Origin of the sequence: Bremerella sp. P1 (assembly GCF_028748185.1) — a bacterium.
Lineage (GTDB): Bacteria > Planctomycetota > Planctomycetia > Pirellulales > Pirellulaceae > Bremerella.
Genome location: NZ_CP118164.1, coordinates 5,534,479 through 5,592,149, shown reverse-complemented (window position 1 = coordinate 5,592,149; position 57,671 = coordinate 5,534,479). Strand labels below are relative to the sequence as shown.

At 56.5% G+C, this 57,671-nt stretch carries 44 protein-coding genes (2 of these 44 only partly in view); 26 read left to right on the top strand and 18 right to left on the bottom strand.

The features are described from left to right. Nucleotides 1–794, bottom strand: partial view of a CASTOR/POLLUX-related putative ion channel gene (locus PSR63_RS23155; RefSeq protein ID WP_274328050.1) — the start only. It extends 1,177 nt beyond the left edge of the window; the window shows 794 of its 1,971 coding nt (coding positions 1–794); the start codon lies at nucleotides 792–794; its stop codon lies off the left edge, out of view. A 281-nt stretch (nucleotides 795–1,075) separates the two neighbouring features. Between PSR63_RS23155 and PSR63_RS23150 the strand changes: the two genes are divergently transcribed. Further along, the gene (locus tag PSR63_RS23150) at nucleotides 1,076–1,909 is read left to right on the top strand and encodes an alpha/beta hydrolase (RefSeq protein WP_274328049.1); all 834 of its coding nucleotides are present in this window, start codon (nucleotides 1,076–1,078) and stop codon (nucleotides 1,907–1,909) included. 53 nt (nucleotides 1,910–1,962) lie between these two features. Here the strand turns inward: PSR63_RS23150 and PSR63_RS23145 are convergent, their stop codons facing one another. Continuing rightward, nucleotides 1,963–2,880: a hypothetical protein gene (locus tag PSR63_RS23145; protein WP_274328048.1), complete on the bottom strand. Its 918-nt coding sequence runs from the start codon at nucleotides 2,878–2,880 to the stop codon at nucleotides 1,963–1,965. Nucleotides 2,881–3,120: 240 nt separating this feature from the next. Here PSR63_RS23145 and PSR63_RS23140 point away from each other — a divergent pair, with 240 nt between their 5' ends. Further along, a complete protein-coding gene (locus tag PSR63_RS23140; protein ID WP_274328047.1) occupies nucleotides 3,121–3,579 on the top strand; it encodes a hypothetical protein in 459 nt (152 codons plus the stop codon). Between the two features lie 80 nt (nucleotides 3,580–3,659). Here PSR63_RS23140 and PSR63_RS23135 read toward each other — a convergent pair whose 3' ends face one another. From PSR63_RS23135 to PSR63_RS23125, 3 genes are all read right to left on the bottom strand, one after another. After that, a complete protein-coding gene (locus PSR63_RS23135; protein ID WP_274328046.1) occupies nucleotides 3,660–4,265 on the bottom strand; it encodes a hypothetical protein in 606 nt (201 codons plus the stop codon). Nucleotides 4,266–4,558: 293 nt separating this feature from the next. Continuing rightward, nucleotides 4,559–5,605, bottom strand: coding sequence for a LysM peptidoglycan-binding domain-containing protein (locus PSR63_RS23130; protein WP_274328045.1), 1,047 nt, complete (start codon nucleotides 5,603–5,605; stop codon nucleotides 4,559–4,561). Between the two features lie 213 nt (nucleotides 5,606–5,818). Next, nucleotides 5,819–6,766 carry an acyl-CoA desaturase gene (locus PSR63_RS23125; protein ID WP_274328044.1) on the bottom strand — a complete coding sequence of 316 codons (948 nt, stop codon included), beginning with the start codon at nucleotides 6,764–6,766 and terminating at the stop codon, nucleotides 5,819–5,821. Nucleotides 6,767–7,028: 262 nt separating this feature from the next. On the opposite strand from PSR63_RS23125, the gene PSR63_RS23120 reads away from it, so the two are divergent. After that, nucleotides 7,029–8,060 carry a phosphotransferase enzyme family protein gene (locus tag PSR63_RS23120; RefSeq protein WP_274328043.1) on the top strand — a complete coding sequence of 344 codons (1,032 nt, stop codon included), beginning with the start codon at nucleotides 7,029–7,031 and terminating at the stop codon, nucleotides 8,058–8,060. 28 nt (nucleotides 8,061–8,088) lie between these two features. On the opposite strand, the gene PSR63_RS23115 is transcribed toward PSR63_RS23120, so the two are convergent. Then, complete coding sequence (locus PSR63_RS23115; RefSeq protein ID WP_274328042.1) at nucleotides 8,089–11,160, bottom strand: hypothetical protein; 3,072 nt, start codon at nucleotides 11,158–11,160, stop codon at nucleotides 8,089–8,091. Nucleotides 11,161–11,420: 260 nt separating this feature from the next. Continuing rightward, a complete protein-coding gene (locus tag PSR63_RS23110) occupies nucleotides 11,421–12,200 on the bottom strand; it encodes a hypothetical protein (RefSeq protein WP_274328041.1) in 780 nt (259 codons plus the stop codon). A 234-nt stretch (nucleotides 12,201–12,434) separates the two neighbouring features. Here PSR63_RS23110 and PSR63_RS23105 point away from each other — a divergent pair, with 234 nt between their 5' ends. From PSR63_RS23105 to hemL, 6 genes are all read left to right on the top strand, one after another. Further along, nucleotides 12,435–12,956 carry a hypothetical protein gene (locus PSR63_RS23105; protein WP_274328040.1) on the top strand — a complete coding sequence of 174 codons (522 nt, stop codon included), beginning with the start codon at nucleotides 12,435–12,437 and terminating at the stop codon, nucleotides 12,954–12,956. 298 nt (nucleotides 12,957–13,254) lie between these two features. After that, nucleotides 13,255–14,298, top strand: coding sequence for a DUF1559 domain-containing protein (locus tag PSR63_RS23100; RefSeq protein ID WP_274328039.1), 1,044 nt, complete (start codon nucleotides 13,255–13,257; stop codon nucleotides 14,296–14,298). A gap of 98 nt (nucleotides 14,299–14,396) precedes the next feature. After that, complete coding sequence (locus tag PSR63_RS23095) at nucleotides 14,397–14,801, top strand: hypothetical protein (protein WP_274328038.1); 405 nt, start codon at nucleotides 14,397–14,399, stop codon at nucleotides 14,799–14,801. Nucleotides 14,802–15,048: 247 nt separating this feature from the next. Further along, the gene (locus PSR63_RS23090) at nucleotides 15,049–15,444 is read left to right on the top strand and encodes a hypothetical protein (RefSeq protein ID WP_274328037.1); all 396 of its coding nucleotides are present in this window, start codon (nucleotides 15,049–15,051) and stop codon (nucleotides 15,442–15,444) included. A 45-nt stretch (nucleotides 15,445–15,489) separates the two neighbouring features. Further along, nucleotides 15,490–15,840 (top strand): hypothetical protein, encoded by a 351-nt coding sequence (locus tag PSR63_RS23085; RefSeq protein WP_274328036.1) that lies wholly within the window; start codon nucleotides 15,490–15,492, stop codon nucleotides 15,838–15,840. Nucleotides 15,841–16,004: 164 nt separating this feature from the next. After that, nucleotides 16,005–17,294, top strand: a complete 1,290-nt coding sequence (gene hemL, locus PSR63_RS23080) for a glutamate-1-semialdehyde 2,1-aminomutase (RefSeq protein ID WP_274328035.1) — start codon at nucleotides 16,005–16,007, stop codon at nucleotides 17,292–17,294. 16 nt (nucleotides 17,295–17,310) lie between these two features. Here the strand turns inward: hemL and tsaB are convergent, their stop codons facing one another. Next, nucleotides 17,311–17,994, bottom strand: coding sequence for a tRNA (adenosine(37)-N6)-threonylcarbamoyltransferase complex dimerization subunit type 1 TsaB (gene tsaB, locus PSR63_RS23075; RefSeq protein WP_274328034.1), 684 nt, complete (start codon nucleotides 17,992–17,994; stop codon nucleotides 17,311–17,313). Between the two features lie 329 nt (nucleotides 17,995–18,323). Between tsaB and PSR63_RS23070 the strand changes: the two genes are divergently transcribed. From PSR63_RS23070 to PSR63_RS23000, 15 genes are all read left to right on the top strand, one after another. Continuing rightward, nucleotides 18,324–19,076 (top strand): metallophosphoesterase family protein, encoded by a 753-nt coding sequence (locus PSR63_RS23070; protein ID WP_274328033.1) that lies wholly within the window; start codon nucleotides 18,324–18,326, stop codon nucleotides 19,074–19,076. Nucleotides 19,077–19,130: 54 nt separating this feature from the next. Then, nucleotides 19,131–19,880, top strand: a complete 750-nt coding sequence (locus tag PSR63_RS23065) for a metallophosphoesterase family protein (protein ID WP_274328032.1) — start codon at nucleotides 19,131–19,133, stop codon at nucleotides 19,878–19,880. A 257-nt stretch (nucleotides 19,881–20,137) separates the two neighbouring features. Beyond that, a complete protein-coding gene (locus tag PSR63_RS23060) occupies nucleotides 20,138–22,474 on the top strand; it encodes a YidC/Oxa1 family insertase periplasmic-domain containing protein (protein ID WP_274328031.1) in 2,337 nt (778 codons plus the stop codon). Between the two features lie 18 nt (nucleotides 22,475–22,492). After that, nucleotides 22,493–23,851, top strand: coding sequence for a tRNA modification GTPase (locus PSR63_RS23055; RefSeq protein WP_274328030.1), 1,359 nt, complete (start codon nucleotides 22,493–22,495; stop codon nucleotides 23,849–23,851). A gap of 268 nt (nucleotides 23,852–24,119) precedes the next feature. After that, the gene (locus tag PSR63_RS23050) at nucleotides 24,120–25,472 is read left to right on the top strand and encodes a Gfo/Idh/MocA family protein (RefSeq protein WP_274328029.1); all 1,353 of its coding nucleotides are present in this window, start codon (nucleotides 24,120–24,122) and stop codon (nucleotides 25,470–25,472) included. Between the two features lie 232 nt (nucleotides 25,473–25,704). Then, a complete protein-coding gene (locus PSR63_RS23045; RefSeq protein ID WP_274328028.1) occupies nucleotides 25,705–26,358 on the top strand; it encodes an RNA polymerase sigma factor in 654 nt (217 codons plus the stop codon). Beyond that, nucleotides 26,351–30,604 carry an outer membrane protein assembly factor BamB family protein gene (locus PSR63_RS23040; RefSeq protein WP_274328027.1) on the top strand — a complete coding sequence of 1,418 codons (4,254 nt, stop codon included), beginning with the start codon at nucleotides 26,351–26,353 and terminating at the stop codon, nucleotides 30,602–30,604. The genes PSR63_RS23045 and PSR63_RS23040 overlap by 8 nt, the downstream gene beginning before the upstream one ends. Before the next feature lie 194 nt (nucleotides 30,605–30,798). Continuing rightward, entirely contained in the window at nucleotides 30,799–31,941 is a 1,143-nt protein-coding gene (locus tag PSR63_RS23035; RefSeq protein WP_274328026.1) for a squalene--hopene cyclase, read from the top strand. A gap of 35 nt (nucleotides 31,942–31,976) precedes the next feature. Then, nucleotides 31,977–34,406, top strand: coding sequence for a vWA domain-containing protein (locus PSR63_RS23030; RefSeq protein WP_274328025.1), 2,430 nt, complete (start codon nucleotides 31,977–31,979; stop codon nucleotides 34,404–34,406). Between the two features lie 10 nt (nucleotides 34,407–34,416). Further along, nucleotides 34,417–36,891: a hypothetical protein gene (locus tag PSR63_RS23025; protein ID WP_274328024.1), complete on the top strand. Its 2,475-nt coding sequence runs from the start codon at nucleotides 34,417–34,419 to the stop codon at nucleotides 36,889–36,891. Beyond that, nucleotides 36,888–38,561: a DUF4175 family protein gene (locus tag PSR63_RS23020; protein WP_274328023.1), complete on the top strand. Its 1,674-nt coding sequence runs from the start codon at nucleotides 36,888–36,890 to the stop codon at nucleotides 38,559–38,561. The genes PSR63_RS23025 and PSR63_RS23020 overlap by 4 nt, the downstream gene beginning before the upstream one ends. After that, nucleotides 38,558–42,397 carry a hypothetical protein gene (locus tag PSR63_RS23015; protein ID WP_274328022.1) on the top strand — a complete coding sequence of 1,280 codons (3,840 nt, stop codon included), beginning with the start codon at nucleotides 38,558–38,560 and terminating at the stop codon, nucleotides 42,395–42,397. The genes PSR63_RS23020 and PSR63_RS23015 overlap by 4 nt, the downstream gene beginning before the upstream one ends. Before the next feature lie 61 nt (nucleotides 42,398–42,458). After that, entirely contained in the window at nucleotides 42,459–43,490 is a 1,032-nt protein-coding gene (locus PSR63_RS23010) for an AAA family ATPase (RefSeq protein ID WP_274328021.1), read from the top strand. Between the two features lie 30 nt (nucleotides 43,491–43,520). Then, entirely contained in the window at nucleotides 43,521–44,429 is a 909-nt protein-coding gene (locus PSR63_RS23005) for a DUF58 domain-containing protein (RefSeq protein WP_274328020.1), read from the top strand. A 308-nt stretch (nucleotides 44,430–44,737) separates the two neighbouring features. Continuing rightward, nucleotides 44,738–45,913 carry a helix-turn-helix domain-containing protein gene (locus PSR63_RS23000; RefSeq protein ID WP_274328019.1) on the top strand — a complete coding sequence of 392 codons (1,176 nt, stop codon included), beginning with the start codon at nucleotides 44,738–44,740 and terminating at the stop codon, nucleotides 45,911–45,913. A 91-nt stretch (nucleotides 45,914–46,004) separates the two neighbouring features. Here the strand turns inward: PSR63_RS23000 and PSR63_RS22995 are convergent, their stop codons facing one another. The 3 genes from PSR63_RS22995 to PSR63_RS22985 form a co-directional block, all read right to left on the bottom strand. Next, a complete protein-coding gene (locus PSR63_RS22995) occupies nucleotides 46,005–46,730 on the bottom strand; it encodes a 3-keto-disaccharide hydrolase (RefSeq protein ID WP_274328018.1) in 726 nt (241 codons plus the stop codon). 55 nt (nucleotides 46,731–46,785) lie between these two features. Continuing rightward, complete coding sequence (locus tag PSR63_RS22990; RefSeq protein WP_274328017.1) at nucleotides 46,786–48,141, bottom strand: Gfo/Idh/MocA family oxidoreductase; 1,356 nt, start codon at nucleotides 48,139–48,141, stop codon at nucleotides 46,786–46,788. A 165-nt stretch (nucleotides 48,142–48,306) separates the two neighbouring features. Continuing rightward, nucleotides 48,307–49,743 carry an aldehyde dehydrogenase family protein gene (locus PSR63_RS22985; RefSeq protein ID WP_274328016.1) on the bottom strand — a complete coding sequence of 479 codons (1,437 nt, stop codon included), beginning with the start codon at nucleotides 49,741–49,743 and terminating at the stop codon, nucleotides 48,307–48,309. 338 nt (nucleotides 49,744–50,081) lie between these two features. On the opposite strand from PSR63_RS22985, the gene PSR63_RS22980 reads away from it, so the two are divergent. Further along, nucleotides 50,082–51,188 carry a hypothetical protein gene (locus tag PSR63_RS22980; RefSeq protein ID WP_274328015.1) on the top strand — a complete coding sequence of 369 codons (1,107 nt, stop codon included), beginning with the start codon at nucleotides 50,082–50,084 and terminating at the stop codon, nucleotides 51,186–51,188. Nucleotides 51,189–51,239: 51 nt separating this feature from the next. Here PSR63_RS22980 and PSR63_RS22975 read toward each other — a convergent pair whose 3' ends face one another. After that, complete coding sequence (locus PSR63_RS22975; RefSeq protein WP_274328014.1) at nucleotides 51,240–51,491, bottom strand: hypothetical protein; 252 nt, start codon at nucleotides 51,489–51,491, stop codon at nucleotides 51,240–51,242. 2 nt (nucleotides 51,492–51,493) lie between these two features. Beyond that, the gene (locus tag PSR63_RS22970; protein WP_274328013.1) at nucleotides 51,494–52,114 is read right to left on the bottom strand and encodes an RNA polymerase sigma factor; all 621 of its coding nucleotides are present in this window, start codon (nucleotides 52,112–52,114) and stop codon (nucleotides 51,494–51,496) included. Between the two features lie 199 nt (nucleotides 52,115–52,313). On the opposite strand from PSR63_RS22970, the gene PSR63_RS22965 reads away from it, so the two are divergent. Then, complete coding sequence (locus PSR63_RS22965) at nucleotides 52,314–53,750, top strand: hypothetical protein (RefSeq protein WP_274328012.1); 1,437 nt, start codon at nucleotides 52,314–52,316, stop codon at nucleotides 53,748–53,750. A gap of 4 nt (nucleotides 53,751–53,754) precedes the next feature. Here the strand turns inward: PSR63_RS22965 and PSR63_RS22960 are convergent, their stop codons facing one another. The 5 genes from PSR63_RS22960 to PSR63_RS22940 all read right to left on the bottom strand — a co-directional run. Then, nucleotides 53,755–54,798, bottom strand: coding sequence for a tetratricopeptide repeat protein (locus PSR63_RS22960; RefSeq protein ID WP_274328011.1), 1,044 nt, complete (start codon nucleotides 54,796–54,798; stop codon nucleotides 53,755–53,757). Between the two features lie 199 nt (nucleotides 54,799–54,997). Then, a complete protein-coding gene (locus PSR63_RS22955) occupies nucleotides 54,998–55,528 on the bottom strand; it encodes a hypothetical protein (RefSeq protein ID WP_274328010.1) in 531 nt (176 codons plus the stop codon). A gap of 160 nt (nucleotides 55,529–55,688) precedes the next feature. Next, nucleotides 55,689–56,660, bottom strand: a complete 972-nt coding sequence (locus PSR63_RS22950) for a type II secretion system F family protein (protein WP_274328009.1) — start codon at nucleotides 56,658–56,660, stop codon at nucleotides 55,689–55,691. Between the two features lie 7 nt (nucleotides 56,661–56,667). Continuing rightward, complete coding sequence (locus PSR63_RS22945; RefSeq protein WP_274328008.1) at nucleotides 56,668–57,642, bottom strand: type II secretion system F family protein; 975 nt, start codon at nucleotides 57,640–57,642, stop codon at nucleotides 56,668–56,670. Between the two features lie 26 nt (nucleotides 57,643–57,668). Further along, nucleotides 57,669–57,671, bottom strand: partial view of a CpaF family protein gene (locus tag PSR63_RS22940; protein WP_274328007.1) — the 3' portion only. Its footprint extends 1,317 nt past the window's final position; only the last 3 of its 1,320 coding nucleotides appear in the window; its start codon lies beyond the right edge, outside the window — the gene reads right to left on this strand; its stop codon occupies nucleotides 57,669–57,671.

The following is a 57,671-nucleotide window of genomic DNA, read 5'->3' as shown; positions in this document are numbered from 1 at the left end:
TCGAAGAACAGCTCGGCCACGATGTTCAGTTCTTCGTGTTCGTTCTCATCGCGCGAGGCCATCACGCCGAGAATCGTTTTGATCGTGCGAATATCGCTGGCCGCTTTCTCCGCGTCGGTGGCCGCTTCCGGGCACGAGGCCAGCACCACGACACTTTTACTGGTCGACAGCGAAACCATCTCGAGGTTGAGCTTCGCCGAAGGTTTACCGCTACGGGTGACGATGCGGGTCGTGCGGCGATCAGTGACGTTCACACTGAGGAAGTCGTCCATCTCTTCCTTAGGGACATCGGCCAGAATCACCACGCAGGCATCACTTTCGCTTTCGTTGGCGATCACCAGTTCACGGAGGATCTCCGGCACGCGATGATTCCAACCCAGGATCAGCGTGTGGTCGTCTTCGATGACGCGGGAAAAGCCTTTGCGGAGTTCGGCCAGTTTCTGATCGAGCGCCGTAGTGATGAATGCGATCAGCATCGACAGAATGATCACGCCGGCCAGGCCAGCCAAGACACCTGATATCTTGATCAGGGGCGACGAGAACTTGTCCTGGTTCATATTCCCCGGGTCGGTCAACTCCAGGAAGATGATGTAAACCTGGCCGAGAAACGAATCGTGTGTTTCGTGCGAAACGCCAGACGGTTCGATCAACATGCTCAGGCCCCGCAGCCCGGCGAGTAAGGCAAACAGCACCAGGAAGACGACCACCAGGCTCACGAAGATTGAACCGCCTCCTTTAGAGATGAAGGTATCGAATTGGTATCGAAGCCGCTGACGCAAAGTGACTGGTTTCACGTTGACTCCTGAGTTGGTGAAGGTAGAGACAAGGGCTGGAAAAGAGGCGAGGAGGACCGGACCGACGGAGGGTTGGAAGCAACACTTCGCAGGGCTGGAAATCTTATAACGTACCCATCGTTCGAAAACCAACAGTTTTCAGCTGGGATTTAGAAGATTCCCCATAGTCGTTGGTGGAACCTGAATAAGTTTTTTGTCAGGATTGTTCCGTTTTCTCGTAACAGTTAACGTGTCGGATCCTCCTCGTTTCCCTCCTGCTCTTCCTACTTAGGTGATCTGCTATGACTGCCCGATCGATCTCGGCGCTCGCCCTGTTATTGGCCATTGGCATGACCTCTTTCGCGGTGGCCCAGCGTCCGCGTCGCGAGGTGAAATGGGTGAACCCCGACATCCCGAAGATGCCAGGCCTGGTGCACAAAGTGCTCGAAAGCAAGTCGCTCGGACACGAGGTCGGTTACGTCGTTTGGACACCGCCCGAAATGGATACCAGCGGCGAGACGCGTTACCCGGTGGTTTACTTCCTGCATGGTGCCGGCGGGAGCGAAAGGTCCGACGCCGCAGGCTTCGCCTCGCAAGTCGCCGGAGCGATCCGCGGTGGCAAGTTCCCCGCGGCGATCTGCGTGTTTCCTAACGGCGGCATGAGTGGCTATCGAGGGGACGCCGAGAAGATGATCGTCGACGAACTGATTCCCCAGATCGACCAAGACTATCCGACCCAAGCCAAGCCATCGGGGCGCGTCGTCTGCGGGTTCTCGATGGGAGGCGCCGGCTCGGTGCACCTATCGCTCAACCACCCGGACCTCTTCTGTGCCGCTGGCAGCTGGGGTGGTGCGTTGGCCTTCCGAGGCAGCGGCGAAGACAGCCCACTGTTGGCTGTCGCTAAGCAAAACGCCGACAAGCTGAAAGCGAACCAATACTCCCTGCTGACCATCAACGGCGATCAAGACCGTCCCGATGCGTTCAAGCCGCTGAAAGCCATATTCGATGAACTCGACATTGAGCATCGCGTGGTCATCCTGGAAGACACCAGCCACAACCTGGGTAAGTATCATGAGAAGACCAGTGGATTGATGCTGGCATTCCTGAAAAACCAGCTTGGCCTTGCTGGCACTTAGATTCGCGGTCGAGGAAGTCAGTGGCACGCGTCAGTGAACGGGAGCGACTGTCGTCATCCTTTCATTTCCGATAGCTGGCACGCGGGAATTTCATACGAGGTGTCACCCGCAACAACCAGCATCGAGAAGTTGCTCACGTAGCCATGCTGTTTGTCGTGCTTGCTGGCAAAGTCCTTTAGCATAGCCAGGGCGTTTTGTCCTGCCCAGTTAACGGCGCCATAGCGATCGCCCGTGGGCGTTTCCAAGGTCCAGGTTGTCCTGGAAACCACGACTCTTCCCGCGTCCGAGTTCACTTTTCCCCATGCCTGATCAAACTTCGTGAAGGCCTCGAACAGATCGAGTGGGCTTTCGTCGGCTGACAGTTCGATGAAATACGCACAGGCTCGCTGCGGCCAAAGGCCAGGGATCTCGCAGTGACGATCTCCGAAGCGTTTCTTCGCCCGGGGAGGTCTTCCTTGGCGTTGTTCCTTGTCACTCTTCTTCAGCAATGCCAACACGTCTTTCGGCGAATCAAGAACCTTCACGTTCATCTGCTGCTGCCAGAGTCCGGGGATCGTTTGCGTGGAAGACTCTTGGAAAATGCCAACCGTGTCAGGCAGCACCAGGCTCAGGTCGCCTGCCTGGCCAAGCTGGTGCATAGTGGTCGCGAGGGTGAGATCAACCTCCTCGCAGGTGAACACCATGCGATTGGCCCATGCGTCCAGCGAGTGCGTGGCAAAGGTGCAGGCCAACGGCGGCCAATCTTCTCCTGGTTTTAACTTGGCGACTTTGCCGCCTTGGACGTCGAGCGAGGTATCGGCATCGACTAGTTGCTGGGCAACTTCGGTGATGCGATCGAGCCGGTCTTCGTCGTCGAAGCTCACCGGTGGACCAGCCGCGAAGCGTTGCAGGCGAAATATCGACGGCAGCCCGTCGACCTCAACGAAGTCAAGCTGAACGGGATTCCAGCGGGTCATGGTTCTTTTGGGCATCGTTCGCTCGAATCCTGATTTGCATTCCCGCTTGCCGTGATGTTACCGACGCTATCATTTCGCGGTGACGTTCGAAAGCTGGAGCGTGAACCGGCTTACTTTTTGTCAGCACAATAGTATCACCCAACCGCCAAAATCCCCCATTTTTTCTTGACTCGCCCTATTTGCAATGTTGATAATACCAGGAATCGCCGAATTTCTGATCTGCCAACTAATCCCTCCTGTGAAAGGTTCTTTCCGATGAAAGCTCGTTTTCTCGTAGCCGGACTCGCTCTTCTTGCTGTGGCGACGGTGTCCCTCGTCGCGGCCGAAATTGACCTCGAAGGGGTCAAGTGCATTATGAACCCAAAGGCCGCTGCCAAGGCCGATAAGTCGCTTGACTACAAAGGCGGCAAAGTCTTCTTCTGCTGCAACAACTGCCCGAAAGGCTTCGCGAAGAAGCTGGATGCCAAAGACGAAACCGTCATGGCCAAGGCCAACCAGCAATTGGTCGCCACCAAGCAAGCCAAGCAGGCACATTGCCCATTCACGGGCGGCCCGATGAAGACCGAACTGACGGTCAACGGCGCTACCGTGAAATTCTGCTGCAACAACTGCAAAGGCAAAGCCGAAGGCCTCGAAGGCGAAGAACAGCTGACCGCCTTGTTCGGTGAAAAAGCATGGGAAAAGGCCGGCTTCGAAGTCGCCGAAGCGAAGTAACATCGCTTCTCGCTTACTGACATCTGCCAAGGTCAGGTTTCCTTCGCTGGAAGCCTGACCTTTTTTCATGGCGGTGAAGATTACCCAAACGGAATCAGACGGCGAAACTTCCAGGCCGTGCTCACCACGAAGATGACGACGAACGTCGCGATGCGTGCGACCAGGCGTCCCCACCAGGGAAGTTCTTTTGTCCCTTTCACGACGTTGCCGTGTTCGTCTTCTTCGTACTCGATCAGGATGTCGCAATGAGGGCAGTGATCCCCCACCCCGATACTCGCGGAAAGGTCCCCATCGCAGTTCGTGCAGAAATAATGGATGTTCTGATTGGTGCTCGGTGGTTGGTATAAGTCGGCACCGGTGAGCTCTTGGCTTGCCACCTCTTTCGCCTGCTCTTGCTGCGTTAGTGCTTCGCTGGAAGTGGCCTCGGCATGGGCTTGCTTCACCTTTTCTGGCATCTGCTCGCGAAGGTACTTCTGATCGCCCTCAGAGAAGACCTTCAGCGGAATCGAAACTTCTGCCCCATCGACCAGCAGCACGACCATTTGATCGGCCGTCACATCCACCAGTGCGCCGGGAACCTGATTCCCTCGCACGTCGCCCCAGTTCCTCACTTCGTCCGCTCGGACGACCGTGCTCAGACCTACCCATACCAAACTACATACGACCAGCGAACGGATAGCACCCATTGGCAGGCTCCGATTTGATGAGAGTCGGAAAAGAATGACCCGCTCACCCAGGCAACAGGTGAAACTCGTAGGTCATTACTAGCCTATGCCACAAATGGTGGGGGTGCCTGAAACTTGCCGGAAATCGGCAACGCAAGTCCGCGTTGTAAAGTCGGCGCGAAGTTCCCGATTCTTTGTTGACATCAAACTGCTGGGCGTTGCCGCGATTCAAAGCATGGCAACTGCCACCCGCCGCGGCTGCTATCGATACCGTCCGGAGAAAGAACTTTGGAGTTCCAAAGTCGTGTCGACCATTAGGGAACTTGTCCTGCTTTTTTCACGTCGAATCGATGCTTCATCAGCAGCAGGGCATTGAGCGTCATCCCGAACGCAAATTCGTTAGGCCCCGGAAGTTTCCGCCTTGTAGGGTCAGGACGATAGGACTGCAAGTTGTGCCAAACTTTTCGTGCCGCCAACTGAGCATTCATGTACGATGCGACACGCACTTGGCACATAGGGTCCTCAGTTACAAAACTCCATCCAACTCCACCAAGTGCTCCGTGCGAGCCAGCGAAAGGGACTGCCGGCAGGTGGTCACCGTTTCCTCTCCATGTCAGGCCCGTGTTTCCAAACGTCGGCCGCATTGGATTTGATGAATTGGTCAGGCTAACTCCCTTGATCTCTGCATCCGAGAATGACCCCTCGTATTTGATGACAAGGGTTGCCTGCAAGTCCCGTCGTACGTGACGGCTGAACTGAACATTTGCCGGAATTACCTCGCCTCCCGAAATTGTGTGTCGCGCGACCGCGTCGAATAGGAATAGCGAATCCACCGGAATGTTGCCGTTTTTCTCCAAATGCTCCGCAGCCAAAATCGCAGCAGAGGCCCCTCGGCTATAACCAGCGAGCATCAGTCGCGTTGAGGGGTTTGAACGGTGGACACCAAGCAGGTACTCATAGGCACTTTGAGCCAGCCCCTCGACTTCGAACCCGGCCGGCCCTGGGCCTCTCCAGTATTTTCCAAGATTGATTGGCTCCAATGCATCGCCAAGTTGCCGACAGAACGAGTACTTCATGCTTGGAATGTATTTCGCATCTTCTCCCGGGCCAGTACCGTCGATGATGGCCATAGCATATTTGGGTTGCTCTGCCGCCGGTATCGGAGTGTTTGTTGCTGGCTGTGAACCAGGACTTCCAGGGATGTTGATCTTGTCGCCCGGATGAATGAGATTTGGATTTGGACGAAGAGTACGGAACGCGGCGTTCGAGGGATGGTTGTAAAGAACCTGCCAAGATGCGATCCCATGTTTTGCAGCGATGGCCGATAAGGAATCACCGGGCTTAACAATATAGACTGCCATGAGAATCTCATACTCCACGATGATGGTGGCTTAAACAACTTCAGCGATTGCGATCGTTCACAATCAGATCTACCAAAGCGGGCAAACATTCCATTTGCCAAATCAGCCACACAGCCTGCACATCACCCCTCAAATATCGCTTATTGACTGGGGGAGCGTCAATTCCCAAATGCACTAATCTGTCATTCTCGTGACTAGCGTGCTGAAACCCAGCTACTCGCCGTTATCTACGGCTAGGTGATGCTGGCCGCGGAGCTCGGGACGCGCGACATTCCATGCCAGTCCGATGCGTTCCCAGAAGCAGATCACGCGGTACGACAAATCGAACTCCCACCACCTCCGCCCATGGGCTGCGGCGGTTGGCAGGGCATGGTGATTGTTGTGCCATCCTTCTCCGTGGGCCAGCAGTCCGACCAGCCAGTTGTTGCGGCTGTTGTCGCTGGTCGCGTACGTTTGATAACCCCAGAGGTGCGTCAGCGAGTTCACCGCCCAGGTAACGTGCCACACAAAGACCGTTCGCACGGCGACACCCCAAACCAGTAGGCTCAGCCCCATTCGCAGCACCTCAGTAGGTCCACCGCCAGACAGCCAGCCGATGCCGGCCCCCAGGGCGAAGATCGCGACCACGTGGATTCCGAAAACCAGCAGCCCATGGTGCGAACGTTCCAGCCACATGTAAAACGGATCGCGCATCAAATCCTTGGCGTACTTTTCCAAATGCGAAAGTCGGTTGACGTCGCGGTTGTTCACCATCAGCCAACCCATCTGCCCCCACATAAAATTGACCAGCGGGCTATGAGGATCATGCGCCTGATCCGAGTGCTGATGATGCAGCCGGTGCGTAGCAACCCAGCGAGCGGGCGTATCTTGCAAGCAGCACACACCCAAGATGGCGAGCGTCCGCTCAAGCCAACGCGGGCACTGAAAACTGCGATGCGTCAGCAAACGGTGGTACCCGACCGTCATGCCCAGCATGCCGAACAGGTGATGTCCGATCAGCACGGCGGCCACGCCGGACCAACTGAAAAGCCATGGCCAAAGTGCCAATAGCGCCAGCAAATGCATCCCGCCGATCCCAATCGCATAGGGCCACCAGATTTTCGAGGGCACAGCCCCAGGCGGTCTTTCCTGTCGCAGCGGCACACGCGAAACGCTAGCCATGGGCACTCCTAGCCATTTGAGAAAGGGGATCCTCCCCCGCAATCGCCGCCCACGCAGGCATGGTGCAGATCGCGACGGTATGTAAATGAAGATCGAACAAGGTTTCAACTGAAAAGCGTAGGACGGATTTTAACGGCTTGGTGTGCTTATTGATACCCAAAATAGGTAAGTCCGCTTCAAAACCTGTTCACGTCCATGGCATTTCCTTATCATCGTGGTCACCCCATAACCGGCCAACCACGCAGACAGCCAGGAGCGATCTGTGGATCCTAATCATTTGCCTGTCGATGATTCGTCTGCCTACCATGACGCGCTGGCGCAGTGCGTCGATCACTGGGGCCTGGTGCTGGAAAAGACGGAGTTGATTCGCGACGGGATCAATCACGTCTATGGCAGCGAAACTCGTGAAGGGGCTCCGGTGATCGTGCGGATCTCCGACGGAGCGATCCGCAGCGAGGCCGAACTGTTGGGCGAGCTCCTGTGGCTGGCTCATCTGCGCAAAAACGGCTGCACAGTCACGCATCCGATTCCCTCGCGGCGCGGCGAACTGCTGGAAACGATCGAGCGCGACGATGCCGTACTGCACGTCGCCTGCTTCGAGCGTTTCCCGGGTAAGCACCTGCACAAGAACTCCGTCAACGAGTGGAATGATGATCTGCTGCTGGAACTGGGCCGGCAGATTGGTCGTATCCATCGTCTCTCCGATGAGTTCCATCTGCCCCCGGACAAGGATCGCAAGCAGTGGTATGACGTCGAGGAGACCCACTTCCCCGATCCCCTGCTTCCGGCCTACAACGCGGAAGTCGTCCACGTGATGAAGTCGTTCTTGAACAAGATTCGTCAGCGTCACCAGCAGCCGCGGCACTACGGCCTGGTGCATCGCGATATTCACGCCGGCAACTTTCTGGTCGACGCCGGCAAGATCGAGATCATCGATTTCGACCTCGGCTGCTACGGCTGGCGTACGATGGATTTCGCCACGCTGCTGTTTGCCCGGTATTACTTTCCCACGATCAGCGTGCCCGATGCATCGCCTAAGCGAGCCGGCGAATGCCTGGCCGTTTTGGTGCGCGGATACCGTGAAGAGTACACCCTGGACGACGAGCAACTGGAAACGGTCGCCGACATGGTGCTTATCCACAGCACGCTGAACTACGTGATCGTCCGCCCGGCGATCCATCACTGGGAACTTGCGATTCCCGAAGGCAATTGCTCGATTACCGACAGCATGAACTGGCTCGAAAACCTCTGGCTGCGCGGGCACCCGCTCGAGCTTGATCTCAGCCAAGTGTAGCCAAGCTGATGCGAACATCGCTTTCGAGCTACTCGACGAACTCGAGCAACTCTTCAATGTCCTCCAGTTCATCGTCCTCCTCATTCTCAGATACGTAGTCGCAGGCAACCAACGTATCGATCAGGCGAGGGTCGAGATTGAGCTCCAGGATCAATGAAGGGGCATCCATCTCGCTTGATTCCACCGGTCCATAGCTGATCGTTTGCCGGCTGGCGAAACTTCCGGTAATGGAGCTTGCCACAAAATCATCAGGCGTAATCGGAAGTTCTGTAATTAACGCATCCACGCTGTCCACCGACTCGCCTTCCAGCGGCAGTGATTTTGCGGCTGGAGGAAGCTCGGTCGTCAGTCCTGGCATCTCCACTACCCGGGTGCCCGAGGGTTTCTGAAGGCCGAAATACCGAACGAATTCGGTAAAGTCAGAAAGGCCCACCTTTCCACTTCGATCGAAGTCGAATAGATAGGCGTCGGGATTGGCGACGCTTGGCACCTTACCGAATTGCGAGACGAACTGGCTGAAATCACCGATTCCCACTTGGCCGTTGTCGTCCGCATCGTAAATCACAGGAACAAACTCGCCGGCAGCTTGCTCCGTGAATGGGAACGCTTGGTTGGTTTTCTCATCCAAGGCTAAAAACAGACCAACGCCATGATCCGTGGTTGGCATTTCGTAAGCGCCGTTGCCGCTGATCGGAATCCCTACACCATCGGTAATATCAGGAAGAAACAGAAGGGTAGCCAACAGGACGCGGTCGCCTACTTGATAGCCCGACAGATCCAGGTCGTAGAAAAGAACTCCCAAAGACGGTCCGCTTCTTGAGATACCCTTGCCAGCTGTGAGCACAGATTCGACAACGGGCTGATCGTCAAACCACGAGTCAGGAAACGTCGTGACGACCCAGAGATCCATCGTCCCTTGTGGCAGATCGCCTTCGATCGTAATCCACAGGTGTGCCCTGGCGTCTTCCCATTCGTGGAAGACATCGGGCTCGTCAGGAATTCCGTCCGGATCAACATCACCAACCACGTAGGGCTGCTTGGAGAAAATCAGATCCAGTTTCGATGCGGCTTCCACCGAAATGGTCTGCTCGACGACGCCGTAGGCACCAAGCGAATCGACAACGGTAAGTTCGATTCGATAGCTGCCCGCAGCGGTCGGCGTGAACTTGAACTGCGTCATGTCGGTGCCGCTATCCTCGAAACTGGGTGTTACCTCGCCGTCGACGTAAACTCGATATTGATATTCAAGTTGATCCGATGCTTCGTTCGCATCGGTCGCGGAAGCATCAACGGTGATCTCATTCGCCACGAATCGCAGCGTGCTGACCGAGTCAATCGAAGGAAACGGAGGAGAATTGGTCGGAATCATCACCACGTCCAGCGATTGCTCGTCATCGAAAACGACCGTGCCGTTGGTCTGGGCCTGAACAGTTACCGTGTAAGAACCAGGGCCCAGGAGGATCCAGTCGACCGCATCCACATTCCACGTGCGGCGCGACGTCGACGGGCTCACCGTTACCAAATGGGCATGAGGATTGCTTTGGAACTCAGCAATATCGACCATGTGTGTGTGACCGGCGTCGGCTCCATCCTTTGAAGTCGGCACGACCGGCGGATCGACGCTGAACGTTTCACTACTGGTAGTCCCCGTAAGAGCCGGCAATTGATACGGATTACCAAAGATAGCCGAGTTCGCTTCGCCGTTCCCGTTGACTGCAAAACGAACCTGCCCTGCGAAGTTGCTATTGGAGATTGTGGCCATGCTCAGCTGCGAATTGAGACTGACAAGCGTCTCTTCGGTCAAAACAAACGAACTCGACAATCCAGGCACATCGGCAAACGTCGCGGCCACATTGCCGTTAGCCGTTGTATCGACCTCATCGTACGTAAGCCCTGGAATCGCTTGCGGCGAGAACGCCGCGTGGGTTAGCGAAACGAAGCCGTCGATAGAGACATCCTCGTTGGCCTTGATTTCAAGAGATAGATCATATGTACCAGGGCCCAGGGTGATCCAGTCACTCGCGTTGACATTAAATTTTCTATCGGAGTCGACTGGAGCGACATCCACAGAGTGACTGTGCGAGGTCGTACTGAAGTTACCAATGTTAATCGCGTGGTTATGACTGGGAATTCCGGCATCCGAAGTCGTTGTCAGCGGGGGATTGACCGTAGCGGAAACCGTATTGGTAATGCCGGAAAGGGACGGCAAAAGAAAAGGATTGTCAAATGTAGCGGCGGTCGCTTCAGCGACGCCATCGACCGTGAAGCGAATTTCTCCCGAGAAGCTATTGTTGGGTGATGTAAGAAATTTGATATTCGAATTGAGGTAGATAGATGTTTCCTCTGTCAGCGTGACCGATTGACTAACGTTCCCGATCTCAGTGAATCCGCTGCCCAAAAGATGGTTTATAGTCCTGTACCTTTCGATGTCGCTCACATCGGGAACAGGACCTGACGCGAACCGCGTGACAGTCAATTTCTGCAAGCCATCCAGCAACACCGCATCATCAACCTCAGCCTGAACCGTGATGGTGTAGCTGCCCGGTCCCAGCGTTACCCACTGCCTGGCATCGACGCTCCAATTGCGTATCGAACTCTGCGGGGCCAAGCTAAAGCTATGGCTGTGAGCATCTGCTGAAAATGCCGGAACATTGACGGTGTGATCGTGGGTTGTCCCTGCGTCACTTTCGGATGTCTTAGCGGGTGGCGGATCGACAAGTACGCTGGTGTCGCCAGTGTCGCCGGAGAGTGTCGGCAACACGTACGGGTTACTGAACTCGGCGACAGTAGTTTCGCCGGTGCCATTGATGGCAAAACGGACTTTGCCGCCAAAGTCGCTGTTGGAGTTGGTGCTCAAGTTCAGCGTTGACTCCAGACGCAAAGTCGCCTCTTCGGTCAGCGTGAAGGAGGTCGTCAAACCAGACAAGTCCGCAAAACTCGAACCCAGCAACTCGGTCGACGTGACACGCACTTCGCCAAGCACGTCCGCAGCCAGCATCGCGCGGACTTCCAACTGCTCGACTCTGTGAACCACGTTGGGTCTTGTTCGTTTCCGAGAGTAAGGTCGGGCCAAAGGAGTGAACGTGTTCAATGTCTTCACGGAATTCCCTCCGTTGTCGCATGGGCATACAAGTTGTATTGCAGCAGTGTCAGTCGCTGATGCCTGAAACAGTCTAGATAGAGCCGCCCGACGACACCACTTGGATTGCGTATAATGAGCGAAATATTTGTTACCACTGGAACACGCACGAGCCCCCCTGCGGCGGCGAAGTTCGCGCAGGATGGAGCCGCGTATCGCGGAGCAGAAACCACGACCGTCGCAGCGGTAAATGAACTAAGTAAGCAAGCCCGTCGGCCGGTTCAACCAGGAGGCCCGCGTCCTGTGCTGCTTCTCGCGCGGCCAGATTGGGCACGTCGGCTCATCACACGCCTGGTGTTCTCCGCCGAAGCCCTTCGCCGCTTCCCTCTAGATGTCATGCCCGTGTTCGCGCAAGCCTGAATTTGCTTCACATCCCCAACGCGACCACGTCGTGATTGCGTGGGAGACGTTTTCGTAAGTCCGCGAGCCCTCGCTGCAGGTGCGTTGCTTTCCGCTCGTTTCTTCGCGCAGCGTGGTCGCGTTTCATGGATGTCGGTCGTACGCAGAACGAGCCGCTGCTTTTGTTTCTTTAGCAGTTTCCGCAGCCGGTTCTTTTCCGTCCCTTGCCGGTCGAGCACTTTCAGGTGAAACGAAACCCAGGCCAGCGCGCGATCGAGTTGCTTAGCACTGGGGACCTTGAGTCCATCGATCATCTCGCCGATCAGGTGGGACTTCTTCGGTGCAGACGGCCGCTGCGGCCGATGCTTCGGCGCATGAGAAGGCCGCGGCGAGTCTTTGCACGAAGATGACTTCGCTGGCGTAACGGTCGGATCAGGCTCAACCTGGGGTGGCTGCTCGTCGGCAACCGATGGTTCGGCAGGCGCTTCCTGCGGCGAAGAATCGACTGCCACCACCAACTGGCCGACGACATCTGCCGGCACTTCTACCAGTGTTCCGCAGGACGAGCACAGAAAGGTTTTGCCAGCGCGCACGACAACCTGGGGCTTGCGCTCGGTCGAACGCGTGCCGCGTTGATCGGGTTGTGCGTGATTGGTTGACATGGTGCTCTGTGAACTCGTAAGGGGGTGAAAGGAAGACTTGATTGACCGTTGAGCTTGTAGTTTATGAGCCAGGCGCTTCACCAAGATAGTGCGCGCAGCAGAATTCTTCTTGGGATCGCGCGGTAGGTCGAATTTGATGGAAGCTTCCATCTTGGACGGCTATGATCAAGAGAGCGTTTTACCCCAAATCCGCTTACGAGCTTTGCGTCTTATCACGGTTGGAGAGCATCCATCATGTCAGTGAAAACGATCTCCTACTTTGGGTTGTTGATGATTGTAGGAGCGAACATGGCGTGCGGCCAGAATGCTAACCAGGCACCGTCCGATGGCGCAAAACCGGCGTTCGTCCCCAACGAGGCCTACCAAACCAAACGTCAGGAACTACGCAACAACGCGATGATGTCGGTTGAGGTGGCCAAGAAGCATTACGAAAGCGGCGTGATTTCGTTTTCCGACGTTTGTGAAATCAACATCGCAGCTCTCAAAGCTCAAATGGAATCGGCGGCCAACGAGGAAGAAGAGGTGGCGTTGCTTTCAGAAATGCTGGAAGTCATCCGCTCGCTCGAAGCAGTCACGCTGAGTCTCGTTGAAGCCGGTCGGTCGTCTCAACTAGAACTCACCACAGTGAGCATGGAACGCCTTCGTATCGAGTTGGCGCTGATGCGCCGCGGCGTCGATCTCCCACCCAACAAGCATCTTGCCGACAAGACCTTGCCGAAGGTTGAGCAGGCCGCTCCCTTGCTTCCGGGCAAATAGCTCGCTACTTCGATCGCCGAGTTCGTGGCTGCGGTTTCCTGCATGCCGCCCGAGTTGCCACCGCCACTAAGTCCCGAATCTGCCCCGGCCTAGGCATCTCTTGCCGCTTTTACGCAATAGAAGACGCCCTTGACAAGCTGTCCACCACGAAATAATATACCGGGAAATCACTTTAGAATATCTAACACCTACATCGTGCACCTGACCTGCCATCGCCTGCCCCACAGCCGGTCGCAGAGACGCTTCTCAGCCATTCTGAAATGGTGCCATTTTCGATTTATCTTTTGTAGGAACAGACATGACCGTTAAGCATCCCCGCTCGGCCTTTACCCTGGTCGAACTTCTTGTTGTGATTGCCATCATTGGCATCTTGATCGCGTTGCTGCTGCCTGCCGTGCAGCAAGCGCGTGAAGCCGCTCGCCGTATGCAGTGCTCGAACAACCTCAAGCAGCAAGGGCTTGGCCTCCACAACTTCCACGACACATACAATCGTCTTCCCCCAGGTGCGGCGAACGACATGCAGCCGTTCGGTACCCGCACTTCGCCGGAGTGGGGCACTTCGTGGTTGGGTTACATCATGCCGTTTCTGGAACTGGGCAATGCATTCGAGAATGCCAAGTTGACCCAAGGCAATGGTTACAACTCGACGGCCATTCAAAATGCAATTGGCAATGGTGCCGGCGAGACGCCTGTCTTCGAGGTGTATGCGTGTCCTTCGTCCCCGCTGCCGCGCGTGGCCGCGTTTGCGCCGAAGACGATGATCGCCGACTACGTGGGCATCTCCGGTGCGGTCAACGGGTTTGGTTCGATCACGGCACCGCAAGGCGTCGATCAGTTCTTCTCGTCCAGCTATTACGGCGCGGCAACGATCAACGGTGTGCTGCACTTCAACTCGCAAACGCGTTTTGCCGACGTGACCGATGGTACGTCGAACACGATGATTGTGGGTGAGATTTCCGACTGGCTGTACAAGGACACCTCGACGAAGTTCGACTACCGTCCTAGTGCTCGTCACGGGTTTCACATGGGTAGCCGCGGGCCGGATACCTCGACGACCGTTCCGAACTCGGGCCAGGCACGTCAGTTCAGCCTTTCGACGATCCGATACAAAATCAATCCTGGCAAATCGCAGGTCTTCTCCGGCACGGCTTCGTCCGGCGTGCGGATCGAAAGTGGCTACTCCAGCGGTGGCGCGAATGTCCCGCTGACCTCGGCCCACCCAGGCGGCGTGATGGTTCTGCTGACCGACGGTTCGGTTCGTTTCCTGAGTGAAACGGTCGACAACGTCACGCTCGGTAACCTGTCGGTGCGTTACGACGGAAACGTTCTCGGCGAATTCTAATCGCCTGCGACGCTGACAACATCTCAGCCGCACGGCACCCGCGCCGGCGGCTGAGGTTTTCCTGCCCATCTTTCCGGAACGAAGAAGAGAAACTTACGATGCTGAACAGTCCCCTAAACCTATTGGCCGTTGCCCTGGTAGCCCTCGTTGCCGGCTGCAACAGCGGAGGCGACGACCGCTTCGCCCCGACCGTGGAAGTCACCGGCCAGGTCACCTACAACGGCAAACCAATCTCCGCCGGCGAAATCCAATTCACCTCGGCCGAAGATCGCCAGAACGGCTCGGAAACGTCGGTCTTCATCGAGCAAGGCAAGTACAGCGCGATGGTCACCCGCGGAACCAAAGAAGTCCGCATCTACGCCCACAAACCCGTCGGAGCCGCCGACGAAACGGGCTCCCAAGCCCAAAAGCAATATCTGCCCGCAAAGTACAACAGCAACTCGGAGCTGGAGGTTGAAGTGGGCGATGAGGCGGTGACGTTTGATTTTGATTTGAAGAAGTAGACTTGGCCGCGCGTTGCCTAATTGACTTTCCAATTTAATGCCCTGCTCACGTAATCGTGGGCAGGGTTTTTCTTTTATATGCCAGTTTGCCACGCCCTCTATCAGACCGATACAACCTTCCTGCCAAGCATAAAACCGGCAGTTCTCAATTATTAATCCCACTCTTTGTTTGCCCACCGTTGGTCGCGTATCTATGCTGGGGCCGCATTTGCTTTTGAATGAACAACCGTGTGCCGAAGGAAAGAACGTGTCGCAATCGCAGCCTGAACAATATGGCGAACTTGTTAAACAACTGGGGCCGCGTCCGGCGTTGATCGTCGCTGGCCTGGGGCTGATTGGTCTTGCCGCGGCCCTGGCATCAGGGCTGCTGGTCGAGACGGACGATCTGCTCGTCAAGTCGCTGTGGGTCTTCAGCCCGATCTTGATTGGTATCGCCGGCTATTTGTTCTGGTGTGCGATGTGGATCATGCGGCTGTACGAGCAAGGGATCGTGCTTGGCCAGAAGGAGCTTCACTTTCGTGAGATTCGGTCGTACGTGTACGAGGCCACCGAACGCCATGCCAATGGTATCTACTGGGGCACGACGACCCGCATGGTTTTCCAGCCGGCGCTCAGTAGCAAGAAGGCGATCGATTTCACCTAGCTGGCGTTTTGGTCGGATCAGACCATCGAAGAGTTTCACATTCGCATGACCGACTACCTGGCCGAGCGGATCCTTAAGACGCTCGCCGCCGGGCATCGTTTTCAGTGGACCGATAAGATCTCGCTCGAGCAAGGCGGGCTGGTCACCAAAAACGGCCTGGTGCGTTTCTCCGATGTCGAGATCGAGCCGATCCACATCATGGTCAAGTCGGTCTTCATCTTCAAGGACAAGGGGCGGAACAAGAAGATCGCCGAGATCGATTTCGGCACGCCCAATCTCTTCCCCGTTTTGGAAGTGATCGAAAAGCTGGCGACCAAGCCCAAACCCCAAGCGGACCCGCTGTCGCCCAACACGGGCCGGGGAAACAACTACCACTCTGATCGCCTCAGTTTCTAAGGGAAACGCCGCGACAGCGTGAGACGTCGGCATGGCACCGGTTTTGTGTCGGAAGGTTCCCTTTGGCAAACCCTTTCCTCGGCAAGGGTTATCCCCCTGCCCTTCTCTCTGCTAAAACATAGGGAGCACCTCACCCAAGACCTTCAGCCACAGGAACCCAACCCATGTCACGCACCAAGAGCCATGAAGTTTTTGCTCGAGCCAAGCATTTGATGCCGGGTGGGGTGAATTCGCCGGCTCGGGCTTTCGGGGCGGTCGGTGGCGAGCCCATCGTCTTCGAGCGGGGCGAAGGGGCTTACCTGTTTGATGTCGATGGCAACCAGTACATCGACTACATCGGGTCATGGGGACCGATGATTCTGGGGCATCTGCACCCGGCGGTTCGCGAAGCCTTGCACGCCGCGGTCGATCAGGGGACCAGCTTTGGGGCTCCGACCGAACGCGAGAACGGGCTGGCCGAGCTGATCATCGAGCTGGTCCCGTCGGTCGAACAGGTTCGCCTGGTCAACAGTGGAACCGAAGCGACCATGAGCGCCATTCGCCTGGCTCGCGGTTTCACGGGCAGGCATAAGATCGTCAAGTTCAGCGGCAACTATCACGGACACGTCGATAGCCTACTGGTAGCAGCCGGTAGCGCGGCAGCGACCCTGGGCGTGCCGAACTCGCCCGGCGTGACGCCAGGGACCGCCCAGGACACGATCGTTCTGCCGTACAACGATATTGAAGCCCTCGATCAGCTCTTCTCACATCACCAGGACGAGATCGCCGGGGTGATCTTTGAACCAGTCGTCGGCAACATGGGCTGCGTGCCACCGGCACCAGGCTTTTTGGAGAAGATCCGCGAGCACTGCGATCATTACGGCGCGGTGATGATCATGGACGAAGTGATGACCGGCTTCCGCGTCGCGATGGGGGGTGCTCAGCAGCTGTTTGGCATTACGCCGGACCTGACGACGCTTGGCAAGATTGTCGGCGGCGGGCTGCCGATTGGGGCTTACGGCGGTCGCGCCGATATCATGGGGCACATCCTGCCAGCCGGCGAAATCTTCCAGGCCGGTACCCTCAGCGGTAATCCTTTGGCGACTGCCGCCGGGATCGCCACGCTGCAAACCTTGAAGGATACCGACCCCTACGCGAAGCTCGACTCGAACACCAAGCTGTTGGAAGAAGGCTTTACGGCTGCCGCTGCCGAAGCTGGCGTACCGACGGTTACCGGTCGAGTCGGCAGCATGCTGACCCTGTTCTTCCACAACGAGCCAGTCCTCAGTTGGGATGACGCCGCCAAGTGCGACACGGCCCGCTATGGAAAGTTCTTCTGGGAGATGATCGAGCGTGGCGTTTACTTGCCGTGTAGCCAGTACGAGGCGCTGTTTGTCTCGGCGGCTCACAGCGATGAGGATATCGCCAAGACGATCGACGCCGCGAAGGAAGCGCTCGTCGCTCTGAAGAAGTAGCTTCCTGCCAGACGAACTAAGAGGCTTCGCTTTCCAGCTTTTCCTCGGCTGCGCTTTTGCGGTAGTAGTTGGGGTTCAACGACCAGAAATCATCGAAACGGCCAGCCAGGAAGTCGGTAATTCCGACACGTCCGACTGCTTCAGCGGTGGGGGCCCATTCATTTTCGTCGACCACGCGAACCCCTTCCGGCACCAACGAGAGCTTATTCTTCAGCCCCGGCCCGGTAATCGACTCGCCAGCGTTCAGCGATGCCAGAAACTCTTTGTCATCCACGATTTGCGTGGACTGCACTTCGACGTAATTACCGGCGTCGTCGCGGTCATACGCGGCGTGAAAGAACTGCTTCCGCTGGGCGTCCATGACCACGTGCAGACGCGAGACGTTGTCGTCGCAGCGGTGGGCAATGGCCCTCAAAGTATTCACACCAACGGTCGTTGCCCCCGAGACGTAAGCAATTGTCTTGGCAGTCATTACGCCGATGCGAAGACCCGTAAAGGAACCGGGCCCCTGGGCAGCGATCACCAGCTGAAGCTCGGTCGGCTTCCAACCTGCCTCGTCGACCAGCTCCGCGAGTAGCGGCGTGATGGCCTGGGTGGTGGGCAAGGTCGGATCAAGCCACTGCGATGCCACCAAATCGTTCCCCTGAAACAAGGCGAGCGAGCTTTGCCGGGTTGAGGTATCGATAGCGAGCGTCTTCAAAGGGTGAATTCCTGAACCTGGTGGGGATGGGGCCGATCGCGGATTACCATAGAGAGAATGGATTGGCGACCGAACGTTAATTTCGCCGATCTTACCTGATGTCGGTCAAGCAATCGAGTTGGCAGGCACTTCACGGGCAATCATCGAGGACTGCCAGCATTGTCCTTGGGTTATCTTGACCGCCGAAGACCTGCCACCTAAATTTATATCCTATATCAGGTTGCGACGGCTTCCCTAGAAACTGACCCGTGCTGCGGCAAAACCCGAATGTTTTGCTTTCCAGTGGCGGGATCGACTCCAGTCCTTGAAAATCGGAAAGGTAGTCGGGCGTGAAACGTGCCCTCATCAGCGACATCCACGGTAATTTGGAAGCCTTAAACGCGGTCTTGGATGACATTCGCCAGCAAGGAATCAGCGAGATTTATTGCTTGGGTGATGTCATTGGCTATGGCCCCAACCCGGTCGAGTGCCTGGACATGGTTCGCCGCAAGTGCGCCATGTGCCTCTTGGGCAACCACGATCAGGCGGCCTTGTTCGACCCGGAAGGTTTTAACCCCGTCGCATTCCGCGCCATTCTGTGGACGCGCGATCAGATCGACAATTCGTCCGGCGGTGCTGCCGCCGTGAACGAGCGGTGGGATTTCTTGGGAGAACTTCCGCGAACGCACGTGGAGCCGAATCGCTTGTACGTGCACGGTTCGCCGCGTGATCCAACAAACGAATACGTCTTCCCGGAAGACGTTTACAACCAGCGGAAGATGGAAAACCTGTTCGAGCGCGTCGAGCAGTTCAGCTTCCAAGGCCATACGCACATTCCTGGCGTGTTTACACCGAGCCTCGAGTTTTTCGGCCCGGACGAATGCGATCACGAGTACCGCTTCGGCGACGAGAAGGCATTGTTCAATGTCGGTAGCGTGGGCCAGCCGCGCGACGGCGACCCGCGGTCGTGCTACGTAATTCTCTCGGATGATTCGATCGTGTTCCGTCGCGTTGAATACGATCCCGAGGTTACGGCCAAGAAGATCTACGACACGCCTCAGTTAGACAACATGCTGGGTGACCGGCTGCGAGACGGCCGATAAAGACATTCGGCCTGCTCGCTTGGCGAATCAGCATTCAGCAAGATCGAGACAACGATGAAAACTGCAGTTGTCAGCGACATCCATGGCAACCTCGATGCCCTTCAGGCCGTTCTGAAAGATATTGAGTCGCAATCTGTCGATCGTATTTTTTGCCTGGGCGATGTGGTCGGCTATGGGCCGAACCCACGCGAATGCGTCGACATCGTTCGCACGTTCGATCTGTGTATCTTGGGCAACCACGATCAGGCTGCCCTGTTTGATCCTGAAGGTTTCAGCCACGGTGCCGAACAGGCAATCTTCTGGACCCGCAAGCAGCTGGAAAGTGGCGAAGACCAGGACTCGACCCTCAGCCGTTGGCACTATTTGTGTGGCTTGCCGCGAACACACAGCGAAGGCAATCGCCTATTCGTGCATGGATCTGCCCGAAACCCGCTGTGCGAGTATGTCTTCCCGGAAGACATCTACAATCCCAAGAAGCTGGAGAAGATCTTCGCGCTGGTGCCGAATGTTTGTTTTCAAGGTCATACGCACGTCCCTGGCGTGTTTTATGAGTCGGCCCAGTTCATGAGCCCGTCCGACTTTGATAAGAGCACGTATCACTTCAACGGCGACAAAGCGATGATCAACGTCGGTAGCGTGGGCCAACCGCGCGACGGCGATCCGCGTAGTTGCTACGTGATTGTGGACGAAAAAACGGTCCAATTCCGCCGTGTTGAGTATTCGATCGATACGGTAGCGGAAAAAATCCGCGGCATCGACGAGTTGGACGACTCGCAAGGCGAACGTCTCTATGAGGGACACTGATTTCTTTTCGCGATATATTGCCTAACTCACCCGTTTTTCGGCAAATGTCGCGTATCTGCCAGCGAACAAGCCTTGTGGCGTTTCCAAGAACGCACTTAAAGGCGAGAATAGGGCGGATTGGTCGACACCCCGGACCTCCCCCATAAGGCGGTAGTCTAGCTCTTTGGCTCCAGATCCACCGGGTTGTCATCGCCTCCCTGTCATTTCCGAATGACTCGGTAGATTCATTTTGGTTTTCATCTCAAGGACTTTCGCTCGTGGAACGGCGCCACATCACGTTCATCTTTCTTGCCGCTTCGCTGCTGCTGACTTTCAATCTCCTGAGCAACATGAACAAGCCGGAGGAAAAGCCGGAAGATGCTCGCGAGGATATTGTCGAGGTCGATCCCGATGCGAACACGCCCAAGGAAGGCCAGCCCGGCGATGCAGACGATGCCCCGGCAGAAGAAGATAAGGTCACCCACGACCGTCAGTTCGCGACGCTCGGTTCGGTCAATCCGGAAGACGGATACCGCATGTTGGTGACGCTCGATTCGAAGGGGGCTTCGGTTCACCGTGTTGAACTCAGCAATCCCAACTACCAAAGCTACGAGCACGACGACGATGGTGGCTACCTCGGTCAGCTGGCCTTCGACGAAACCGACGGCAACGGCGTGAAGGTCCACGTCATTGGCCCTGGCACACCAGCCGCTCAAGCCGTGGCCAAGACCGAAGGGGTTGAGGGTGGTCTGAAAGTTGGCGATACGATCGTCTCGATTAACGATCAACCGATCACCGATATCAACAGCTTCAAAGAAGCCATGCGGGCCACGAAACCGCGCGGCGAGATCCAAGTCACCGTCGAGCGTCCTTCGGCGACCGAAGGGGAAGCACCTCAAAAGATTGCTTTCACTGTGACGCTTCGCAAACACCCAATCGAAGTCATCAAGCCGGACGTTTCGACCGTCACCGGCCCCAACGGCCTGCCGCAGGAATTCCTTCACCCACCAGCGTATCTGACAACGCTCGCTCAGGTTGGCTCCCTCACCGCGCGGGAAGCATCGGCCGAATATAAAAGCCTGGCCGAAATCAAAGGGCTTCCTTCGCTGATCGATGGCAACTGGAAGGCAACGCAGGTTTCCGAAGATGAAGTCCACTTCGAGATGACCCTGTTCCCCAGCGACCTCAAGCAGCTGGGCGACAACCGAAAGCTTCGCCTGGTCAAGAAGTTCAAGCTGACCAAGGTCACCGAAGAGATGACCGACGCGGAAGGCTTTCATATCGACTACGAATTGGAGATTCATAACGAATCGGAAGAGGCACTCAGCGTCGCCTACAAGCAGCTTGGTCCGACGGGACTTCCGCTGGAAGGTTGGTGGTACGCCCACAAGATCAGCCACGGCTTTGGAACCGCTGGTATCCGCGACGTGACGTGGGAATCAGAAGACGGCAGCGACTACCGCTTGTTCACCGTGTACGACATGGTCGAGCAGGCCCAAAAGGAAGGGGCCGATCCGCAGACGCCGCTTTACAACTTAGACACCAACGTCAAAACGAAGTATGCCGGCGTCGATGCCCAGTACTTCAACAGCTCGTTGCTGCTGGACCACGAAAACAGCTCGACCTCCATCGACCTGGCCGAGGCAACCGCAGCTCCGATCGCTCCGATTGATGAATCGTACGAACCCAAAACGGACTGCACGTTCACCCTGCAAAGCCGTGCCTATCCGATCGGCGGCGGCGAAACGGTTAACCAGAAGTTCCGTATCTTTGCCGGGCCGAAGAAGACCGACGTGCTGAAGCATTATGGCCTCGGCAAAGTCGAGTACTACGGTTGGTTCAGCCCAGTCTCCTCGATCCTGTTGGTCGTGCTGCATGGGCTGTACTCGGTCTTGGGAAGTTATGGGCTGGCGATCATCGTGCTGACGCTGATGGTGCGTGGTGCGATGCACCCGATCAGCCGCAAGCAGGCCAAGAACATGCAGATCCAGCAGGCTCTTGCTCCGGAAATCAAACGCATCAGCGACCAATACAAGGACGACCCCGAAGGACGCCTCAAAGCCCAGCAAGAACTGTTCAAGAAGCACAACTTCAACCCCGTGGGCGGTTGCTTGATGATGTTCATCCAGTTGCCGATCTTCCTGGGACTTTACCGGGCACTCGCGGTCGACTTCCAACTGCGACAAGCGCCGCTGATTCCTGGCCTGGCATGGTGTTCGAACCTGGCCGCTCCTGACCAATTGATGTACTGGGCGAACTGGATGCCTGAGTTCCTCTCGCGTCCAACCGGCTTCCCGAGCTTGGGTCCTTACCTCAACATCTTGCCGCTGGTGACCGTTTCGTTGTTCCTGGTGCAGCAGAAGCTGTTCATGCCTCCACCGCAAGACGAACAACAAGCGATGCAGCAGCGAATCATGACCATCATGATGATCTTCATGGGTGTCATGTTCTTTAAAGTCCCGTCGGGTCTGTGTATCTACTTCATCACCTCCAGCATCTGGGGTATCGTCGAACGGAAGCTGCTTCCCAAGCCGAAGAACATCCCCGTGGTGGTCGAGGCCAAGAAGGAAGAGATCAAGCAGCCGAAAGTCCGCCAGGCGAAGAAGAAAAAGTAGCGACCTTGAGGACGCTGCATGGCTATGGACCTGGAACAAACGATCGTCGCGATTTCTTCCGCGCCGGGAATCGGTGGCAGGTCGATCGTTCGCCTGAGCGGTGAAGATGCCGTTCGCTTGGCGATGAGCATCACAAGCGAGCCGGATGCGGTCACGGTCACCGGCTCGCAGGTCGTCCAGCGCGAGATCTGCCTACCTGGCAAGCGAACGCTGACGGCCGACTTCTGGATCTGGCCCACCTCGCGCAGCTATACGAAACAGCCGCAGGTTGAAATTCATCTGCTCGGTAGCCGAGCAGTCGCTGACCTGGTGCTGATTGGCTTGCGCCGCGCTGGTGCACGACTCGCTCAACCGGGCGAGTTCACGATGCGAGCCTTCCTGGCTGGTCGACTCGATCTCACCCAGGCGGAAGCCGTACTTGGAGTGATCGACGCCCACGGCGAGCAGCGATTTCAATCGGCGCTGCGACAACTCTCAGGCGGGCTGTCGGGTCCCCTGCAAAACGCACGCAATGACTTGATCGAGCTGTTAGCGCTGTTGGAAGCAGGTCTCGACTTTGTCGAAGAAGACATCGAGTTCATCGAGATGGAGGAACTCCGGGAGCGTGTGTCCAGCATCGTGAACTCGCTGGCGCAGCTGCGCGATCAGATTCGTTCGCGGACAACCAACCAGTCGATACCCAAGGTAGTGCTGCTGGGTCTACCCAACGCTGGCAAAAGCAGCTTGTTCAATGCCCTGGCCGGATCCGACGAAGCGATTACTTCGCCCATCTCAGGAACGACGCGCGACTTCATCACTCGCAAGCTGAACTGGGACAATATCGAACTCGAATTGGTCGATACGGCCGGACACGAATCGTTCGAGGATGGTGATGAGATCCGAAAATTTATGGCGGATCAGACCCGATTTGCCACCGAAGATTGCGACGTCGGAATCCTCTGCGTCGATGCCGGTGTTGGCATGTCGGATCAGGATCGTGAATTAAGTCAGAGAATTCCGCCAGACCAGCTCCTGGTTGTCGCTACAAAATGCGACTCGCCGGACGCCAACAGTCCGGCATTCGCCTCGTATGCAACCAGCGCCAAGACGGCAGCCGGCATTGAAACTTTGCAACAAGCCATTGTGACTAAACTTACGGAGTTGGAATTAACCGAGGACGCCCTGGTCCCCAGCTCAGCGATCCGCTGCCTGGGAGCGATCGAGGAAACGTTAGGGGCGCTTTCCACCTGTTTGGAGAGTATCGCGGGTTATCAGTCCGAGGAATTGATCGCTTCTGAGATCCGTTACGCTATTGGACAGCTCTCTGAAGTTGTGGGCGCGGTCTATACCGATGACATTCTGGACGTGATCTTCTCCCGATTTTGCATTGGAAAATAGGACCAGATTCTTGTAATTTTGTGCCGGGTTTGATTGCATAAACCTTATCTAATCGCTAAGTTGACAACTTAGGCGGCATGCTAAGGGGCCGTTCTGTTCGTACGGACGCGGTCAGATTGCCGACCTATCCTGCCACCTTAGTTTCCCATCCAGCCATTCCTTTTTCGCCAATTACCGCTTCTTCGGCCCTTCTCGCTTTGTAATTCTTTCTTGAGCACAAGGCCCGCCAGAAGCAACTGATTTGCAAATCAACGAGGAGAATAAGTACATGCGTTCTAACGAGAATCGTCGTAACTTCATGAAGCTGACGGCTGCCGCCGGTGCTGGCTTCTGGGCGGCTGCTGGTGTGCAGGCCCAAGAGACGAAGTCCCCTAACGAGAAGATCAACTTTGCCAGTATCGGTATCGGTGGTAAAGGTTCGAGCGACTCGAATGATGCTGGCCGCGCCGGCAACATGGTGGCGATCGTCGACATCGACAAAGAACGCCTGGAACAGGCCGGTGTCCGCTTCCCCGACGCCAAGAGCTACACCGACTACCGTGAAATGCTGACCGAAATGGGCGACAAGGTCGACGCCGTCACCGTCAGTACGCCAGACCACTCGCACGCTCCTGCTTCGGCTATGGCCATGAGCATGGGCAAGCACTGCTTCACCCAAAAGCCGCTGACCCACAGCATCTGGGAAGCACGTCGCCTGGGCGAAATCGCTAAGGAAAACAAGGTTGTTACTCAGATGGGTAACCAAGGTACGGCTGAACGTGGCGTTCGTCGTGCAGCTGAAATCATCCAAGGTGGTGGTATCGGCAACGTGAAGGAAGTTCACGTCTGGACCAACCGTCCTGTGTGGCCACAAGGTGTTGCCAAGCCAGAAGCACAACCGATTCCAGATCACCTGGATTGGGAAATGTTCATCGGCCCAGCTCCTTATCGTGAATACGCTGACGCCTATCACCCATTCAAGTGGCGTGGTTGGTGGGACTTTGGTACCGGTGCTCTCGGTGACATGGCTTGCCATACGTTCAACATGGCCTTCATGGCATTGAACCTGCGTGACCCAGTCTCGGTCGAAGCCGAATCGTCCGGTCACAATGGCCAAACCTATCCGAAGTGGTCGGTCATCAAGTTCGAGTTCCCAGAACTCAACGGTCGTGCTCCGGTTACCATGTACTGGTACGACGGTGGTAAGCTGCCATCGCCGGAACTGACCAAGGACCTGCCGCTGAACAACGGCAAGCTGTCCAGCAGCGGTAGCCTCTTGATCGGCGACGCCGGCAAGATCTACTCGCCAAACGATTACGGTGCCAAGTTCCACTTGCTGCCGGAAGAAAAGTACAAGGACTACGAAGGTCCGGCTGAATCGATTCCGCGTTCGCCGGGTCACTTCAAGGAATTCGTCGACGGCATCAAGGGTGGTCCTGAGCCAATGTCGAACTTCCCGAACTACGCCGGTCCGCTGTCGGAAACCATCCTGCTGGGTAACCTGTCGGTCTGGACCACGGGCGAATCGGGCAAGGGTAAGGTCATCGAATGGGATGCCAAGAACCTGGAAGCTAAGAACGCTCCGGAAGTCGCCGACATCATCAAGCCGAAGTACCGCGAAGGTTGGGCTGACCTGATCTAAGTTCCCTATTTGCGGAATGATTGTTGCAACAATAAAAAGCGGAGCCGTCGCCTAGATGGCTCCGCTTTCTTTGATTCCTGACGGAAGAATCCAACGAATCATTTGCGGGATTTGTCCCGGTTCTTATATGATTGACTTGAACGCATCTCACTTAACTGGATTATCCATCTGAGAAGCGCTCCAGTGATCGGTGATTCGATCTACGCCCGCTTACGTCCTACCGAGTTCCGCGATGTCGTTACCCCCTTCCGCAACAAAGACGGTTTCTGACGCACAAGATGTCGCGTCCCAAACCGAATCCGCCTTTGTGCAGTACGACCGCGTTCAGGCGGCGGAAGAGGACGCGCTACTCATTCAGGCATTGCAGTCCAACGATCGCGAAGCATTGGGCACCTTCGTCCAACGTCAGCAAGGGTTTGTCTTTGGTTACCTCCGATCGCGGATGGTCGATCCAACCGATGCCGACGACCTGTGCCAGGAAGTCTTTCTCCGGTGCCTGGCCGGCAAAGTCCGTTTTCGCGGCGACGTCCCAGTTCGGCCCTGGCTATTGGGTGTTGCCCGAAACGTCTTACGCGAGCACATTCGCCGCAACAAGCGGCGGAAGGAAGTCGAGTGGACCGAACTCTGCCTGGAACTCGATGCCCTGACCGAGGACGACAGTTCCGACTATAAAGCGGTGCACGGTTGGCTTCATTCGTGCATCGATACCCTTGGTAGTTCGGCCCATGAAGCGCTGAAAATGCACTACTTCGCCCGCCTGAAAATGGCTCAGATCGCGGAGAAGATGCGTCGCAGCGAAGGGGCCGTAAAGCTTCTCGTTTTCCGTGCCCGCCAAGCCCTCAAAGAATGCGTCACACGAAAGTCGCGGATCGCCTCGGATGAATGACCAAGACCTGATCGTGCTCGTGCAAGAGAGCCCGATCGATGACCTCACCCTGGACCAGATTCAAACGCTCCGTGCGCGATTGCCGGAATCGCCCGCCCTGCGTGATGCCCTGTCCGAACGTCTTCAGATGGACCATCACCTGGTCGACGCGTTAGGAGCCTCTGGCGATACGCCGGATCAGTTCGTGCAAAAGGTGATCCAGCGTAAGCAGCGTCAAAACGCTGGTTCCCGTTGGATCGTAAGCCTGTCGATTGCCCTGGTGCTGATCGTCGGTGTCGGCGCTGGCGTCTTCTATCAACTTCAAGCCGGGGCAACGCCGGACGACATCGCCGTAACCGACGATTCCACCTTGCCCCAGGACGCACCGTCGACGCCAGGAACTTCACAGCGTCCTGCTGAGCAGACGACCGATGCCTCACCGATGCCAACGCCCGGTAATTCCAAAGAAAGCCCAACGACCGATCCCGTTGTAATCGAAGACCAGCCGGCCGAGCCAATCGTTAGCGAGCCAGAGCCGCCGATCGAAGAAGAGGCCCTTATTCCGATTGATGTGGCTCCCTTAACGTTCGCTCACCTGACGTCGCTTCCCGAGGCAGGTCAACGCGATTCGCTGACTCGTTCGCAATTCGACACATGGCTAACCAAGGCCTCCGACAAACTGCCGTCGGAAGTCCATGAGTTTCGCGACGGTGATCGTCCCCAAACGCGGATGAAGGGCTGGTTTCGCCTGAAAGGGAAGCTACCAACGCAAGCGGCGCTGCGGTTTGAAATGTCCGACATCCACCGCGTGCGGTTTCATTTCTACTGCGGTAACCAAGGCGTTACTATCGTCCGACATCAGCATGACTACTCTCCCTGGTATGCCTATGCCATGACCGCCGGCGACGATGGTATCCAACCGAAGAATTTGCTTCTGCAAGCCAACGATGGCTATCGCGAGCATCGCGGCCCGGCCCGCCACTATCGGCCGGTATCGTTCTTCTTTGACGACACGACGAGTGAACTGGTCTTCTACCGGGGCGATGTGGAAGTCATTCGCACGCCGTTGCCATCGGTGCCCGATCGAATCTACGTTGAAGGCGAATCGATCATTCGCCGCATGAACCTCTGGCCACTTCAGTCTCTACCAGAGGCACAGCCAGACTACCCACAGCAAGTCGCAATTGATCGTACGGCGGATCTTCCGTGGCAGTCGAAGCTGGCCGAGCAAGCCTCACTGGAAAAGAACGCCGACGGGACGCTTTCCCTGGTGAGCGAGAACCCGGAGACCCACAGCTGGACCTGTGTTCCCATCCCCGGTTACGGCATCCGCCTGGTTGAGCTGGAACTAACCGGCGTCGATCGATCGCACGGCGTGTTCTTGACGCAGCCAGGCAAGAAACCCGCCGAGGGACAACCGGCGGAAGTACCTGCGCCCCAGGATGGCCTGGTATTTAACAAAAACCGAAGAACGGACGAACAGTACGCGCGGTTCTCGTACATCTGGGATTCGGGACACGAGGTCGACCGCCAACCGCTGGAACACCCGGCAGCTCAGGTAAGTGATCATGTTTGGGTTCGCCTATTGGCCGGGGGTGGTCAGATTCGCGGCTGGATCAGTCTCGATGGCAAACACTGGGCGCTGCTTGCCGGCGAATACAACGACACCAAGGGAACCTACAACCACGTTGGTATTTCTGCGGCCAAGGTCGAAGGGAACCATCGCCTCACGATCCAGAAGATGGTGGTACGCGAGCTGCCGGGCCTCACACGATTATTCCCGAAAGAGCATTGGGAGAAGGTCGACCAGGTCAGTTGGAAAGAACTGGGGGAATCTCCTTACGCCAGCGAGCCTTTCACCCTGCCGGACGGCTCGAAGCTGCCAGCCGATCTGGCAACGCGACTGCGTCGCTATAGTTGCACCAGTTCTTCGTACGATCACATGACAACTCTCTGCGAAGAAGCCATCCAGGCTGCCCCAGGCAATGCCGAGAAGCGGCAGGTCATCAAGGACATGCTCGCGTTGACCAGGACCTGGCCGCTCGACTATCACGAGAAGCGTTTCATCAGTTGGTCTGAAGAGCGACTCGGCAAGCTGTTTGAAGAGCAGCTTCCCACGCCTGATCGGCAAGACTATGCCGCCTTTCGTCGCGAGCTACTCAACCTGCCGACGATGAATCGCGATCCCATGGGATACTTTTCGCAAGAGCGATTCAACGCCGAAATCCTGATGGCAATCCAACAGGAACGCTGGAACGACATCCTCGACGCCTGCGAGACGATGCGCCGTTATTATGTGTATGATTCTCGCAAAATGCGCAGCGAATTCCCCATCATCAACTGGGCAGGCGGCATTGCCGTACGACATTCCAATCGCGCCAACCAAGACACCGACTATCTGACCGAAGGGCGATCAACCACGTTGCTCGTCGAGGACCTCAGCAAGGAAGCGTACAACATCAGTGCCGAACTGAATGCCGCGCTCGAAAGTGATGCGATCGCCGACGCGTGTCGTTTGATCACTCAGATCCCTGAGTCGGCGGCGGAAGGGCTGGCCCCTTCTGGCCGTGACCCCGATCACCTTTTCTCGGTGACCGCGGCCATTCAAATGGCCGTTCAAAATCACGAAGCCCTCAAGCTTCAGATGGAAAAGGAACACGCAGACCTGGCCCAGTTGCGTGTGAATTCAGCGATTCAGCGTGGCGATCGCAAGATTGTCGAATTGGTAACGCTCCAGTTCTTCGATACCCAGGCCGCTGCCGAAGCGCATCTGTGGCTGGGCGATCAAGCAACATCGGCCGGCGACTTTGCTACCTCCTTGCAGCACTACATCAAAGCTGCCCGTTCGGCCGATGGTGAGCTTAAGTCCAAGATTGATGCTCGGCTGCTGATGCTCGGGCATCTGCCGTCAGGCGACCAGCCCGAACCGAACGGATCGATATCGATCGGATCGACCACGCTCTCGGCAAATTCCTTAGTCAACGAAACTGCCGTGATCCGCAGCACCCAGGCTGCCCAGCAGGAAGTCGCCGGGGCGGATACCCATCCGTCGGCCAATGCAGCCTGGCCAGAGAAAGCCTCGATTCAGTCGACCAACTTCGTCCTGAAGGGTTCGTGGGGTCGCGAACAAGACCGAATCCCTACCGCAGTCCGAGACTCACGTGTTGATTGGCACGGCAAGGCCCTGGGCATGACGACGTCCGGCGATCACGCCTATCTCTGCAATCGATTCGAACTATGGAAGCTCGATCTGAAGAATCAGAAAGAATTGTGGAAGCGATCCGAAAAGGATAAAGACCGCGGCAAGGCACACGCCTATCCTTACGCAAACTGCGTCCCACTGCTGGTTGGCGACATGGTCGTCACGCGGATGCTGCACGAAAAAGGGTTTGCCCTGTATGGATTCGATCGCGAAACGGGCGACCAGCGCTGGGCGACCAACCTCGACGACCAAATGGTCCTGGCCACCGATCCGGTTTCCGTTCAAGGCCGCGTTCTGATTGTGACATTGCGCGAGGTTTCGCAGTCTACGTATGCAGTGCGACTCTCGCGGGTCGATCTATCCACCGGTGAGATACTCGACAGTCATCCCTTGTTTCGCATTCGTGATACGTGGTTCGACCGTGGAATTGGCCACGTGGTTGCCCATCGCGAACAGCTGTTGATTGATCTAGGTGGTGTGCTGGCGTCGTGCGATATCTCTGGACACCTCCAGTGGGTCCGTAAGCAACTGACGTTTCCACAACGAGCCGATTCTCGCTGGGCAGGCCAGCAGATGAGCGACATCGAAATCCTCGGTAATCAGGCGATCTCGTTCCATGCCGGTACGCTTCGCCTGGAGTGCTTCGACGTTGCCACGGGCACGCTGCGCTGGACGATGCCAGGCACCGACGTGCAATCCATCGAGTTATTGGCCGACGAGACCCTGCTGGTCGAACAGCCTGACCAATGGCTACTGGTGGCTGCAGACTCCGGAAAAGTCACTTCCACCGTTGCCAAACCCGAGAATCTGATCTCGTGGCACCGCACCCAAAGCGGCCTGATTGGCCTTACGCACGTGCGGCCAACGGAAAAGGATCAAAAACCGATGATCCAAGTGGTTCGCCTCGATCCTGGCTCAGGTGAAGTCAGCCCACTGCAGACGCTGGAGATCTCGGGCGAGGAACGTCCAGCTGCCGGCCCCCTCTTTTATGGGCCTGAGAAGTGGTTTCTCTGGCTCAACGACGATCAAAACAAGGACGAACGTAAGCTGATGGTGGTCCAGTAAACCTCGGCAGTCTTGGTAACCGATCGTTCGGACCCAGTACGAATTATTCAGAAATTTTCTCGTCTGGCGATTTTTCGCGAAACGATCCTGCTACCCAGGGCATAGCTTTTCAGAGATGACGCTTTGCACGGCTTTTCACCAAGGGTCGGCAGGCGGCTGAAATTACTGGCACACCCCTTTTCCTTGGCCAGGCTATGTCCTTTTCCCGTACTTTGATCTTATCGACCCTCCTGGCGTTTACCGCTGTGTGCAGTTCGCACGCGATGGCGGAAGGAGAGTGGGAAGTCACTCCAGAAGGCCGGCAGGCACTCGAACGTGGCTTGAATTGGCTGGCCGAAAACCAGGGGCCCAACGGGGACTGGGAATCGGACGATCTAGGCCTGATTGGCATGGGGGCTCTCGCATTTATGGCGGACGGTCATGCCCCTGGCCGTGGCAAATATGGCCAGCCGCTCGATCGAGCGATCAATAAAATCCTTTCCAGCCCTCGTCCTTCGGGACTACTGAATGTCGCCGATCCACAACGCGACATGTACAACCACGGGCTCACCACGTTTGTCCTGGGTCAAGCCCACGGAATGACGCACGATACGCGGATCAACCAGGTCTTGGATCGCGCACTCAAGCTCATTGCGTTCACTCAGGCCGAAGACGGCGGCTGGGACTATCGTGCTGTCCGCCGAGACAATGGGCACGATCTAAGCCTGGCCGTGATGCAGGCCAAGGCCCTACGTAGTGCGATGGACACCGGCATTGAAGTCGCTCCGGAAGTGGTCGATCTGGCTATCGGGAGTGTCCGCGAACACTACAGCCCCGAAGGCGTTTCTCGCGACGCATCCGAAGCCGAACAACAGAAGTACCCTGGGCAGTTCACCTACACGCGCCACGGTGGCAAGGCATCGTTGGCCATGGCCGCCGCAGGCGTTGTTTGCCTGCAAGAGTTTGGCCAATACGATGACTGGCGGATTGCCAAGAACATGGAAGTCATTCACGCCGAAATTGCCAAGCTGAAAGAAAAGAGCAACAAGAACAACGGGCGTCTTCCGTTCGATGCCTACACGCTCTACTACGTCGGTCAGGCCCTGTATCAGACCGGCGGCGAAGACTGGAAACGTTCCTACCCGACGCTCCGCGATGCGGTGATCGAGTCGCAGTTTAATCGACCGGAAGATCTTCGCTATCATGGAATGTGGCACGCGGGCGCCCATGTCAACAACATGCCAGGCGACCTCTATGGTACGGCGGTCGGGTGTTTCATCTTGGCGATGCCCAATCGCTACTTGCCCATCCTGCAAGAAGGGCGAATCGAATCGTTCCAGCAGGATGCCAGCCGCTAGTCACTAAGTCACGATAGCACCCCTACCAGGTCCTCATGTTCCCATTTTTCGTAGCTTCTGGATTCGCGATTGCTGGTGCCGCCATGATGGCCGGCCCCGCACTGATTCACTTGATGAATCGCAATCGCTATCGCACAGTCCACTGGGCTGCGATGGACTTCCTGCTCGAAGCGATGCAGTCGAATCGACGACTGCTGCGAATTCGTGACCTCTTGCTGATGGCCTTGCGAGCCCTAGCGCTACTGCTGTTCGGCTTGGCCCTGGCTCGCCCCTACTTCACCAGTTCAGACTCGGCACTGCCTGGCACATCGAAACCACCGCACGCGATCCTGGTGCTCGATAACAGCATGAGCAACTCGCTCGAATCGATCTCCGGCTCGGCCTTCGAGACATCGCGCGAACAAGCCAAGCAGTTTCTCGAAAAGCTTCCTTCCGCCAGCCAGATCTCGGTCGTGGCTCTTTGCGGTGCTCAGTCGCGACGCATCACCGACCCCTTCACTTCCCGCACCGATGCCGCTGACGCGATCGACAAGATCGTCGCCACTGATGGCCCCGGCGAACTGACGCACGCATTGAATCAAGCACGCCGTCTGGCTGAACAGACGCCTTCTCTCTCTCCCTACGTCGTTGTCTTTGGCGATCAACAAGCATCGCAGTGGCAACGTCTTGCTCGCGGCAATCCGCCTGAGGAAGAGATGCCGGTGATCCTGGTTGGTACCGATTCCAGCACGCCCAACAATGCCTGGGTTGAGGAATTCGGCTTGCCAGACGGGATGGCTGAAGTTGGCATGCCAACCCGCATCGTGGCCCGCGTTCGTTACCAGGGGGACGAGCCACGATCGAATGTCGCCATCTCGTTCAAGGTTCGCGACAACGAAGTCGAGACCAAGTTCGCCGACTTCCCGGAAGGCGATTCGGTTCAGACGTTAGCGTTTGATTACGTCTTCGACGCGATGGAAGTCGACCCGAGCCGGATGTCGTCGATTCCTCTAACCGTTTCGATTGCTGGGGATGCCCTGCCGGCGGATGATTCACGTTCGCTCGTTGTGCCACTGGTCGCTTCGACGCCCGTTGTATTTATTGACCAGTGGAGCGATACCGAAGAGTCGCCGGCGCTGGGGCGTCTGGGCGAGACCTGGGTCCTGCGGCAACTCCTGTGCCCGCAGACGGAATCAAGCCGCGAAGAACAACACCTCATCCGTCCGATTCACCTCTCGCAGCGTGAAGCGGAAGGGGAGCCACTGCGGGCCGCACTACGCGAAGCTCGCCTGGCCGTGGTCGCCGGTATCGAGTCTCCTTCGGTCGAACTTGTCAGCATGCTTCGTTCGTACGTCGAACAGGGCGGGCAACTCGCCATTGCTGCCGGTGGTGATTTTGACCCGCACGCGTGGAACGATGTTGCCTGGCAAGGTGGGCAAGGCATTCTTCCCAAGCCGCTCGAGCCAGCCGCGGTTGGTCAGAGCCTGAGCGAGTTTTCCGACGACCTCCAACCGTTCCGCATCTCCGGCAAAGGGTTGCTCGACCATTCCTACTTCCGCCTGGCCGACCTGGAGGAAACACAGTTGATCGACCTCTATACCGATGCTCTCTTCTTCAAAACGGTTGTACCGACGGACGAAGGCGAATCACTCGACAACAAAAATGCTGCCGGAAACCTGCCTCCACTGGAAAACAAGTGGCTCTCCTGGACGCCACCCGTCTCGACGATCGAGCGATCTGGGGACGACGGTGACAGCCCTGCAGTCGACATCCCGGCCACCACGATCGCCCAGTTTGATAATGGCGTTGAGTTCGTCGTCGAGCGTCATGTGGGATCAGGCCGGATTGTCTTCTTCAGTTCCGGCATCAGTTCCGAGTGGTCAACCTTGCCCAGCACCAACGCGGTCTTGATCTTCGATCGCGTCTTGCGAAATCAACTGGCATCGACGTTCCAACGGTACAACTTCGCTGTGGGCGAAACGGCCTTGCTGCCAATTCCGCCAGGCGTGGGTGATTCCAACATTCAACTGATCGCCCCGGACAGTGGCATCGTCAGTTCGGTCTCACCACGCTTCCTGAACGAAGAAACACGCGGCGTGCTGATCGACAACCTCGATTCCGCTGGCGTCTATTGGTTGTCGGACCGAGAGCAGAATGACGCCTCGGGAGACACCGCCGATGGACGCGCGCAGTTCCGTATTCCCATCAGTGGAACCCCTACGGCTTGGGAATCGCAATTGTCGCGGCTTGATGAAGAACAGTTTGCCGGCCTTAATCTGCCGCCCCAGTATCGTTGGGAAGACAGCTCTCAACTGCTCGGCGGCAGTGGCATCCCAATGTCAGGCCATTCGTGGTGGCAGTGGTTGATCATGCTGGTGATCTTTTTACTTATCATCGAAATGACCGTGGCGGCGATGCCGTCGTGGTTGGCCTGGATCGTCGATCGACGTTCGGGAGCGCAATCGGCCCCTTCGGCCTCATCGTGATTGAAACGGAATGATTTCAAAAGTAATAGGTTGGCTTCTCGGGATTAGCGACGTCGAATCAGTCGATGGCGTCAGCTTCTCGTTCGCTGCGCCCTGGGCAGCAGCCGACCCAACCTGGCTGCTGGTGGGCTGCCTCGCGGCGATTGGCTTCGCAGTCTGGTACTACACTCGCATTCAAAGTGGACTCAGCACTCTGCCGGCCGCTGCTCTAGCCGCGACGCGGGCCCTGATTCTGGTGATGCTCGTCATCACGTTGGCCGATCCAACGGTTCGCCTGACCGCCAACCGTATGCTCAAGCCGGTGCTTTACCTCGTGTTCGACGGCACCGAGAGCATGAATATTCGCGACAATCTTAGCCCAGACGAGCTTGCGGCACTGACCAAAGCCCTGGGCACTGAAGGCACCGGCAGCGAAATCGCCCCCCCTGCCCTCACGCGACAGCAATGGGTGAAAGCTTACCTGGAGAAAACTGACAACAACCTGATCGAACAACTCCAGGACAAGCACGACTTAGAGATCGAGTATTTTGTCTTCGATGGCGAATCGACCAGCGTCGCGCGCCGCGTCAGCGCCGGCAACGATGATGAACCTTCCTCGCCACAAGCCGTTGCCGCCGAACTGACAACCAACGGTAAGGTGACTGCCCTCGGTGAATTGGTAACCGACCTGGGCAATCAGTCGTCGCGTCGTCTGGGTGGCGTGGTCATGTTCAGTGACTTCGCCCACAACTCAGGCACAGCACCTCTCGGTTCCAGCGGACACAACGATCCGACTCCCCTCGATCGCCTGGGCGTTCCGATTTATCCGATTGGGATCGGAGCCGTCTCGACGCGTGACTTGCAGGTCGAGATTCAGCCGCCGCTAAAGATGAAGAAGGCAGAACGCTCGACCATCACCGTCCGCGTCAGCCAATCGGGTGCTGAAGGGGAATCGGCTCAGGTCACCGTCACCGCTCGACCGATGCAAGGCGAGTCGGTCGCCGAGGCAACTGGGCAAGACATTATCGTCGGCACGCAAACGGCCGTCTTCGACACGTCGATTCAGTACCTCGAGTTCCCCTTCATTCCCCAGCAGTCAGGCCGCTTCCTGATTTCCGCCTCGGTCGATGTCCTACCAGGGGAAGTGAGCGAACAGAACAACCAGTCGTCGCGAGCGGTCAACATCGTCGATGACTACATCCGCTTGACGTTCATCGAGAATGAACCGACGTGGGAATGGCGTTTCGTGAAGGAAGTCTTCCATCGCGATCGACTGGTCGGCATGGAAGGTTTCCGCACCTTCCTGCGTTCGGCCGACCCCAAGGTGCGTCAGGCCAACGAGATGTTCCTGCCCACGCTTACCCCGCAGCGTAGCGAGTTCTTCGCCAACGATGTGATCTTCCTGGGTGACGTCCCTTCGGAAGCATTGAACGAGCGGTTCTCGCGGATGCTCAAGCAATTCGTCGGACAGTTCGGTGGGGGTCTGGTGATTGTCTCCGGTCCCAACAATGGACCATCGGAACTGATCAACACCGAGATCGCCGACATGCTGCCGGTGAAACTTGACCGTTCCCTTGCCATCCGCGCTGCCCAGCCTTTCCGTATGGAAATCACGCCGCTTGGCAAGCAAGCCGACATCATGCAACTGGGCGATAGCGGCTCGGTTGATCCGCTGCAACCCTGGGAAAACCTGGGTGAGCTTCCCTGGTACCAGCCGGTACTCGGCGTGCACTCGCAGGCCAATGTCTTGGCTCAACACCCGACCGACGTGTGTGCCGACGGCAAGACTCCTCAGCCGCTGATCGCAACCCGCCGGTATGGTAATGGCGAAGTCATTTACATCGGCTTCAACGAATTGTGGCGGCTTCGCCGAATCCACGGCGAACGCTACTATCGGCAGTTCTGGTCGCAGATCATTTCTCGTCTGGCCCTGAGCCATGCCTTGGGTAGCCAGAAGCGGTTTGTCCTTTCGATGGATCAGCCTGAATATCAGGTCGACGATCGGGCATTGCTGACCGTCGAAGCCTATGACGAGAATTTCGACCCACTGACCATGGACGACCTCCCCGCCGAAGGCCTGCAGGCTCAAGTCTTTTTAGGAGACGAGCCCGGCGTCCAGCCTTCGCTCATTCAACTAAGTGAGTCACGCCCAGGCCGCTTCGAGGCCCGTGTTCCTGTCTTTGAAGCCGGAAGGTTCACGGCCCGTGTGAGTGACCCCATCAACGGCTCGCCGAGCGAAATTCGCTTCGATGTTGTCGGGGCAACGGCAGAACAACGGAATCCGGCTCGCAATCTGGCACTTCAAAAGGCAATGGCCACCTCGACCGGCGGAAAGTCGTACGAACTTCAAGACGCTGGTACGCTGGTCGACGATATCAAGCTGGAACCTGTCATTGAAGAAATTTCCCGTAGCTTCCCGATTTGGGGAACGCCGCTGTGGTTCATTGTCGTGGTGACTCTATTGATGGCGGAATGGATTGCCCGAAAGCGAGCGAACCTGGCATGAGCACCTCGAAACTTGGCAGTCTGAAAACGCAATTACGTCGGCTGAGAAATGCTCGCGACCGAGTACGCATCGGTCTGATGCTGACCTCGTCTATCTTCTGGATCTCTGGCACGCTGCTGCTCTGGTTCCTGCTCGACTTCGGCTTCAATCTAAGCCCGCTACATCGCGGACTGATGATGCTGGTCAGCGTACCTGTGCTCGCTTATGGTCTTGGCCAGGCCCTGACCGCCCTGCGCGGCTGGGGAGCTTCGATCATCGACACGGCGATCTCCGTCGAACATACGCACGGAATCGACGGAGACCTGGTCGCGGCGATTCAGTTTGAACAAGGGCAGGCAATCGGTTCTTCCGAATTGCAAGGAGCCGTGGTCGACTATGTCGCTGAGCTGAAAGACGAAATCGATATTTTTGAAGGGTTCCAGTCGCACCGCATTGGAAGCCGGTTCTTCGCAGTCGGTTTGATTGCCGCGTTTTTTGCCGCGGCCTGCGTGTTCGCGCCGCGGCACGTATCGGCGTTCTTCGAGCGTCTCACCCTGGCTCACGTCAACTATCCAACAAAAACATTGATCACCTCCATCTCGGTCAATGGACAAGAGGTCGACTTGAGCGATCCCACCCAGCCGATTCCCGTCGGTTATGGAAGCGGGCTCGAACTGACGATCGCTTGCGACGGCGTTCTTCCCAAGACGTGCCGAGTGACCCTGGAAGATGAAAAAGGAGAAGCGACGTCGGCCACCCTGGATCCAACCGATGACGACTCGGGTGAGTACGTCTATTCGATTCCGCGACTCATTCAACCAATCCAGTACCAGGTATTCGCTGGCGATGCAGTGAGCCCTGTGCTCAACATTGAGATCATCACGCTGCCTGCCCTCAAGGTTGAACTCGCAGCGACTCCGCCGGACTATGCAAAGAACATTCAGCTTGCCAGCAATTCTTCCTCCACACATATGGCTGTGTTGGCGGGAAGCGACGTCTCGTTGAAAGTTGTCGCCGATCGCGAACTGGACGCCCCAGAGCTAACGCTTTTGCGTGGTGTTTCGCAATCGGTTACCAAGCTGTCGCCGGTCGCAGACTCGGAGAACACCTGGCGTCTCGACGACCAACAGGCATCACTGAGCAACATCCAGGAAACGGTCACCTACCAACTCAATGCCATCGACAAGTATGGCCTGTCCCCGGCATCACCGATTCGGGGAACGATTCGCGTGGTGCCTGACCGAATCCCGAGCGCATCGCTGCAGACGATCCACCACATTGTCCTGGCAACCGCGTCGCCGGTCGTCCGCTACCGAGCGTCCGATGACTTTGGCCTGGCGAACCTGGTGTTTCAATTGAAGATTCATCGCGGGCAGACAGCTCCCCGCGTGGTGGAAGTTCCCCTGAAGAGCTTCGCGGCGAATCAGCCTCCGCAGAAGACGGCCGAAGGGGAATTCGCACTCGATCTGTCCCCCTGGGCTCTGGAAGTGGGCGATCGGGTTGAAGTGACGCTTCGAGCTACTGATTTCCGCGGCAACGCGGAAGAAATGGCGGGGCAAAGCGATCCAATTAACCTAGAGATTGGTGACGAGAGCACGGTACTGGCTGCCATCGCGGAAGCCGACAAGCAATCGGAACAAATGCTGAGCGAGTTGATCCAACAGCAATTAGGCTTGGGAGAAACCCAATGATACGCTCGATTTTTGCCAGCTTGATTCTTTCCCTCGTGATGACGGCCAGCATGGTGCTGCCACCGGTCGCGACTGCGCAAGACACCGATGTCAGCCAGTTGCGTCGAAAGCAATACATCCAGCAGCAAGCCCAGGCCCTGACGCGGCAACTGGTCTCGCAGGTCCTTGACCTGCAAGCGGCACAGCTTAAACAAAATGGACTGACCGAAGTCCCCATCTATAACGACATCCTGCAAATGCGGGAAAACCTGGACGAACTGATCAGCAACGAGATGCAGGGCGTCGTCCAGAAACTGATCCTGGCTCAGGAAGTGCAAGGGAAAGAGCGTGTCACGGCTATCACCGAAGCACGCGACGAAGTTCGCAAGGTGCTGCTCACGCTGATGGCCGAACGCCAACGACTGTACCGCCGCATGCGACTGGCCCGCTTGAATGCCCAAGTGCGGGAACTCATTGCCGTTCAAGAAACGGTTTCGACCCAGACGCGAGGTCTGCCGCAGCTTCCAATGGAATCGCGCGACGCCGCTGCTCTGGCGAATCTCTCGCGTCAAACCGACGCGATCATGATGTTCCATCACCTGGAAGAAGCTCTTCTCGACATGCGTAGCTGGGGCGGTTCCTTGGCGAACTCGGCCATCGCCGGGCAACAGATTCTGAAAGAGGAAAACGCCTCGGAAGAAGCTCAAGGCGCTCTGACCAGCATTCGTGAAGGCCGCTATTCCGGTGCCAGTGTCCATCAGGATGCGTTCGTTGCCGCTCTCTACAGAATCCTCGAAGACCTGCAAAAGGCGCAAGGTCTGGCCGACAACAGCCTCGAATCGGCGATGAACGAGATCGAGAAGCTGAAAGACGAACAGGAGACCGTCAAAGAAGAGACCAGCAAGTCAGAGTTGACTCCAGAGAAGGCGGACGAACTCTCGCAGAAGCAGGAATCGATTCAGAAGAAGCTGGAAGAGCTCGCCAAAGAGATGACCAGCCAGCCTGAGAACGTTGAGCAGTTAGAAGAAGCGAGCGAAGCCGCTGCCGAAGCAGTCGCCGAGTTGTTTGAAGCCGACCAGGAAGCCGCCGTCGAGAAGCAAGACGAGGTGCTGGCGAAGCTGGAAACGCTGAAAGAGCAACTCATCGAGCAGGCCGTCCCACCGAACATCGCCAGCGCCGACGAGCGAGAAGAACAGATCGCCGCGTTGGAAGAAGCCCAGCAGGATCTGGAAAACGCACTCGAGAAACAAACCGCCGCGGAAGAGCAGTTCGAGAAGAACCCCGACAACGCGGACGCAGTTGCTCAAATGCAGCAGGAAGCCAAGCAAGCGTTAGACGAAGCCGCAAATACGGAGAACCTTCCTGATTCCGTCAAGCCAATGATCGCCGAAGCGAAAGCCAGTGCCAACGAAGCCGCGGCTGCTGCCGAAGAAGCAACCTCCGACAATCAGGAAGAGACAGCCCAAGCCCAGGAAGAAGCCACCGACGCCACACGCCAGGCCCTGGAAAACGTCGCTTCGACGTTGGCCGACGCCAAGCGTCAGCAGTTAGCGACCAAGATCGGCGAACTCGCCCGGGCAGCGGAAGCTCTTGATCGAGCCGCTGCCGCCCAGCAAGAGATCACTCGCGACGCCGCCAAGGTTGCTAACGATCCAGAGCAAGGCCAGAACCAAGACATGGAAGCGTTGGCAGAGACTCAAAGCGACATCGCCGCCGTGGCAAACCGAGTCGCCGAAGGCACCGAAAATACAGCTCCACAAGCCGCAGATGCGCTGAAGCAAGCACAAGACCAGATCGACAAGGCCAGTGACGCCGCCAAGCAAATGGCCAAGCCGCAACAGTCCCCCGAAGCGACCGGCAAACAGGCCCAAGAGCTTCAGACCCAGTCGCGGGAAGCTCAGCAGAAGCTGACCGAGGCCGCCAAGGCACTTCGCGAAGCAGCGAAGGAAGCAGCCAATCAGCTCGCAGAGACAGCTGGCGAACAGCTCGATCAAATCGACAACGTCGACGAAGCGTTGGGGTCGATGCCCCAGCAGCAAGATCCCACCGCGGCCCAGGCACAAATGGAAGCCTTGGCGAACGAGGCTGGCATGATTTCTCCCGAAGCCGCTGCCCGGCTGCGAAAACAACCCGAAAACGCCGCAGGTCAGAACGAGTTGGCCATGAACGATGCGGGACCACAATCTTCGCCCATGAATGCAGGACAGCCAGAAGGCAATCAGGAAGCCTCCTCGGATGCCAATGCTGCCGAAGAAGGAAACGCGGCTGAACAGGCCAACGCCGGGGAGGATTCCGGTTCACCCATGAACGGCGAGACAGGCAACCAGCCAGAGAATTCGGGCGATGCTCAATCCCCGATGGCAAATAGCCCGATGGGTACGGATTCCCAGACACCGATGGGCGATAGTCCCATGGGTAGCGACTCTCAAGCACCGATGGGCGACAGCCCGATGAACGGCGATTCGCAAACGCCCATGGGTAACAACCCGATGGGAAGTGACTCGCAAACGCCCATGGGCGATAGCCCGATGGGAAGCGATGCTCAATCGCCGATGGGCAGTAGCCCGATGAATGGCGACGCTCAAGCACCGACACCGACACCCCAGCAAATGCAAGAGCAGGTACAGCAAGCTCGTGCCGAGTTAGCCGGTCGTCGTCAACCGATCGCTGCCGACAAACGAGCGGCTGAGGAGATTGCGAATCTGTTAGATAACCTGGCAGATTCGAGTGAGAGAATTCAAGAGTTGTCTGAGCAGTTTATGGCCAACAATGCCGAAGCTGCCGCAGCCGAAGGCAACATGGGCGAATCATCAGAAGGCGGCGAGGAAGGTTCTGTAGGCGAGCAGCCAATGCAGACCGGGGAAAACGTCGCTGACAACGCCGCCGATTCGGCGAGTGAGGGAGAAGCGGGTTCTGAGGCCAGTGAGAACCCGATTGCCTCCCAACTTGCCGAATCGATGCGGCAATTTGCCAACTCCCAGCGTCAGGCGACACAACTTGCCGCCAATGCTGCTCAGCAAGGACAGATCGCCAACCAACCCGTGCGAGAAGCCCTGCATACGGCATCGCGACTTCCCGTACCTATGTCACCCATGAACAACGCACCGGCCGAAGGTGCCATGGGCGAGCCTGCTGATGCGGCGGGTGCTCCTGAGCCAGGAGATCTTGCCGGTCAGCCAGGAGAGGCCAGCCCACCTGGGGAAGCAGGTCAAGAGTCGGGTAGCCCGGCACAGCCTTCGCAGGGTTCGCCTATGCCCGGCAGCCAACCTCCGCAAAGTGGTAGTCCTTCCCAAATGGCTTCGCAGCAATCTCCTTCGCAAGGAAGTCCAGGACAACCTCCGTCAACAGAGATGGGGAACTCAATGGTTTCGCCTACCCCGCAGGTCACCGCTCAGGCATTGGCCGGTGCCGAGGTCATGGAGTCGCTGTGGGATCAAATGCCGGAACTGATCGCCGATGGCCAAACCGAAGGCAATGAGGTCGCCTCGATCGATCCCCTGGGCATGGCAGCTCCGGCATCGGCAATGCTCGACAACCCCAACGCTTCGCAGCCAGCGTCCCCAACCGACGCAATGGCCCAGAACGCAATGCAGGGTCAGCCCACCAACAGTCAACCATCCAACTCCCAAGCCAGCACTTCCACCGAGGCCACCGACGGCAAAGAAGCCAACGAGGGAGAAAGTGCTTCGACCGGTGTAACCAGCAACAGTAACCCCGCGGCTCGTTCGTTTGAGAAAGAACCGTGGTTCACCAAACTTCCACCCGGCGTCCAGCAATCGATTCGAGCCAGTGTGCGGCGTTCACCTCCGCCTGGTTACGAAGAGCGACTTCGCCGTTACTTCGAGAACGTCGACTAAACGGCGTTCCTCCTAAACCCTTCAAATCAATCATCGTCCTTCGAGTTTGAGGCACCTAGTTATGGCATCCGATCCGATTTCCCAAAGTGACGTCGCCGCCGTCCAAGAATGCGAAAACGCCTATGGCAAGCTTCGCGACGAATTGGCCAAGGTTATCGTTGGCCAATCTGATGTGATCGAGCAAGTTCTCGTCGCCATGTTCGCTCGCGGTCACGCACTGCTGGAAGGTGTGCCAGGTCTGGCGAAGACGCTTTTGGTCAGTTCGCTTGCCGAATCCTTGCACCTGAGCTTCAAACGTATTCAGTTCACGCCTGACTTGATGCCCAGTGATATCACCGGGACCGAGATCATTCAGGAAGACCTGGAAACCAAGAAGCGTCGCTATGAGTTCCTCGAAGGCCCGATCTTCGCGAACCTGATTCTGGCCGACGAAATCAACCGTACACCTCCCAAGACCCAAGCGGCTATGCTGGAAGCGATGCAGGAACGCCAGGTGAGTGCCGGCGGAACGATTCGCAAACTTCCCAGCCCCTTCTTCGTGCTCGCCACGCAAAACCCGCTGGAACAAGAAGGTACTTACCCGATGCCGGAAGCCCAATTGGACCGCTTCCTGCTGCATATTCGGGTCGATTACCCTAGCGGCGCAGAAGAATGGGAAATTGCCCGCCGCGTGACATCTGGTGCCCAGGAACAAATTTCCTCGTGCATGAGTGGCGAACAGATCGTTCAGTTCCAAGATCTCGTGAAGCGTGTTCCGGTCAGCGATCAAGTGTTGGGTTACGCCTGGGCACTGATTCGGGCGACTCGGCCAGGAGCGCCCGAAGCTCCTTCCTTTGTCAATCAATGGGTCGCCTGGGGTGCTGGTCCGCGTGGTCTTTTGACCTTGGTAACCTGCGCCAAAGCACGAGCCATCCTGTACGGGCGTTACCACGCGAGCATCAGCGACGTGCAAGCGATGGTGAAGCCGGCACTGCGGCATCGACTGGCGGCCAACTACTCGGCCCAAGCCAACGGCTACACCAGCGACAAGCTGATCGAAATGCTGTTGGAAGAAGTCTCGTCTGAGAAAACCTACGCCTGCCCGGCTGCCTAAGTTGTTAAGCCCATTTGATAAGGTGTGCCAGTGAATAGCGGCGTCCTATCCCGATACCTCGACTACGAGTTTCTCCGCCAACTCTCCGGGCGTTCTTTGGAACCCCGGGGCCTGGTAAGCGGAAACCTGGCCGGTGCGCACAAGTCGCCGTCGTCTGGGTTTGCGGTCGAGTTCTCAGGACACCGCGAATATGTCCCTGGTGACGACCCGAAGCATATCGACTGGCGTGTCTTCTTTACGCGCGACAAGTACTTTATCAAGCAGTATGAAATGGAGACGAACTTTGTCTGCCATTTGATGCTCGATATCAGTAAGTCGATGCGATACGGCGAAGAAGCCACCCAGAAGATGCTCTTTGCTTCGCGCCTGGCGGTGAGCCTGGCCCATAGCATCGTTCGCCAAGGGGACAAGGTTTCGTTCACGACGTTCGATACCAAGATTCGTGGGCACATTCCGGCCAGCAACGCCCTGCCCCAAATCATTCGGATGTCGCAGCATCTCGACGAAACGGATGCCGATGACACCACCGATTTGCATGCCTGCTTGTCCGAGTTCAGCCAGCGGATGGCACGTCGCGAAATCGTGATGATCTTCAGCGACTTCTTTGGGGACCTCGAGACACTCGAGAACGCAATCCAGCGTATTCGCTTCAATAAGCATGACGTAGTGCTAGTTCAGGTCATCCATGATCACGAGCTGAACTTCAACCTGGATGGCATGACCCGCTTCGTGGGGCTAGAGATCGACGCCCAGAGAATTGCCCAGCCAGCAGACATTCGCTCGGCCTACCTGAAAGCAGTCAGGCGGTTCAATGAGGAACTCGCGGACATTGCCACCCGTAACAACTGCGATCATGTCTTGGCATGCACCAAGGAGAACCCGGGAGCCATTTTCTGGGAATACCTCAACCAGCGAAGCCTGCAGAACCGCCGTATCTAAGTCACGGCGAATTTTCTCGAAACTTTTTCTTACGCTTCCGAGCGTCCGTTTTTAGGGCAATTAAGCCGTACGACGGGAATTCCCGGCCCCTCAAAGGGTACTTTCGGGGACTTTTTGCCTAAGGGTGCTGAAAGTCACGTTGACATCAAAGGTAAGATAGTCATCATTAAGGTAATGCTCGTTGGCGGTAACGTCATCGGTCCCGAGAAAGCTTGCAAGTGTGAAAACGCGATGCTGTCTTCCTGGGGAAGATTTTACTCTGTTAATTCTAAGATTAGGTAGAGCATAAAAACGCTCGGAGAATCACGATGAAATTCTCGTTTCGCCTTGCAGAATTGCTAAATCACTCGCCAGACCCTAAGAAACGTCCTGGCACCATTAAAGCGATCTGCGACTTCACTGGATTGGATCGCCATCAAGTTTCCTCCCTGCTTAAGAACGAAGCGAAGTACATCCCACTTTCGGCGCTCGCCCAGGTGTGTGACTTCCTCATAAAGCACGGCTACGCAGAAGCCAATCAGCTGCCTGGCGCATTGTTCGCCGTCGAGCCAGAGAACTTCTGGGAACTGCTGGCCCGGCGTAAGCGGGTTGAGATGTGCCTCGGGATTCGTGCCGACGAAAATTGGGCCGAGGGTGCCTGGGTCGTTGCTTCTGATACGATCCTACAAGGCCAACTGCTCACCGGCATTTCCACCTTGGGTGGCACCGCCAAATACCGCCAGCAAGACATTCCTCGCGACATGGTCTCGCTTAGCGGCGACGGCTACATGATGCGAGACACGCCCATTCCTCAGCCGGAAGACCTTTTCCAGACACTCGTCTGGGCACCTGGTCAGGCTGAAGACGAAGAAGTCCATCGCCGTGGCCACGAAGTCTATTCCAGCTTCCAAGCCGTCGACGGCGACAAGGCTTTGATTAGCCTCGGAAGTATTCGTAGCAACCCAGTGATCGAACTGGGACTGGCGAGTGCTTTCAATACCGAGCCATTCATCAGCCAGGATGAAGTCGAAGATCCGAGCCAACGGGCCATTCCGATCTACCTTCGTCACCGCGAGAAGAACGCTCAGTTCCCTGGTTCCTGCTGCGGCGGCGATCAGTTGTCCAAGAGCTATGCTCCTGAAACACCAGGCTTCTACTACGAAAAAGAAGATGGCAGCTGGGGTTGTTGCAAGTGGGACGAAACCACTTACGAACCGGCCTACCTGATCTACGTCTATCACGAATCGCAAGGGCGTCTGGAAATGATGCTCGGTGGTTACTCCGGACGTGGCACGCGACTGTTGGCTAAGACGCTCTCGAGCCGACCGGAAGAGTTCTGGCCGCCTGTTTACACCGGCAACGGGACGCAGATTGGTGCCTATGTCATTCAGTACGAACTGAAGAAGCAGAAGAAAGCCCGCAGCGTACTGGTCGCCGATTACTCGGCCACTACGAAGATCATTCCGATTGACCCGAAGGCCATTCAGCGACGTTTGACCGTCTAAGGTCTCACGCGTTACCGACCAAATAACAAAGGCCGTCCCTGCACCAGTGCAAGGACGGCCTTTTTCATTTAGGTTTTCGTCGGGTTACTTCTTAGGGAAGCTCGCGGATCTTCAAACCGCGGAACTCGACGGGCGAGCCTTCCGATTCCAGGCAAAGATAGCCGGTCGCTGGTGAGCAACCGGTACCGCCGGAAACCTCTTCGCCGTTGACCCACAAGCGGACTTCGCCGTTGATGGCTCGGACGTAGTAGTGGTTCCACTCGCCGGTTCCCTTGCTGAGCTCCTTGGAAGGGAAGCTGCGTGCGCCGTTGGGAGCGGTGGGAGGAAATGGAGTCATCTTGGCCGCGCCAACCGGGAAGACATCGCCATGACAGGTAAACCAATCGGCCTTACGCTTGCCACCTTGCTCGTATCGCTCTTTGTAACCCAGATCGAGCACCTGAACTTCGATCCCTTGTGGTAGGCCTGGACCAGTCAACTTCTCAAGCGAGGAAGGAATGGTCCAGACAAAAATGCCGCTGTTGCCGGCTGCCTTCAAGTGACGCCACTGACACACCAACTCGAAATTGGTGTACTCCTTCACGCTTCGTGTCACGCTTGTGGGCTTGCCGGTGCACTCGATCAGGCCGTCCTCGTGGAACGTCCAGGTATCATCGTTGCTATTGACTTTCGTGAAGTCATCTTTGCCCAGGGCAACCCAGCCAGGGCCTTCGCCATTGATGAAGGCCTTCGAAACCGGTTCTTCCGCACGCAAGTTGGTCACGCCAACCGCGGTCAACACTGCGGCTATGACAAGGCTCAACAGTCGAATCTGCATTCGTTCAATCCTTAGTTAGGTTTGTTAGTTGTTGGTTCGTTTCAAGGTGTCGTCTCTAGATGGCCCAACCTTCACGATACGACTTTGTGAGAAGCTTCGCAGCCTCGGGGGCGTTGGTAATCTGAAACTTTTCAGCATCCCACTCCAGCTTCTTGCCTGCCCGATGGGCTACATTCCCGAGAAGATTGTGTTCGATCAACGCACCAGAGTAGTTGAAGTTGCAAAGCGACTCGCCGCCGGTCTTCGCGGCATGAAGCCATTCGGCATGGTGCCCCAGGCTCTTTGGGATGCGGTTTTCTGGAGCCACATAGTCTTTGAACTTTTCGCCCGGCGACAGGACCAGCTTGCCGTAGTCGGCTACCAGAACACCCTGCTCGCCGATAAATGCAACGCCGATGCCCCACTTGCTGATCGTCGTATCCTCGCCTACCAAGGGCTGTAGATAGTCGCTACGGCGTTTCATGCCTTCGGGGCCGTGATACCACACGACTTTCGTCGGTTTGGTCCAGTTGGCGTTGCCTTCGCGAGCTGGATGTTGCCAGGTGACGACCTGCCAGGGAGGACACGCGACAGGATCTGCTTCAGGTCCGTCCGACTCGATCGACGTTGGGTGTTTCAGGCCCAATGCCCAGAACGGCAAGTCGATCAAGTGACTTCCCATGTCGCCCAACACACCGTTGCCGAATTCCCAGCGGCGGTTCCAGTTTAAGTTGCCACCCTTCCAGTACGCCTGGTTGTAAGGACGCATCTCAGCAGGGCCTAGCCAGGTATCCCAGTTGAAACCCTCGGGAATAGGCTGCTCCGGCAGAACAGCAGGCTGAACCGGATTGATCGTCCGGCTACACCACACATGCGCTTCGGTGACGGGGCCAATTGCCCCAGCGGCGATCAGTTCCACCACGCGTCGATAGTTCTCCGTTGCGTGAATCTGCGTTCCCATTTGGGTCGCAATAGAACCCTTCTTCTCCGCGTAAACGTTTTGCATCTGCCGGGCTTCTTCGACCGTGTGTGCCAGAGGCTTCTCGCAGTAGACATGTTTTCCGGCCTTCATCGCGGCGATCGAGGCCAATGCGTGGTGATGGTCTGCCGTGCTGATAACGACGGCATCGACTTGTTTGTCTTCAATCACTTCCCGCCAATCGCTGCATGTCTTGGCTTGCGGGTAACGAGACTTGGTCTTTTCCAGAACCTCTGGATTAGTATCGCAGAGGGAGTAGATATTTTCGCCTGCGACTCCGCCGGTGTTGGAAGCACCCCGCCCGCCGGCGCCGATGATTCCGATGTTCAGCTTCTCGCTTGTCGACGTCTCTTGTCCGCTGACATGCACGACAGGCCCCAATGCGATCGCAGCGGCGGCGGTGGCACTGGAAGACTTCAGGAACGAACGACGATTGAGCCTGGATTTGGTCATGAGAGTTCCTTGAGGTGGGAGATTACGGTGGGAAGTCGGACGAGTTCGGTATTCGCGTATCTCACGCACTAGATGGCCCGAGATATCGCCCGTGAGCCCATCATAAGGCGAATGGGCTACAAAATTAATAGATACCCGGTGAAATTCCCAAAATTGCAGTGCGGGCTAATCGGGAACCGATCGAATGACCAGATTGCGAATCTCGGTCATGTCGTGCATAGCAAACCGAACCCCTTCTCGTCCGATACCACTCTCTTTGACTCCCCCGTACGGCATATGGTCGACGCGCCACGAGGGGACGTCTCCGATGATGATGCCGCCGACGTCCATGGTATCCCACGACTTCATGATCTTTTGAATGTCACGCGTGAAGATGCCGACTTGCAGCCCGAAGTCGCTGTCGTTTGCCATCGCCAAGGCTTCGTCGAAGGTATCGAAAGGTGCCACCACGGCGACCGGCCCGAAGACTTCTTTGGCACAAACGGCTTCGTCCTTGGGGACATCGGCCAGCACGGTTGGCTCCACCAGGATTCCATCGCGCGATCCTCCCACTAAGACTTTGGCACCGGCATTCTTAGCAGACTCGATCCAGGCTTCGATTCTCTCGGCATCCGACGGAGAAATGATTGGACCGACGAACGTTTCCTTGTCCATCGGATCGCCTACGGTTAGCTTGGATACCCGGTCACACAGAAGTTTTACTGCTTTGTCGTAGACGCTTCGGTGGATCAGTACGCGTTGAACGCTCACGCAGCTCTGCCCCGATTGATAGAACGCACCGAATACGATGCGCTGCACGGCGTCTTCCAGGTTCGTCCCTTCGTCGACAATACAGGCCGCGTTGCCACCGAGTTCGAGCGTGACCTTCTTTTTGCCGGCTTTGGCCTTCAAACTCCAACCGACATCTTGCGATCCGGTGAAGCTGAGCTTCTTCAGGCGATCGTCAGTTACCAACAAGTTGGCGGCGTCGCGGCTGGCCGGAAGTATCGAGAATGCTCCTTCCGGCAGATCGGTTTCGGCCAAGATCTCGCCCACCAATAGCGCTCCGATCGGCGTCTTGCTGGCTGGCTTCAACACAAACGGACAGCCAACCGCTAAAGCAGGTGCGACCTTGTGCGCCACGAGGTTCAAGGGAAAGTTGAACGGCGTGATAAACGCACACGGACCAATGGGTACGCGCTTCCACATGCCGCGATACCCTTCGGCACGGGGACTGATATCCAGCGGCATGACTTCGCCCAACATCCGGGTCGACTCTTCCGCGGCAACGCGAAACGTATCGATCAGACGTGTTACTTCTCCGCGACTGTCGCCGATGGGCTTGCCAGCCTCGACGCAGAGGGCCTCAGCAAGCTCTTCGCTGCGCTGCTCGAAACGCTGTACGCAGTGGTTGAGAATCGCTTGACGGCGATACGAAGGCAACTCAGCCATCGCCTGGGCTGCCTGGTCGGCCGCGGCAATCGCCTTGTCCATCATGGCAACATCGGCAAGAGGGACCTTGGTGGCGACGCTCAAGCGGTACTTATCCTCGACATTCAGATCGAAGTTGGGCGTTACCGGCTGATTGGCAAGATAGGCAGGGTATTCGCTGCGGATTGACATAAAGCCCTCGTGAATGTGCACGTGTTAGCATTTGTTTTTCGCGATCCGATGCCATCCTACAACCTGCCCCCCCAAGAGAAAGTAGTTGAGGCCATGTTTTACCCATAGAACCACGATTTACATTTGACATTTGAGCACTGATGTTTGTATCATCACGATACCTCTATCGGGTAGTTACGCTACTAAGGAAATGGGTTGATATCACGCGGTTGCCATTTCAGATTTTCCCGGTGGTTGCGGGAACCTGAAGAGGATTTCCTTCTCTAACGTTCAGTATCGACAAGTACCACGCAAGATCATGCGACGGTAATACCTTCATCATACGGTGGGAGCTCGCTATGAAAGCCAGCACAATCGCCATCTCTCTTCTCGTCTGCGTTCTACTTACATCCTGTCTCATGGCGGCAGACGTTCGCACCTGGACTGACACTTCAGGCAAGACTCTTTCGGGTTCGCTGGAAGAAGTCACCGAAGATGGCAATGTGAAGATCAATTCGAACGGTCAGAGTTTCACGATTCCGATCGAGCGTTTCAGCGAGGAGGATCAAAAGTACATCGATTCGCAAAAAGAAGAGATGGAAGAAGATGACTCTCCTACTCGGCGTCGTCGTAAGAGCGATCTGTTTGATTATCGTCAGTGGAAAGACAAGCAAGACAACGAAATCAAAGCCAAATTCGTTCGTATGTTCGAAGGTCAGGTCGTGCTGCTTCAAGGACGTACGCCTCACAAGGTTTCGTTCTACGATCTGAGCGACGCAGACCAAGTCTATCTGCGTGGCGAACTTGAAAACCGCGGTGAGGACGACCAGATCCCTCCACCGCCTGCGAACACGGGTGGCGGTGCTGGTCCTTCGGGTGGCGAAATCGCCGGCGGAGGTCCTGCCCCGTACGACCCACGTATGGCAAACCAAGTCACGGCGCCGCCAGCCTATGCTCCTCCGGCGATGGACGATTTCGCCAAGCGTCAGCAAGAAGAACACGAGAAGATGCGGCGTGAGATCGAGAAGAAACAAGAAGAAGACCGCCGTGCTCGCGAGGAAGCCCAGCGCAAGTTCGAGGAATCGCAACGCCAACGCGAGGCAGAAGAGCAGCGTCGACAGCAGGAACGCGATCAACGCCTTGCCCAGCAGGTGCAACAAGCCCAACAGCGCCAGCAAGATATGGTCGCACGTCAGCAAGATATGTACGGCGGAGGCGGTGGTGGCGGCGGTAGCTCTGCGGAACAACCGGCCGGGACGTGCAGTAACTGTAACAAGGTGATTTACGGTAACATCGGGGCCGGCGATCACTGCCCTCACTGTAATGTCTTTTTCTCGAAAGAGACTGACGAGTTTGGCCGTACCACCAAGGAAGTACCTGTTCCTTGGTACTATGGCGCACCGATCCCGATTGGATTGATCATTTGGGTGGTGGTCACCGTCATTCGCAAGATGGGTTCTTCCTAAGGGAACCCAATTCAGCGTGTCACTGAGATAAACGCATAGCGGAATCTTCCGCTATTTCTTTTTGCGGGCTTCGAGAATGGCCTGAATCAACGGTTCTGGCACCGACGCGGGGACCTCGTCCTCCGCATACTCTTTGCAGCACGAAACTCCCAGACGCATCGCCGTCCGGTAGTTCTCCAGATAGTGCTCACAACACGGACAACGCGAGAGGTGCGTTTTCATGACGCACATCACATCATCGGGCAGATTACCCTCAAGGTAATCACCCATGAATTCGTATAGTTCCTTGCAGGTCAGTTTCATCGTTAGTATCCGTCATTCATGTGCGGATCCAACAGAGTTTTTAATGCTTGCCGGGCACGATGCAGCCGCGTCTTGACGGCTGAAACGCTCATATCGAGTCGGGCCGCGGTTTCCTCAGTACTTAATTGTTCGATGTCACGAAGCAGCAAAACGGTTCGATAACTTTCCGGCAATTCTTCAATTTGCTGGCGAACCAGTTCACGCGTCTCGCGGCTCTGGACAGCGGTGTCAAAGGTAATCGCCCACGAGGGTTCCGCGCGATCACGATGTCCGTCGGACGCAAAGTGGGGAAGCAAATCCTCCACCGGCTTTTCGGGTTTCCGCTTCTTGGTACGAAGCTTCATCAGACACGCGTTAACCACAATTCGGTGCAGCCAGGTAGAAAGCTTCGCATTTCCCTCGAAGTTTTCGATTGCCTTAAACGCTGACAGAAACGCATCTTGCACCGCGTCTTGGGCATCCTGATCTTGTCCCAGGAAACGTTTGGCTACAACCAGCAGACGACCGCTGTACGCACGAACCAAATATTCGTACGCGTCGTCCTCTTGCCGCTGAAGAGCTTCGATCAGCTCTTCTTCGGATTTCCAAGCGCTAGTCGGCAGTTCTGATCCGGTGCTGTCCATAATCGCCAAAAATAACAGATGCCATCCTGGTCGTCTACGTTCCCATATTGTGGCTTATTCCGCGCAACATGCGAGAACCCTTGACGCCAGAAATCGGATTAGGACTTGAATTCTTTGTTGTAGGATGCCAGAGTAAAACCACCGGTTGGGCACGGCAGATTGAGGATTTTTCTCGCTTAACTTAGGGATACGGCCACTCGTGCGATCATTTTCCGTAACGCTCGCCATCCTCTTGATTGGGATCGGAAACAGCCTGCTTTGCCCAGCACTGTTGGCAGGCAATCTCCATTTTTCGATCGACAGCGTTGAAATTACGCCTGACGTCCATGGTCCCAAAGCGGTCTGGATGGCAGGTTACTTTCCCGGAAGAGCCGCTACCACGGTTCACGATCCGCTTTTTGCTCGCGGCATGCTGCTTTCGGACGGGCAAACCAGAATTGCCATCATCAGCTTGGATTTGATCGGCTGGTCCTACCCTTCCACGCTTTCTATCCGAGAGCAACTTTCCGAAATTGACTTCGTGGTGATCTGTAGCACGCACAACCATGAAGGCCCCGATACGATCGGTATCTGGGGCGAGTCCTACATCAAGCGGGGAGTCAACGAGAGTTACAACGAACACGTTGAAAAGACAATCGTGAAGCTGGTCAAGCGGCTGGAAGAATCTCAGCAACCTGTTTCCGTAGAATTCGCCAAGATTGATCGTCCCGACCTCGTTCACGATACACGCCAACCAATCGTCATTGATCCAACGATTCGAGCCCTCCGTTTTCGCTCACAAATTGATGGATCGACCTTAGGCCTATTGGTACAAGGGACAACCCACCCTGAATCCCTCGGGGCCAGGAACACTGCCATCACGGCCGATTTCCCCTACTACACCCATAAGCGTCTTCAGCAGCACTTTGACTGCCCGACCGTTTATGTCAGCGGTGCGATTGGCGGGCTGATGACTCCGCCTGCCACCGGAATCGTGGACGACAAGGCCGCTGCGGTTCAGCTGACAACGTTCGCCTACGCCCAAGCCTATGGCAACACGGTAGCCGATGCAGTGGCCGAGGCTTTCAGCAAAAGCCAACCGGTCGATCTCACCCCCTTTCGCGTCTTCCGTAAAGAAGTGGCTATCCCCATCGATAACCCGCTTTATCGCCTGGCAAGATCCTTGAATGTGATTCGACGCGTCAGCTACGAGTGGACGGGGCAGCCGGACAGCTGGGGAGAACGTGTCACACGAGAATTTCGCCCCGAACGCGCGGCTGCCATCACCGAGGTTAGTCTGCTTCAACTAGGGGACGTGAAGCTACTGGGAATCCCAGGCGAACTTTATCCTGAATTGGTCAACGGGAAGATCCCTAATCCAGCCCACGCGAACGTCGACTTCCCGGACGCACCGATTGAACCCCACGTCGATCAGCTGCTAGGAGACGAGCCCTATTTGATGCTGGGCCTTGCCAATGATGAAATTGGCTACATCCTTCCGAAGAGGCAGTGGGATCGAGAGCCACCCTATGCCTTTGGGCGCGGGGCGCCGCAATATGGTGAGATTAACAGCTGTAGCCATGAGGTGGGCCCCATCATCATGGCCACCTTTTCTGAGCTATGCCAGCGAGCCCAATCGCCCGCTGGCGAGCCGTAAGCTTTTAGCGAACCGGTGGTAGAAGTCGCGGTGGTTCCTGTTCCGGAGCTGGTGGAACCTTCGACGATTGCGTCGGCACCAGAACTGGACCAGACTTCGTCTCGCGAGGCTGATCGCTGATAAACATCGTGTTCGACTTCGGCACAGGAGCTGTCCGAGGTCCGGCGATCCGCTCACTACCAATTCGCTGCAACATGTCCGCAGCTTGCTCCAGGTTGGCGTCTTCCTGCAAAGCGGCCTCGAAGTTGGCAACAGCACCTTGGTGGTCTCCCGCACGGTACTGCAGGAAGCCAAGATTGAAATGCCCCTTCGCTTTGCCATGAGCGTAAACCAACTGCGAGAGTGCTTCGTCATCGCGACCGGCGTCGACCAATACCATCGCCAGGTTGTTGCGGTAGCGAGGGTCTTCAGGGGCTGCGAGCGTCGCTTGATGGAACTTGCCCATGGCCTCGTCCTTGCGTCCCAGACGTGCCAGGCACAAGCCCATGTCATTACAGATCGTTGGATCTTTTGGGTGATCCTTGTCAGCCATCTCGTACATCGTCAGCGACTCGTCGAGTCGCTGCGTTCGATGTAGCAGACGAGCGTAGCTGATCTGAGCCAGGCGGCTCTTGGGGAACTTCTCCAGGCACGACTTGTATTGACGTTCAGCACCTTCGAAGTTGCCGGCGTTTTCCATCATCCGAGCAGCACTCAGATAGACGTTGGAATTGATCTCGTCAGGCATGCTCGACAAGCTGATCGGATCGTTCTCGACCTGTGGTTCACGTGGTTCCGACGAGAAGAAGCCTGAGATCGAGCTACCAGCCTTTTTGAAGGCCGAACTAATCGAGGAGCCTTCTTCGCTGGAATCGGTGAACTGAATCAGGCGGAACGAGCTGCGTTCTTCGCTGTCAGTAGCGATCGGCTGATTCTGTTTGGTCTGCTTCGGGCCTTCAGCCCCGAGCCCGATTGCTGGTGCGAGTAATAAGCCTTGTAATGCCAGGCCTGTGCAGATCAGGTCGCGTCCGTAGGAAATCCAGACACGTTTTGCGTATTTTTTTTGCATCGATCCTTCGCAGGGCCCATCCGGGCCATTGCCTCCATGCACTGAGTTGCGTCGGCCACAAGCACCCCGCTAGCAAAAGGGTGCCCGCAATGAATTGTCTTCCTTCATTGCATCGGCATTTCGCCCGTTGTTCTCAAGCAATTTGCGCAAACCATGTGTGCCGTGGTTTTGCGCTTGCCTAGATTTTCGTCAGATCGACTTACTGCTCGGAGAATGCTGGCAGCCGTGGAACTGGCACAGACGAGCGTTCACGACGCCAGATGTCGTCGATGTAGTCCGCTGCACGACCAGCTGGCTGATCTGGGCTTACATAGATTGGAGTCGCATCGGGGTTACCAACCATTTCGGCCAAACCAGCTTTGACAGCAGCAATGCGAGCATCGGTTTCCTGCTGGGTGAAGCCTTGCATCACGAAGATATCGCGGCGACCTTCGGTGCTGGTCAGGATCGACCGAATTTTCATCATGCCAGCACGCGTCAGCTCACCGTTCTCTTGATCAAAGTAGTGATCGCTGAGGGTATTCTGCAGACGAATACCGGTGGCAGTCATTTGCGTATAGTAGTTGTATACAGAGGCTCGATCTTGCTCGATAAATGGGGATGGCCAGCACTTATTGCGGGCATAGTCCAAATGGGCACGATCCCAGAACTCATGCCATCCTGCCTGGCTAACAGAGCAGAACAACAAGGTTGCCAAAATAGATTGGGTAAAGAGGGTGCCGATCTTCATGCGTGGCCGCCTTCCGTGGTTTCTTGGGGGGTCCTTACGCCCCTGCTGACCGAGGGCGCTTTGGTTCATTCAGTGAAACCATCGGTTATTGAAAGGCCAAGCCAACACATGGGAAGGCTTGGCCCATACGACGCGTAGAATCGTTAAACCTTACTCAGGCCTACGAGTTAGCTGCCATCATTGGTAGCATCTCGCGAATCACCGTGATGGCGGCTGGGCCGACTAACACGACGAAGATACCCGGGAAGATGAAGAACACCAGCGGGAAGATCATCTTAACCGCAGTCTTAGCAGCTTTTTCTTCGGCGATCTGTCGACGACGCGTTCGCATCGCATCACTCTGCACGCGAAGTGCCTGAGCAATACTCGAACCGAATTTGTCGGCCTGAATCAAAATCGCGGCGAGCGATCGGAGGTCTTCCACACCGGTTCGTTGACCGAGTTCGTGCAGAACGTCCACGCGGGCACGACCCATCTGCAACTGGAAGTTGCACATACCAAATTCTTCGGCGATCACGCGGTAGGTCTTTTTCATTTCCTCGGCAACGCGACGCATGGCCTGATCTAGACCAAGCCCCGCTTCCACACAAACGACCATCAAGTCGAGTGCGTCGGGCAGACCTCGGAAGATCTGCTCTTTTCGCGTCTTACCGAGATACCACAAACCGAGTTCAGGGAGATAGAAGCAGATGCCAAGCACGATGCCGGCCTTCAAAATCCCAAACAGCGAAAAGTCGCCCAGGACGAAGAACGTACCACCGCCCAGGACAAGTCCAGCGATCAAGCCGGCAAACTTCAGTCCCAAGAAGGTCGTCGGTGCTGCTTCGCTGCGAAAACCTGCGTGCGAGAGCTTATCCTTCAGCTTGATGGCGTCCTTCTGGTTGGTTGGCTGCAACGGCTTAGCCAGCGAAGGCGTGGTCTTCTCCAGGACTTTGCCCAAAGCAGTTTGCTTCGTGCTCTTTTCGCCGCTACGTCCGTTTCGCTGATAAGGATCTTTCAGGCCTTCCAGTCGGTCTTCGGCACGACTCTTGTCCTTCATCAGCATGTCCGCAAGGAAATAGATCCCCGCTGCGAACAAGCCGAATACGCTTAACGCAATGATCAGAACGCCATTGGAACCGGAATCAAACATGGCTTCGTTACACCTTGATATCGATAATCTTTTGAATCACCCAGGCACCGATCAATTGCATGACGATGGCACCAGCCAACATTTTTTGACCAAGGGGATCGGTAAACAGTGTCATTACGTATGTTGGGTTCAGGTACCACATGACGATAAACAGTGCCGGTGGCATACCCAACAGAACGATGCCGGAGATACGACCTTCCCCGGTGAGGGCCTGAATCTGGCCGAACAATTCCATACGCTGACGAACGAGTCGACCAATCTTGTCGAGAATTTCGGCTAGGTCACCACCCGTCTGACGCTGCAAGATAACGGCAGTACCGAAGAACTTGAGGTCGAGGTTCGGAACGCGTTCGGTCATATCGACGATGGCTTCTTCAAGTGGCACACCGAGGTTTTGCGATTCAAACACCTTGCGAAATTCACCACCAATCGGGTCGAGCATTTCTTCGCTCACCAGGTGAAAACCAGCACCCAGACTATGACCCGCACGCAAAGCGCGAGCGATCAATTCCAACGCATCCGGCAGTTGATTGCCGAACTTGGCCAGACGTTTACCACGCTTAAACCAAACATAACCCAAGGGAACAATGCCCAGGATGACTGCCAGGACCGGACCGATATAGAACGGCAAACCCAGCAGAAATGGCACCACGGCGCCGGCACCGGCCAGCCCAGCAGTCAGCATGATGAAGTTGGAAACCGAAGTCTCCATGGCAGCCTGGTCGAGGAACAGTCGCAAGTTGAAGTGCCGCGAAATGAATTCTTCCAGGGCACCATCATTGCCGTCAGAGAGCCGGGTGATACCACCTTGCTGCTCTCCCTTGCCTCCTTCGGCTTTACCATTAGCCTTACCCTTGCCGGTTAGGATTTCGAGACGACCCTCGATCTCGGGGTTGGCGTCCCCTCGAAACAGAATCGCTACGGCGCCGACCAAAGTGGCCACACCTACGAATACCGTAATGAGAACTACTAGCGTCAACATGATCGCTTCTCTAATCAGTACCTGGGTTA

What these genes read in the sequence shown, in the direction of transcription:
- PSR63_RS22970 (WP_274328013.1), bottom strand. Translation starts at nt 52,114, where the DNA reads ATGGACAGCACCGGATCAGAACTGCCGACTAGCGCTTGGAAATCCGAA.
- PSR63_RS23050 (WP_274328029.1), top strand. Translation starts at nt 24,120, where the DNA reads ATGCGTTCTAACGAGAATCGTCGTAACTTCATGAAGCTGACGGCTGCC.
- PSR63_RS22995 (WP_274328018.1), bottom strand. Translation starts at nt 46,730, where the DNA reads ATGCAGATTCGACTGTTGAGCCTTGTCATAGCCGCAGTGTTGACCGCG.
- PSR63_RS23055 (WP_274328030.1), top strand. Translation starts at nt 22,493, where the DNA reads ATGGCTATGGACCTGGAACAAACGATCGTCGCGATTTCTTCCGCGCCG.
- PSR63_RS22955 (WP_274328010.1), bottom strand. Translation starts at nt 55,528, where the DNA reads ATGAAGATCGGCACCCTCTTTACCCAATCTATTTTGGCAACCTTGTTG.
- PSR63_RS23095 (WP_274328038.1), top strand. Translation starts at nt 14,397, where the DNA reads ATGCTGAACAGTCCCCTAAACCTATTGGCCGTTGCCCTGGTAGCCCTC.
- PSR63_RS23000 (WP_274328019.1), top strand. Translation starts at nt 44,738, where the DNA reads ATGAAATTCTCGTTTCGCCTTGCAGAATTGCTAAATCACTCGCCAGAC.
- PSR63_RS23140 (WP_274328047.1), top strand. Translation starts at nt 3,121, where the DNA reads ATGAAAGCTCGTTTTCTCGTAGCCGGACTCGCTCTTCTTGCTGTGGCG.
- PSR63_RS23110 (WP_274328041.1), bottom strand. Translation starts at nt 12,200, where the DNA reads ATGTCAACCAATCACGCACAACCCGATCAACGCGGCACGCGTTCGACC.
- PSR63_RS23030 (WP_274328025.1), top strand. Translation starts at nt 31,977, where the DNA reads ATGTTCCCATTTTTCGTAGCTTCTGGATTCGCGATTGCTGGTGCCGCC.
- PSR63_RS23085 (WP_274328036.1), top strand. Translation starts at nt 15,490, where the DNA reads ATGACCGACTACCTGGCCGAGCGGATCCTTAAGACGCTCGCCGCCGGG.
- PSR63_RS23035 (WP_274328026.1), top strand. Translation starts at nt 30,799, where the DNA reads ATGTCCTTTTCCCGTACTTTGATCTTATCGACCCTCCTGGCGTTTACC.
- PSR63_RS23040 (WP_274328027.1), top strand. Translation starts at nt 26,351, where the DNA reads ATGAATGACCAAGACCTGATCGTGCTCGTGCAAGAGAGCCCGATCGAT.
- PSR63_RS23100 (WP_274328039.1), top strand. Translation starts at nt 13,255, where the DNA reads ATGACCGTTAAGCATCCCCGCTCGGCCTTTACCCTGGTCGAACTTCTT.
- PSR63_RS22985 (WP_274328016.1), bottom strand. Translation starts at nt 49,743, where the DNA reads ATGTCAATCCGCAGCGAATACCCTGCCTATCTTGCCAATCAGCCGGTA.
- PSR63_RS23025 (WP_274328024.1), top strand. Translation starts at nt 34,417, where the DNA reads ATGATTTCAAAAGTAATAGGTTGGCTTCTCGGGATTAGCGACGTCGAA.
- PSR63_RS22980 (WP_274328015.1), top strand. Translation starts at nt 50,082, where the DNA reads ATGAAAGCCAGCACAATCGCCATCTCTCTTCTCGTCTGCGTTCTACTT.
- PSR63_RS22960 (WP_274328011.1), bottom strand. Translation starts at nt 54,798, where the DNA reads ATGCAAAAAAAATACGCAAAACGTGTCTGGATTTCCTACGGACGCGAC.
- PSR63_RS23010 (WP_274328021.1), top strand. Translation starts at nt 42,459, where the DNA reads ATGGCATCCGATCCGATTTCCCAAAGTGACGTCGCCGCCGTCCAAGAA.
- PSR63_RS23045 (WP_274328028.1), top strand. Translation starts at nt 25,705, where the DNA reads ATGTCGTTACCCCCTTCCGCAACAAAGACGGTTTCTGACGCACAAGAT.
- PSR63_RS23130 (WP_274328045.1), bottom strand. Translation starts at nt 5,605, where the DNA reads ATGGCAGTCTATATTGTTAAGCCCGGTGATTCCTTATCGGCCATCGCT.
- PSR63_RS23125 (WP_274328044.1), bottom strand. Translation starts at nt 6,766, where the DNA reads ATGGCTAGCGTTTCGCGTGTGCCGCTGCGACAGGAAAGACCGCCTGGG.
- PSR63_RS23015 (WP_274328022.1), top strand. Translation starts at nt 38,558, where the DNA reads ATGATACGCTCGATTTTTGCCAGCTTGATTCTTTCCCTCGTGATGACG.
- PSR63_RS22975 (WP_274328014.1), bottom strand. Translation starts at nt 51,491, where the DNA reads ATGAAACTGACCTGCAAGGAACTATACGAATTCATGGGTGATTACCTT.
- PSR63_RS23135 (WP_274328046.1), bottom strand. Translation starts at nt 4,265, where the DNA reads ATGGGTGCTATCCGTTCGCTGGTCGTATGTAGTTTGGTATGGGTAGGT.
- PSR63_RS22990 (WP_274328017.1), bottom strand. Translation starts at nt 48,141, where the DNA reads ATGACCAAATCCAGGCTCAATCGTCGTTCGTTCCTGAAGTCTTCCAGT.
- PSR63_RS23105 (WP_274328040.1), top strand. Translation starts at nt 12,435, where the DNA reads ATGTCAGTGAAAACGATCTCCTACTTTGGGTTGTTGATGATTGTAGGA.
- PSR63_RS22945 (WP_274328008.1), bottom strand. Translation starts at nt 57,642, where the DNA reads ATGTTGACGCTAGTAGTTCTCATTACGGTATTCGTAGGTGTGGCCACT.
- PSR63_RS23020 (WP_274328023.1), top strand. Translation starts at nt 36,888, where the DNA reads ATGAGCACCTCGAAACTTGGCAGTCTGAAAACGCAATTACGTCGGCTG.
- PSR63_RS23145 (WP_274328048.1), bottom strand. Translation starts at nt 2,880, where the DNA reads ATGCCCAAAAGAACCATGACCCGCTGGAATCCCGTTCAGCTTGACTTC.
- PSR63_RS23150 (WP_274328049.1), top strand. Translation starts at nt 1,076, where the DNA reads ATGACTGCCCGATCGATCTCGGCGCTCGCCCTGTTATTGGCCATTGGC.
- PSR63_RS22950 (WP_274328009.1), bottom strand. Translation starts at nt 56,660, where the DNA reads ATGTTTGATTCCGGTTCCAATGGCGTTCTGATCATTGCGTTAAGCGTA.
- PSR63_RS23065 (WP_274328032.1), top strand. Translation starts at nt 19,131, where the DNA reads ATGAAAACTGCAGTTGTCAGCGACATCCATGGCAACCTCGATGCCCTT.
- hemL (WP_274328035.1), top strand. Translation starts at nt 16,005, where the DNA reads ATGTCACGCACCAAGAGCCATGAAGTTTTTGCTCGAGCCAAGCATTTG.